General features: G+C 60.9%; 43 protein-coding genes and 1 pseudogene (2 of these 44 cut by a window edge). 39 read left to right on the top strand and 5 right to left on the bottom strand.

Features of this window, described 5'->3' with window-relative positions; genetic code table 11:
• Both AC6CIA_RS01495 and AC6CIA_RS01490 read left to right on the top strand, forming a co-directional pair.
• Positions 1–148, top strand: the final stretch of a protein-coding gene (locus AC6CIA_RS01495) for a PAAR domain-containing protein (RefSeq protein WP_498310309.1). It extends 1,241 nt beyond the left edge of the window; the window shows 148 of its 1,389 coding nt (coding positions 1,242–1,389); its start codon lies off the left edge, out of view; the stop codon is at positions 146–148.
• Complete coding sequence (locus AC6CIA_RS01490) at positions 145–582, top strand: hypothetical protein (RefSeq protein WP_498310308.1); 438 nt, start codon at positions 145–147, stop codon at positions 580–582. Before AC6CIA_RS01495 ends, AC6CIA_RS01490 begins: the two co-directional genes overlap by 4 nt.
• A gap of 33 nt (positions 583–615) precedes the next feature.
• Here AC6CIA_RS01490 and mgrA read toward each other — a convergent pair whose 3' ends face one another.
• Positions 616–1,653, bottom strand: coding sequence for an L-glyceraldehyde 3-phosphate reductase (mgrA, locus tag AC6CIA_RS01485; protein WP_498310419.1), 1,038 nt, complete (start codon positions 1,651–1,653; stop codon positions 616–618).
• A 286-nt stretch (positions 1,654–1,939) separates the two neighbouring features.
• Between mgrA and AC6CIA_RS01480 the strand changes: the two genes are divergently transcribed.
• From AC6CIA_RS01480 to AC6CIA_RS01435, 10 genes are all read left to right on the top strand, one after another.
• Positions 1,940–2,938 carry an NADP-dependent oxidoreductase gene (locus AC6CIA_RS01480; protein WP_498310307.1) on the top strand — a complete coding sequence of 333 codons (999 nt, stop codon included), beginning with the start codon at positions 1,940–1,942 and terminating at the stop codon, positions 2,936–2,938.
• Positions 2,939–2,980: 42 nt separating this feature from the next.
• On the top strand, positions 2,981–3,706 hold the full coding sequence (locus AC6CIA_RS01475; RefSeq protein WP_498310306.1) for a haloacid dehalogenase type II: 726 nt from the start codon (positions 2,981–2,983) through the stop codon (positions 3,704–3,706).
• A gap of 255 nt (positions 3,707–3,961) precedes the next feature.
• Positions 3,962–5,281, top strand: coding sequence for a flavin-containing monooxygenase (locus AC6CIA_RS01470; RefSeq protein WP_498310305.1), 1,320 nt, complete (start codon positions 3,962–3,964; stop codon positions 5,279–5,281).
• Positions 5,281–5,691: a RidA family protein gene (locus AC6CIA_RS01465; protein WP_084376571.1), complete on the top strand. Its 411-nt coding sequence runs from the start codon at positions 5,281–5,283 to the stop codon at positions 5,689–5,691. Before AC6CIA_RS01470 ends, AC6CIA_RS01465 begins: the two co-directional genes overlap by 1 nt.
• 10 nt (positions 5,692–5,701) lie before the next feature.
• Complete coding sequence (locus AC6CIA_RS01460) at positions 5,702–6,376, top strand: DUF1028 domain-containing protein (protein WP_498310304.1); 675 nt, start codon at positions 5,702–5,704, stop codon at positions 6,374–6,376.
• Positions 6,369–7,538: an acetylornithine deacetylase gene (argE, locus tag AC6CIA_RS01455; protein ID WP_498310303.1), complete on the top strand. Its 1,170-nt coding sequence runs from the start codon at positions 6,369–6,371 to the stop codon at positions 7,536–7,538. The genes AC6CIA_RS01460 and argE overlap by 8 nt, the downstream gene beginning before the upstream one ends.
• A 15-nt stretch (positions 7,539–7,553) precedes the next feature.
• The gene (locus tag AC6CIA_RS01450; RefSeq protein ID WP_498310302.1) at positions 7,554–9,047 is read left to right on the top strand and encodes an aldehyde dehydrogenase; all 1,494 of its coding nucleotides are present in this window, start codon (positions 7,554–7,556) and stop codon (positions 9,045–9,047) included.
• A 67-nt stretch (positions 9,048–9,114) separates the two neighbouring features.
• Complete coding sequence (locus tag AC6CIA_RS01445; RefSeq protein ID WP_498310301.1) at positions 9,115–10,563, top strand: APC family permease; 1,449 nt, start codon at positions 9,115–9,117, stop codon at positions 10,561–10,563.
• Entirely contained in the window at positions 10,560–11,942 is a 1,383-nt protein-coding gene (locus AC6CIA_RS01440) for an aspartate aminotransferase family protein (RefSeq protein WP_498310300.1), read from the top strand. The genes AC6CIA_RS01445 and AC6CIA_RS01440 overlap by 4 nt, the downstream gene beginning before the upstream one ends.
• Positions 11,943–11,992: 50 nt before the next feature.
• Positions 11,993–13,033: a gamma-aminobutyric acid-binding protein gene (locus AC6CIA_RS01435; RefSeq protein WP_498310299.1), complete on the top strand. Its 1,041-nt coding sequence runs from the start codon at positions 11,993–11,995 to the stop codon at positions 13,031–13,033.
• Positions 13,034–13,106: 73 nt separating this feature from the next.
• On the opposite strand, the gene AC6CIA_RS01430 is transcribed toward AC6CIA_RS01435, so the two are convergent.
• The gene (locus AC6CIA_RS01430; RefSeq protein ID WP_498310298.1) at positions 13,107–14,018 is read right to left on the bottom strand and encodes a LysR family transcriptional regulator; all 912 of its coding nucleotides are present in this window, start codon (positions 14,016–14,018) and stop codon (positions 13,107–13,109) included.
• 243 nt (positions 14,019–14,261) lie between these two features.
• On the opposite strand from AC6CIA_RS01430, the gene AC6CIA_RS01425 reads away from it, so the two are divergent.
• From AC6CIA_RS01425 to AC6CIA_RS01395, 7 genes and pseudogenes are all read left to right on the top strand, one after another.
• Positions 14,262–14,483 (top strand): PLDc N-terminal domain-containing protein, encoded by a 222-nt coding sequence (locus tag AC6CIA_RS01425; RefSeq protein WP_498310297.1) that lies wholly within the window; start codon positions 14,262–14,264, stop codon positions 14,481–14,483.
• A 14-nt stretch (positions 14,484–14,497) separates the two neighbouring features.
• Positions 14,498–15,013 carry a hypothetical protein gene (locus AC6CIA_RS01420; RefSeq protein ID WP_498310296.1) on the top strand — a complete coding sequence of 172 codons (516 nt, stop codon included), beginning with the start codon at positions 14,498–14,500 and terminating at the stop codon, positions 15,011–15,013.
• Positions 15,014–15,021: 8 nt separating this feature from the next.
• Positions 15,022–15,462, top strand: a pseudogene (locus tag AC6CIA_RS01415) (DUF421 domain-containing protein); the annotation flags it as partial.
• Between the two features lie 448 nt (positions 15,463–15,910).
• On the top strand, positions 15,911–17,281 hold the full coding sequence (locus tag AC6CIA_RS01410; protein WP_498310295.1) for an iron-containing redox enzyme family protein: 1,371 nt from the start codon (positions 15,911–15,913) through the stop codon (positions 17,279–17,281).
• Between the two features lie 19 nt (positions 17,282–17,300).
• A complete protein-coding gene (locus tag AC6CIA_RS01405; protein ID WP_498310294.1) occupies positions 17,301–18,281 on the top strand; it encodes a methyltransferase in 981 nt (326 codons plus the stop codon).
• 6 nt (positions 18,282–18,287) lie between these two features.
• The gene (locus AC6CIA_RS01400; RefSeq protein WP_498310293.1) at positions 18,288–19,403 is read left to right on the top strand and encodes a carboxylate-amine ligase; all 1,116 of its coding nucleotides are present in this window, start codon (positions 18,288–18,290) and stop codon (positions 19,401–19,403) included.
• Positions 19,404–19,492: 89 nt separating this feature from the next.
• Positions 19,493–19,993, top strand: coding sequence for a CinA family protein (locus tag AC6CIA_RS01395; protein WP_498310292.1), 501 nt, complete (start codon positions 19,493–19,495; stop codon positions 19,991–19,993).
• A gap of 108 nt (positions 19,994–20,101) precedes the next feature.
• On the opposite strand, the gene kdgR is transcribed toward AC6CIA_RS01395, so the two are convergent.
• Positions 20,102–20,884 (bottom strand): DNA-binding transcriptional regulator KdgR, encoded by a 783-nt coding sequence (gene kdgR / locus AC6CIA_RS01390; protein WP_498310291.1) that lies wholly within the window; start codon positions 20,882–20,884, stop codon positions 20,102–20,104.
• Positions 20,885–21,036: 152 nt separating this feature from the next.
• Here kdgR and AC6CIA_RS01385 point away from each other — a divergent pair, with 152 nt between their 5' ends.
• The 8 genes from AC6CIA_RS01385 to AC6CIA_RS01350 all read left to right on the top strand — a co-directional run bounded on the left by AC6CIA_RS01385 (position 21,037) and on the right by AC6CIA_RS01350 (position 31,147).
• On the top strand, positions 21,037–22,038 hold the full coding sequence (locus AC6CIA_RS01385) for a sugar kinase (RefSeq protein ID WP_498310290.1): 1,002 nt from the start codon (positions 21,037–21,039) through the stop codon (positions 22,036–22,038).
• 4 nt (positions 22,039–22,042) lie between these two features.
• Positions 22,043–23,254 carry a D-mannonate dehydratase ManD gene (gene manD / locus AC6CIA_RS01380; protein ID WP_498310289.1) on the top strand — a complete coding sequence of 404 codons (1,212 nt, stop codon included), beginning with the start codon at positions 22,043–22,045 and terminating at the stop codon, positions 23,252–23,254.
• Positions 23,255–23,308: 54 nt separating this feature from the next.
• On the top strand, positions 23,309–24,340 hold the full coding sequence (locus AC6CIA_RS01375) for a Zn-dependent oxidoreductase (protein ID WP_498310288.1): 1,032 nt from the start codon (positions 23,309–23,311) through the stop codon (positions 24,338–24,340).
• A gap of 77 nt (positions 24,341–24,417) precedes the next feature.
• Positions 24,418–25,707, top strand: coding sequence for an MFS transporter (locus tag AC6CIA_RS01370; protein ID WP_498310287.1), 1,290 nt, complete (start codon positions 24,418–24,420; stop codon positions 25,705–25,707).
• 12 nt (positions 25,708–25,719) lie between these two features.
• A complete protein-coding gene (locus AC6CIA_RS01365) occupies positions 25,720–27,174 on the top strand; it encodes a mannitol dehydrogenase family protein (RefSeq protein WP_498310286.1) in 1,455 nt (484 codons plus the stop codon).
• Position 27,175: 1 nt separating this feature from the next.
• Positions 27,176–28,411 (top strand): mannonate dehydratase, encoded by a 1,236-nt coding sequence (uxuA, locus tag AC6CIA_RS01360; protein ID WP_498310285.1) that lies wholly within the window; start codon positions 27,176–27,178, stop codon positions 28,409–28,411.
• A 157-nt stretch (positions 28,412–28,568) separates the two neighbouring features.
• Entirely contained in the window at positions 28,569–30,428 is a 1,860-nt protein-coding gene (locus AC6CIA_RS01355) for an ABC transporter ATP-binding protein (RefSeq protein WP_498310284.1), read from the top strand.
• 98 nt (positions 30,429–30,526) lie between these two features.
• Positions 30,527–31,147 (top strand): TetR/AcrR family transcriptional regulator, encoded by a 621-nt coding sequence (locus tag AC6CIA_RS01350; protein WP_339533246.1) that lies wholly within the window; start codon positions 30,527–30,529, stop codon positions 31,145–31,147.
• Positions 31,148–31,185: 38 nt separating this feature from the next.
• Here the strand turns inward: AC6CIA_RS01350 and AC6CIA_RS01345 are convergent, their stop codons facing one another.
• Positions 31,186–32,646 carry an efflux transporter outer membrane subunit gene (locus tag AC6CIA_RS01345; RefSeq protein WP_498310283.1) on the bottom strand — a complete coding sequence of 487 codons (1,461 nt, stop codon included), beginning with the start codon at positions 32,644–32,646 and terminating at the stop codon, positions 31,186–31,188.
• 234 nt (positions 32,647–32,880) lie between these two features.
• Here AC6CIA_RS01345 and AC6CIA_RS01340 point away from each other — a divergent pair, with 234 nt between their 5' ends.
• From AC6CIA_RS01340 to AC6CIA_RS01320, 5 genes are all read left to right on the top strand, one after another.
• Entirely contained in the window at positions 32,881–33,990 is a 1,110-nt protein-coding gene (locus AC6CIA_RS01340; protein WP_498310282.1) for an efflux RND transporter periplasmic adaptor subunit, read from the top strand.
• Entirely contained in the window at positions 33,987–37,067 is a 3,081-nt protein-coding gene (locus tag AC6CIA_RS01335) for an efflux RND transporter permease subunit (RefSeq protein ID WP_498310281.1), read from the top strand. The genes AC6CIA_RS01340 and AC6CIA_RS01335 overlap by 4 nt, the downstream gene beginning before the upstream one ends.
• Positions 37,068–37,124: 57 nt before the next feature.
• The gene (fabF, locus tag AC6CIA_RS01330; RefSeq protein ID WP_498310280.1) at positions 37,125–38,408 is read left to right on the top strand and encodes a beta-ketoacyl-ACP synthase II; all 1,284 of its coding nucleotides are present in this window, start codon (positions 37,125–37,127) and stop codon (positions 38,406–38,408) included.
• A gap of 309 nt (positions 38,409–38,717) precedes the next feature.
• Positions 38,718–39,035: a helix-turn-helix transcriptional regulator gene (locus tag AC6CIA_RS01325; RefSeq protein ID WP_498310279.1), complete on the top strand. Its 318-nt coding sequence runs from the start codon at positions 38,718–38,720 to the stop codon at positions 39,033–39,035.
• On the top strand, positions 39,028–40,320 hold the full coding sequence (locus tag AC6CIA_RS01320; RefSeq protein WP_498310278.1) for a type II toxin-antitoxin system HipA family toxin: 1,293 nt from the start codon (positions 39,028–39,030) through the stop codon (positions 40,318–40,320). The genes AC6CIA_RS01325 and AC6CIA_RS01320 overlap by 8 nt, the downstream gene beginning before the upstream one ends.
• Before the next feature lie 41 nt (positions 40,321–40,361).
• Here AC6CIA_RS01320 and AC6CIA_RS01315 read toward each other — a convergent pair whose 3' ends face one another.
• On the bottom strand, positions 40,362–42,557 hold the full coding sequence (locus AC6CIA_RS01315) for a TonB-dependent siderophore receptor (protein WP_498310277.1): 2,196 nt from the start codon (positions 42,555–42,557) through the stop codon (positions 40,362–40,364).
• Positions 42,558–42,850: 293 nt separating this feature from the next.
• Between AC6CIA_RS01315 and AC6CIA_RS01310 the strand changes: the two genes are divergently transcribed.
• The 7 genes from AC6CIA_RS01310 to AC6CIA_RS01280 form a co-directional block, all read left to right on the top strand.
• Positions 42,851–43,654 (top strand): ABC transporter ATP-binding protein, encoded by an 804-nt coding sequence (locus AC6CIA_RS01310; protein ID WP_498310276.1) that lies wholly within the window; start codon positions 42,851–42,853, stop codon positions 43,652–43,654.
• A complete protein-coding gene (locus tag AC6CIA_RS01305) occupies positions 43,651–44,634 on the top strand; it encodes a FecCD family ABC transporter permease (protein ID WP_498310275.1) in 984 nt (327 codons plus the stop codon). The genes AC6CIA_RS01310 and AC6CIA_RS01305 overlap by 4 nt, the downstream gene beginning before the upstream one ends.
• A complete protein-coding gene (locus AC6CIA_RS01300) occupies positions 44,631–45,680 on the top strand; it encodes a FecCD family ABC transporter permease (RefSeq protein ID WP_498310274.1) in 1,050 nt (349 codons plus the stop codon). The genes AC6CIA_RS01305 and AC6CIA_RS01300 overlap by 4 nt, the downstream gene beginning before the upstream one ends.
• Before the next feature lie 72 nt (positions 45,681–45,752).
• A complete protein-coding gene (locus AC6CIA_RS01295) occupies positions 45,753–46,670 on the top strand; it encodes an ABC transporter substrate-binding protein (protein WP_498310273.1) in 918 nt (305 codons plus the stop codon).
• A gap of 120 nt (positions 46,671–46,790) precedes the next feature.
• Positions 46,791–47,780: a TauD/TfdA family dioxygenase gene (locus AC6CIA_RS01290; protein ID WP_498310272.1), complete on the top strand. Its 990-nt coding sequence runs from the start codon at positions 46,791–46,793 to the stop codon at positions 47,778–47,780.
• Positions 47,781–47,850: 70 nt separating this feature from the next.
• The gene (locus AC6CIA_RS01285; protein WP_498310271.1) at positions 47,851–52,680 is read left to right on the top strand and encodes a condensation domain-containing protein; all 4,830 of its coding nucleotides are present in this window, start codon (positions 47,851–47,853) and stop codon (positions 52,678–52,680) included.
• Between the two features lie 43 nt (positions 52,681–52,723).
• Positions 52,724–57,671, top strand: the 5' portion of a protein-coding gene (locus AC6CIA_RS01280) for an amino acid adenylation domain-containing protein (protein WP_498310270.1). It continues 4,517 nt past the right edge of the window; only the first 4,948 of its 9,465 coding nucleotides appear in the window; its start codon is at positions 52,724–52,726; its stop codon lies off the right edge, out of view.

Below are 57,671 nucleotides of genomic sequence, written 5' to 3'. Positions count from 1 at the left end.
ATGTGTCGCACTTGGTGTTCCGACTGGCGGTTTAGCCCCTTTGGCTTGTGGCGTTGTGGTGGTCGGAGCTGGTTCTTTTGCTTCCGGTGCTATTGGGGGAGCACTGGGTGAAGAAATGGCTGAAGTCGTTTATGAGGCAGTTAAATGACCGTGAATCTTGCCGACAAAATATTCCTGGTTGCAGGGTTACTCGATTTTGGTGGGATATTGGTTTGCCTCGGAGTCGCGCTTCATATGGCCCACACCCAGATGGATTTGATGCTGGAGCATTTAAAGAATTGTTCTGCTGTCATGGTTCAGGCTCCGCTTAGAGAGGGTGGCCTTTGGGGAAAGCTCCTGTTGATCGGATGGATAGCAGGGGTTGTTACATTTCCAGGGTATTACCTAAAATATGGTGGCGCCAGTATCGAAGATTTGAACGGTTTTCCCGCTCCTCTGAAGCGAAAGCTAGTAATGATCAAATGGGCGGCGATAGTGCTTTTAGCGGCGTTGATCTTACTTTTCGTTCTGAGAACGTCAAGTTTACTCGAAGGATGTGCAACCAGCGCCGTTGTAACGCAACTGTCGACGGTCCGGACTTGATCCGGATCGTCGACGGGGCCCGCCGCGAGAGAGCTACTCGGCAGTCGAAGGCTTTTCCCACAGGTTGATGCCACCCTCTTGGGCGAACTGATCAATCTCGGCCAGCTCCTCGACGCTGAAACTGAGGTTATCCAGTGCCGCGACGTTCTCGATAATCTGTTCCGGTCGGCTGGCGCCGATCAGCGCGGAGGTTATCCGTGGATCACGCAGGGTCCAGGCCAGGGCCATTTGCGCCAGGCTCTGGCCGCGCCGTCGGGCGATTTCATTCAGGGCGCGTACATGCGCAAGGTTGTCCTGGGACAGGTGTGCCGCCTGCAACGAGCCACCCCCCGGACGATTGACCCGTGCATCGGCTGGAATGTCCTTGAGGTATTTATCGGTCAGCAGACCCTGGGCGAGGGGGGTGAAGGCGATCACCCCGGCGCCGAGTTCATCGGTGGTGTCCAGCAGGTCTTTTTCCACCCAGCGGTTGAGCAGGTTGTAGGCCGGCTGATGGATCAGCAGCGGGACTTTCCATTCTTGCAGCAGGGCGGCGATTTCCCGGGTCTTTACTCCGGAATAGGACGAGATACCAATGTACAGCGCTTTGCCTTGTTGCACGGCGGTGGCCAGTGCGCTGGCGGTTTCTTCCAGCGGCGTATCAGGGTCGAAACGGTGCGAATAGAAAATGTCGACATAGTCCAGGCCCAGGCGTTGCAGGCTCTGGTCGAGACTGGCCAACACATATTTGCGCGACCCGCCGCCCTGGCCGTAAGGCCCGGGCCACATATCCCAGCCGGCTTTGCTGGAGATGATCAGCTCATCGCGATAGGCCTTGAAATCTTCGCGCAGCAAACGCCCGAAATTCACCTCGGCGCTGCCGTAGGGCGGGCCATAGTTGTTGGCCAGGTCGAAGTGGTTGATGCCTCGGTCGAATGCCGTGCGCAGCAGGGCGCGCTGGGTGTCGATCGGCGTGCTGTCACCGAAGTTGTGCCACAGGCCTAAAGACAGTGCCGGCAGTACCAGCCCACTGCGGCCCACGCGTCGGTAAGGGATCGAGTCGTAACGGTTTTCGGCGGCGGTATAGGTCATGACGTCCTCATTAATGTGGGTATGCATGGAGCGAGTTCGTGGTGGTCAAGGTTAGCATTCGTGTGGGCGGAGCTGGTTGAAGCCGTGGCTGACATCCTCAAAGGTCAACTGCAGGTGCACTATATAGATGTCGATCAACATCAAAATAATTGACGATTAAGATGACGACCATCATCATGATTCTGTAACCCCCGCGATCAGCACGTCGGCAACGATCAGCGACAGTAATGTCGGTAACTGGCACTGCGTCTTGCCTCAGCGAAACCACCCTTGAGTGAGCAGAACCATGAAGGCATTTTTCATCGAACGCTATAAGGATACTGGCCGCATTGGTCAATTACCGCCTCCCGAAGTCGGCGGCGACGAGGTATTGATCCAGGTACACGCCGCGAGTATCAACGTGCTGGACTCCAAGATCAGAAGCGGCGAGTTCAAGCTGATCCTGCCCTATGCTTTCCCCCTGGTATTGGGCAATGACCTGGCAGGCGTGGTCGTGCGGGTGGGCGCCAACGTTCGGCATTTCAAGCCCGGCGACGAAGTTTACGCGCGTGCGCAGGAAGCCCGCATCGGCACTTTCGCCGAGCTGGCGTGCGTGAAGGAAGAAGCGCTTGCGCTGAAACCCGAGAATCTGGACATGGTGCAGGCCGCCTCATTGCCCTTGGTCAGTCTGACCGCGTGGCAGGTATTGGTGCAGACCGCCAAGCTGAAAAAAGGCCAGAAAGTGTTGATTCATGCAGGATCCGGAGGCGTTGGAACGGTCGCTATCCAGCTCGCCAAGCACTTGGGCGCTTTTGTGGCCACCACCACCAGTACCCGGAACGTCGAGTGGGTCAAGGCGTTGGGAGCCGACCTGGTAATCGACTACACGCAGCAGAACTTCGAAAATGTGCTGCAGGATTACGATGTCGTCTTGAACAGCCTTGGCTCAGGCGTACTCGCCAACTCCCTCAAAGTCCTCAAGCCAGGTGGTCAGCTGATTTCCATTTCCGGCCCTCCAACACCACTGTTCGCGCAAGAGCAGCGGCTGTCCTGGGGGTTAAGGCAAGTCATGCGCCTGCTGAGCTACGGCATCCGCAGCAAGGCGCGCAAACGCGCAATCGACTACAGTTTTGTTTTTATGCGGGCCAATGGCAGCCAGTTGCGTGAGATCACCGCCCTCGTCGAGTCCGGCGTGATTAAACCTGTGGTTGATCGCACCTTTACGCTGGAATCCACGGCAGAGGCACTGGCCTATGTCGACAAGGGCAGGGCAAAAGGTAAAGTAGTGATCAGCGTGATCCAGTGACGGGCCACGGGCAATGTCACGAATAACCTGAGGAGTAACCCAATGACACTTCCCAAGGCCTTGGCATTTGACGTCTTCGGCACCGTGGTTGACTGGCATTCGAGCATCGCCCGTGAAAGCCGTGCATTCCTCTCCACCTGCTTGCCATCGGTCGACCCAGCGGCGTTTGCATTGCAATGGCGCGCGTTGTACCCGCAAGCCATGAACGACTGCATCAGCGGCCAGCGTGGTTTCGTGGCGCTCGACACGCTGCACCACGAGACCTTGCAGAAAGTCTTGAAGGCCCACGGCGTGGATGTCGGGCAGATTGATCCTGCCCAATTGTGGCATGTGGCGCATGCCTGGCGCCGGCTGGACCCTTGGCCCGATGTTGCTGAAGGGCTGGCCCGACTGCGCCGCAGCTTTCCCGTGGTGACCTTGTCGAATGCCAATGTGCAGTTGATGATCGCGATGAACCGTTATAACGGCCTGCAGTGGGATGCGCTATTGGGCGCGGAGTTCGCGCAAACCTATAAGCCGGACCCGGTCGCCTATCTCACTACGGTCAAGGCGCTGGGGTTGGCGCCAGAGCAACTGTGCCTGGTCGCCTGCCATCACCGTGATCTTGCGGCAGCCCGGGCGTGTGGCTTGATGACCGCATATGTTGATCGCCCGATGGAGTACGGCGGCGCACCGGCGCCTGACGCTGGAGATGCCCAGCAATGGGACTGGCAGGCCGAGAATTTCATTGAACTCGGACACGCGTTTCAGGCAGCACCGGGTATGTAAACTGATTACACCGCCTTTCCCGCATCACCCTGATCCACCCCCGCGTCTTACCCCGCTGGCAGGCGCCTTTCCAGCGCATGCAGCTTTTTCCTTCCCCGCAACGATAAAAACCCTCGTTTCGCAAATCCCCGCCTGCCAACACAATCGTCTCGACACCATTGTTCGATAGCCGCAACCGCAGAACAACAAAAACACCACACCCCGGGCCGGCGCCTCGCCGGCCTGAATTAAGCCCACTGCCGGAAGTGCACAGACATGCCCGTTGAAACAGTACAGATAGACACGCTTGTTGTAGGTGCCGGCCAGGCCGGCGTGGCCATGAGTGAGCACTTGAGCAGGCACGGGGTGCCGCACCTCGTGCTGGAGCGCAATCGGATCGCCGAAGCCTGGCGCACGGCGCGTTGGGATTCCCTGGTGGCCAACGGTCCGGCCTGGCATGACCGTTTCCCTGGGTTGGAATTCGAGGGGCTGGCGCCCGATGCCTTCGCCGCGAAGGAGCAGGTGGCGGATTATTTCGAAGCTTATGCCAGCAAGTTCAACGCGCCGATCCGCACAGGTGTAGAGGTCAAGAACGTACGGCGTAACAGTGCTCGTCCGGGCTTCACCGTGGAAACCTCCGAGGGCCGGATCGAAGCTTTGCATGTGGTGGTTGCCACCGGGCCATTCCAACGGCCAGTGATTCCGCCGATTGCGCCCCAGATGGCGGGTGTTACGCAAATCCACTCCGCTGAATATCGCAACCCGCAACAGCTTTCCGAGGGCGCGGTACTGGTCGTGGGGGCCGGTTCGTCCGGGGTGCAGATCGCCGATGAATTGCAGCGTGCCGGCAAGCAGGTCTATCTCTCGGTGGGCGCCCATGACCGTCCGCCCCGGGCCTATCGCAAGCGTGATTTCTGCTGGTGGCTGGGGGTGCTTGGCGAGTGGGATGCCGAGGCGGTCCAGCCCGGCAAGGAGCACGTGACCATTGCCGTAAGCGGAGCGCGTGGTGGGCATACGGTGGATTTTCGGCGGCTGGCCCATGAAGGCATCACGCTGGTGGGGCTGACCCAATCCTTCGACGCCGGCGTGGTGAGATTCGAGTCCAACCTGGCCGAAAACATTGCCCGGGGCGACGAGAACTATCTGGCGCTGCTGGACGCCGCCGATGCCTATATCGCGCGCAACGGCCTGGACTTGCCACTCGAACCCGAAGCTCGCGAGTTGCTGCCTGACCCGCACTGCCTGACGCAACCGATCCTTGAACTGGATCTGGTCGCGGCCGGCGTGAGCACTGTCATCTGGGCCACCGGTTATTCAGTGGATTACAGCTGGCTGCAGGTCGACGCACTCGACGCCAACGGCAAGCCCCGGCATCAGCGCGGTGTATCCAGCGAGCCGGGCGTGTATTTCGTTGGCCTGCCATGGCTGTCGCGGCGGGGCTCAGCGTTTATCTGGGGCGTCTGGCATGACGCTCGACACATAGCCGATCACATCGCCAAACAGCGCACCTATCTCGCTTATCGGGATGCCGGCGAGCGCCAACGCGAGCGCGACTCGCAACCTTCGAAAAACAACAGCCTGATGGGAGTCCGTTGATGCCTACTCACACACGCATCCGCATGTTCAACACCAAAGAAACCTACCCGAACCAGGCGCTGGACAACGACCTGTGCCAGGCCGTGCGCGCCGGCAACACTGTTTACGTGCGTGGCCAGGTCGGCACGGATTTCAGCGGTCAGTTGGTGGGACTGGGCGATCCGCGTGCCCAGGCCGAGCAGGCGATGCGCAACGTCAAGCAGTTGCTCGAGGAGGCCGGCAGCGACCTGAGTCATATCGTCAAGACCACCACTTACCTGGTCGACCCGCGCTACCGCGAGCCGGTCTACCAGGAGGTCGGTAAATGGCTCAAGGGGGTGTTCCCGATTTCCACCGGTCTGGTGGTCAGCGCGCTTGGCCAGCCGCAGTGGCTGATGGAAATCGATGTGATCGCGGTAATCCCCGAATAAGGAGTTGAGCATGACGTTTTCCATTGTCGGGCGCTGCACCGAAACCGGTCAGCTAGGCATCGCAATCAGCTCCTCGAGCATCGCCGTCGGCGCCCGTTGCCCTTGGCTGCGCGCCGGTGTGGGGGCGGTAGCCAGCCAGAACATCACGCTGCCGGCCCTGGGCCCACAGATCCTGGATGAACTGGCCGCGGGACTGGTCGCGCCAAAAGCCATGGATCGCGCCCTGGCGCGCAACGGGTATAGCCAGTACCGCCAGGTCGCGGTGGTCGATGCCCACGGCAACACGGCGGTGTTCAGCGGCAGTCATGCTCTGGGCAACCACCAGGCCTTGGCCGGTGAGCAGTGCGTGGCCGCCGGCAACCTGTTGGCCGATGTGGCGGTGATCGCGGCCATGGTCGCGGCATTCGAGCGCAGCGAAGGCTGTCTAGCCGCGCGCCTGATGAAGGCCTTGCAGGCGGGGCAGGCGGCGGGCGGTGAAGCCGGGACGGTGCATTCGGCGGCCCTTTCGGTGGTCGGTGACCTGACATGGCCGATTGTCGATTTGCGGGTCGACTGGGCAGAGAAAAACCCGATTGCTGAACTGGAAAAACTCTGGCTCGCCTACCAGCCGCAGTTGCAGGATTACTTGACCCGTGCCCTGGATCCGACCCTGGCTCCCAGCTATGGAGTGCCGGGCGATGAATGAGCTGCGCAGCCGCGCACTGTTGGCCAGACTGGTGGGCTTTGCCACGGTCAGCCGCGAATCGAACCTGGCATTGATCGAATTCGTACGCGGTTATCTGCAAGACCTTGGGGTGGATTGCGAGTTGATCTACAACCCTGAACGGACCAAGGCCAACCTGCTGGCGAGCATCGGTCCGCCCGTGGCCGGCGGTGTGGTGTTGTCGGGACATACCGACGTGGTGCCGGTGGAGGGACAGGCCTGGACGGTCGAGCCGTTTTGCCTCAGCGAAGCCCATGGCAAGTTGTTTGGTCGTGGCACGGCGGACATGAAGGGCTACCTGGCGTCGGTGCTGGCAGCGGTGCCGTTGTTCCTGTCCAGCCCGTTGCGCCGTCCGGTGCACCTGGCGTTTTCCTATGACGAGGAGGTCGGTTGCCTGGGCGTGCGCAGCCTGCTCGCGCTGCTGCCCCAGCGCATTCCCCAGCCGGCGCTGTGCCTGATCGGTGAACCGACCGGTCTCCAACCGGTGTTGGGTCATAAGGGCAAATTGGCGATGCGCTGTCATGTCAAGGGAGCGGCCTGCCATTCGGCTTATGCACCTTACGGGGTGAACGCCATCGAGCAGGCGGCACGCCTGATCGGTCGCCTGGGCGAGATTGGCGCAGACCTCGCCGCGCCGTCGCTGCATGACGCGCGCTTCGACCCGGCGTATTCCACGGTCCAGGTCGGCGTGATTCAAGGCGGTACGGCGCTGAATATCGTGCCCGCCGATTGCCGTTTCGATTTCGAAGTGCGCGCCTTGCCGGACTTCACGGCACACAGCGTCGTCGCGCAATTGCAGGACTATGCCGAGCAGGCGCTGTTGCCAGGCATGCGCACGGTACACGCCGACACGGCGATTCATTTTGAACAGCTCAGCGCCTACCCGGGCCTGGCCACCGCGCCGGACAGCAATGCCGCGCGGCTGATTGCCCGGCTGTGTGGCAGTGATGCATTCGGCACGGTGGCGTTTGGCACCGAAGGTGGCCTGTTTCATCAGGCGGGCGTGCCGACGGTGGTCTGCGGTCCCGGCAGCATGGACCAGGGGCACAAACCCGACGAGTACGTGAGTGTTGAACAAATGGCGGGCTGCGACCGCTTGATGGATCGCCTGGCGATTCACCTCAGTGAACCCAACCACGTCTGACCCAAGGAATTTGCAGTGAACGATTTCAACCAGTGGAAAATCCGCGCCGCACAGCTGCGCCTGCGCGACAGCGCGCTGATCGATGGTGAGCCTCGGCAGGCGGCTGATGGCGCGCGTCTGGAGGTGGTCAATCCGGCCACCGGCAAGTGCCTGGCGAACGTGGTGGCCTGCGCTGAACCGGAAGTCGACCTCGCCGTGAGCAGCGCGCGCAAGGCTTTCGAACACGGCCCTTGGGCGCGCATGGCGCCCACCGAACGTAAGGCCGTGCTGTTACGCCTGTCGCAATTGATGCTGGCGCACCGCGAGGAATTGGCGCTGCTGGATTCCTTGAGCATGGGCAAGCCGGTGATGGACGCCTGGAACATCGATGTACCCGGCGCCGCCCATGTGTTCGCCTGGTATGGCGAAAGCCTGGACAAACTCTACGATCAGGTCGCGCCTTCGGCGGCAAATGTCCTGGCGACCATTACCCGGGTTCCGCTGGGAGTGATCGCGGCAGTGGTGCCGTGGAACTTCCCGCTGGACATGGCCGCCTGGAAGCTCGCGCCGGCGCTGGCCGCGGGCAACAGCGTGGTGCTCAAGCCTGCCGAACAGTCACCGTTCTCGGCCCTGCGCCTGGCCGAACTGGCGCTGGAAGCGGGCTTGCCAGCGGGCGTACTGAATGTCGTGCCAGGGCTGGGTGAGCAGGCGGGGCGAGCGTTGGGCTTGCATCCGGATGTCGATTCACTGGTGTTCACCGGCTCCACCGAGGTTGGCAAATACTTCATGCAGTATTCCGCGCAATCGAACCTCAAGCAGGTTTGGCTGGAATGCGGCGGCAAAAGTCCGAACCTGGTGTTTGCCGACTGTCAGGACCTGGATCTAGCCGCGGAAAAAGCCGCGTTCGGAGTTTTCTTCAATCAGGGCGAAGTGTGTTCGGCCAATTCGCGACTGCTGGTGCAACGATCTATTCATGATGAGTTCGTCGAACGCCTGATCACTCAGGCGCGCCTGTGGCAGCCCGGTAATCCACTGGACCCGTCGAGCCGTGCCGGGGCGATTGTCGATGCCCGCCAGACTGCGCGGATCATGCATTACATCCAGCAGGCCAGCGCCGAAGGCGCGAGCCTGGTCTGTGGTGGCCGACAGTTGAATGTCGATGGGTCGAGCAACTTCATCGAACCGACGATTTTCACCCACGTGCATCCCGCGATGCAGTTGGCGCGCGAAGAGGTGTTCGGTCCGGTCCTGGCGATCAGTGTGTTCGATGACGAAGAACAGGCGATCGCCATGGCTAACGAGCATATCTACGGCCTGGCGGCATCGCTGTGGACCGATGACCTGAACCGCGCCCACCGTGTTGCGCGGCGACTGAACGCCGGCACGGTGTCGGTGAACACCGTGGATGCGCTGGACGTCACGGTGCCCTTCGGCGGCGGCAAGCAGTCGGGCTTCGGTCGCGACCTGTCACTGCATGCGTTCGACAAGTACACCCAACTCAAAACCACCTGGATCCAGCTGCGTAGCTGACGACGACTTCACAGGTTTCACCGGCAATCGATTTGTTCTCCCTTAAAACAAGAAAACGGAGCAACCGATGGACAGTTCCTCAAGCGTGCCGCTACAAAACGTTACTCCCACCCCAGTGGGCTCGCGCCGACGCCTCGGTTTGAGCGCCCTGTTGGCGGTAGCCGTCGGCCTGGTGGTTTCCCAAGGCGTCATGGTGCTGATGCTGCAGGGTGTCGGGATCGCCGGGGTGGGCTTCGTCATACCCTTGACTCTGGCGTGGCTGTTGGCGCTGAGTTACGCCTGTTCGTTCTCCGAACTGGCATTGATGATTCCTCGTGCCGGTAGCCTGAGCAGTTACACCGAAGTCGCTATCGGTCAGTTCCCGGCGATTCTGGCGACGTTCTCCGGTTACGTGGTCGTGGCAATGTTTGCCCTGTCGGCGGAATTGCTGCTGATGGAGTTCATCATCGACAAGGTCTATCCGCACGCGATGCCGCCGCTGAGCGTGGCGCTGGGCGTGCTGTGCCTGTTCACCGTACTCAACCTGTTCAATATCGACATTTTTTCGCGCCTGCAGACCGTGCTGGCGCTGGTTATGACGGTGATGTTGTTGGTGATGGGCCTCGGAGCGGTGACAAGCGAGGGCGCCGGCAGTATCTCGACACTGGTGGCCACGTCCGGCTGGAATCCCCTGGGACTGGGGGTGATTGCATTGACCGCGATGGCTGTGTGGGGCTTTGTCGGCGCCGAGTTCGTTTGTCCGCTGGTGGAGGAAACCCGTCGCCCGGAGCGCAACATCCCGGCTTCGATGATGATCGGTCTGACAGTGATCTTCGTGATCATTTGCCTGTACTGCCTGGGCGCGCTATTGACCGTTCCGCAAGCGGAGCTGGCCAGCAACGGCCTGCCACATTATCTGTTCGCCACCACGGTATTTGGCGAGGCGGGACAGGTGTTTCTAGTGTCTGCCGCGATCACCGCGACCTGCAGCACGCTTAACAGCTCCCTCGCGGCGATTCCGCGCATGTTGCTGGGCATGGCCCGCAGCGGCCAGGCCTTCGGGGTGTTCAAGCTGCGAGGCAAGCGCAGCGGTGCGCCGTGGGTTGCGGTGCTGTTCGTGGCAGCGGTTACCGGCCTGCCGCTATTACTGATGCACGACAACCCGGACGCCATCAACCTTCTGTTGCTGGCCGCCGCTCTGGCCTGGCTGCTGGCCTACATCATCACCCACATCAATGTGATCGCCCTGCGTCGGCGTTATCCCAACGCGCATCGGCCGTTTCGTACGCCGTTCTACCCGTTGCCGCAGGTGTTCGGCATTGCCGGCATGCTCTTTGCCATCTGGCACGTATCCCCCAGCCCCGAAATGACTGTTCCGATCTTTGCCAGCGCCGGCGTGGTGCTGGGCATTGTCTCGCTGATTGCGGTGGTGTGGGTCAAGTGCGTCATGCGCAAACCGCTGTTCAAGCCCGAGCCGCTGGCGGCCGTACCGGGCACTTCTTCCGAAAAAATCAATAAGCAAGGAGACCTGCAATGAACGCATCACTCAACGCAACCCGCAGCACCCGTGAGTATCAGGCGCTGGACGCGGCGCACCATATCCATGCGTTTCTCGACCAGAAGGCCCTCAACGCGGAAGGGCCTCGGGTAATCGTTCGCGGCGAGGGCTTGGCGTTGTGGGACAACGATGGCAAACGTTACCTGGATGGGATGTCCGGCCTGTGGTGTACCAACCTGGGCTATGGCCGCCAGGACCTGGCCGCCGCGGCCAGCCGCCAGCTGGAACAATTGCCGTACTACAACATGTTCTTCCACACCACTCATCCGGCGGTGGTGGAACTGTCGGAGTTGCTGTTCAGCCTGCTGCCGAATCACTACAGCCACGCCATCTACACCAACTCCGGCTCCGAGGCCAACGAGGTGCTGATTCGCACTGTGCGCCGCTACTGGCAGATCCTCGGTAAACCGCAGAAGAAAATAATGATCGGTCGCTGGAATGGCTACCACGGCTCGACCCTGGGCGCCTCGGCCCTCGGGGGCATGAAGTTCATGCATGAAATGGGCGGTGTGATTCCAGATGTGGCGCATATCGATGAGCCGTACTGGTTCGCCCATGAAGGTGCCCTGACGCCCGCCGAGTTCGGACTACGCGCCGCTCGGCAACTGGAGGAGAAAATTCTTCAGTTGGGCGCCGACAACGTCGCAGCGTTCGTCGCTGAACCGTTCCAGGGCGCTGGTGGCATGATCTTCCCGCCAGACAGCTACTGGCCTGAAATCCAGCGTATCTGCCGTCAGTATGACGTGCTGTTGTGCGCCGACGAAGTGATTGGCGGCTTCGGTCGTACCGGGGAGTGGTTCGCCCACGAATACTTCGGCTTTGAGCCCGACACCTTATCCATCGCCAAGGGCCTGACCAGCGGCTACATCCCCATGGGTGGGCTGATTCTGTCCAAACGCATGGCTGAGGTCTTGGTGGAGCAGGGCGGAGTCTTCGCCCATGGCCTGACTTATTCCGGACACCCGGTGGCGGCGGCGGTGGCGATTGCCAACCTCAAGGCATTGCGCGACGAAGGCATTGTGGCGCAGGTCAAGGCCGACACCGGCCCGTACCTGCAGCGTTGCCTGCGCGAAGCCTTCGCCGACCATCCGCTGATCGGCGAAATCCAGGGCGCCGGGATGGTAGCGGCGTTGCAACTGGCCGAAGACAAAGACAGCCGCAAGCGCTTTGCCAATGAAAACGAGATGGCCTGGCAATGCCGCACCTTTGGTTTTGAGGAAGGCCTGATCATCCGCTCCACTTTGGGGCGGATGATCATGGCACCGGCGTTGGTGGCCAGCCATGCCGACATCAATGAACTGGTCGATAAGACCCGTATTGCTGTAGATCGCACCGCCCGCGCTTACGGTCGCCTCTGAGTCCCGTCGCCGGCTCGTGCGGGCGAGTCGGCATTTCGAGGAACCGCTTCATGTCCAGATCCTTGCGTTGCACTGTTGCGTGTGCCCTGGCGCTATTGAGTACCAGCGTCCTGGCCGCGCCCCAAAACCTGACCGTGATTTCCTTCGGCGGCGCCACCAAGCAGGCCCAGGACAAGGCCTACTTTCAACCCTTTAACGCCAGCGGTGCGGGAAACATCGTGGCCGGCGAATACAACGGAGAACTCTCGAAGATCAAGGCCATGGTTTCGGCCGGGCACACCAGTTGGGACGTGGTCGAAGTCGAAAGCCCCGAGCTGTTGCGCGGTTGTGAGGAAGGGCTGTTCGAGAGACTCAACCTGAACGTGCTGGGTAATGCGGCGAACTTTGTGCCGGGAACCCTCACCGAGTGCGGCGTGGCGACTTATGTCTGGTCGATGGTGCTGGCTTTTGACCAGGGCAAACTGGCCCAGGTGCCGAGGTCCTGGGCTGATTTCTGGAACGTTGCCAAGTACCCGGGCAAGCGCGGTCTGCGCAAGGGCGCCAAGTACACCCTGGAGATCGCCTTACTGGCCGACGGGGTCAAGTCTGATGAGTTATACAACGTGTTGAGCACACCGCAAGGCGTATCGCGGGCATTCGCCAAGCTGGACCAGATCAAGCGGGACATCCAGTGGTGGGAGGCGGGCGCGCAGCCGGCGCAGTGGCTGGTAGCGGGTGACGTGGTGATGAGTGCCGCCTACAACGGGCGTATCGCTTCAGCGCAGAAGGAAGGTGTGCCGCTGAGTATCGTCTGGTCGCAAAGCCTGTACGACCCGGAGTATTGGGCCGTGGTCAAAGGCACACCTAACAAGGCCTTGGCTGAGCAGTTCATTGCCTTTGCCAGCCAGCCACAAGCGCAGAAAGTGTTCTCGGAAAACATCCCTTACGGGCCTGTGCATCGTGAAACCCTGGCCTTGTTACCCGCGACCATACGTGACCAATTGCCCACCGCCGAGGCCAACCTGGCTGGAGCACGGGCGGTGGACGCCGAGTTCTGGGTTGACCATGGCGAGGAACTGGAGCAACGCTTTAACGCCTGGGCTGCGCGCTGACCAAACAGAACCTGTCGCAGCTACCGGCGTGGTTCAAGACGGTATCTACGCGACAGGCTTCCAAGCGTTGTATTCAGACCAGCCATTGCGTGAATTGCTCTTTGCAGTAATCCACGAACAACTGCGCCGGTTTGGTCAGGTGCGTACGCTTGAGCCAGCCCGCCACCAGCGCCGAACCGGTCACGTCCTCGGCGATGTTGACGCATACGACTTGCTGCCCATCGTAGGTGCAGGTTGAATGCGGCTTCGTCACCAGCAGCGCAAAGCCGAACGCTTGCCCCACCATGCCACGCACCATCTCGATGGAGGGCGAGCTGAACACGATATTCGGGGTCAGGCCCAGCTCCTCGAAGATACTCACGAAATACGTGCGACTGGGTTGCACGTCCAGCAGAATCATCGGCTCCAGCGCCAGATCGCGCAGCGACACTTCGGCCTGCCCGGCAAAACGATGCCCAGCCGGCAGCAATGCGTAAGGCCGCTGTGGCGCCATCAGCGCTTCGGTCTCGATGGTGCTGTCCAGATCGTGTTCATAGAAAATCGCCAGATCAAAACGTCCACCCGTCAGTCCTTGCACCAGTTCCTGTTGCTCGCCGTCCTGCAGGCGGATTTCTACTCCGGGGAAACGCTGGCGGAAACCTGCGATCAGTCGCGGCAGATAGAGCGGGGCGACCGTCTCGAAGCAACCGATATCGATCTGCCCGCTGACCACATCGTTATCGGCCAGGGCGTTCTGCTCGAACTCCCGGGCCATGCGCAGCAGTTCCTGGGCCTTGCGATAGAAGCGTGCGCCACCCGGAGTCAGCGAAACGCCCTGGGCATGATGGCGGATCAGTAACTGCACGCCGAAACTGTCTTCCAGCCCCTTGACGGCCGTGGCGATGGATGGCTGAGCGATGTACAGCTTGCGGGAGGCCTCAGCGACGCTGCCACATTCGACGGTGGTGACGAAGTACTTCAACTGACGCAAGGAATAGGACGCCACTGCACACCTCGATCCGGATGGTTTTTTACCTACTTTACCTTGTGGTGTTGATAGCCGGGACGGGCGTCGCTACGGATTTTCCTGGGCAGTGGCGATATTAAAACTGGGTTTGAGCCGCCGAGATGGACTGCAAGCCTGCAATCCGTCTGCCGGTGCAGTTCAACGCGTTCGTCTTGAAGCTAACAAATAATGAACCCCGCCCGTGTATCCACAACCTAAAGGTACATAACTTGGAGGTGCACCATGCAAACCACTTATTTTTGGATCGGCTTGGCAGTTCTCCTGGTAGTGCTCGACCTGTGGGTCATCAATAGCTTATGGCGAAGCGACAACACACGGGGAAGCAAAGCGCGGTGGACCGCAGTCGTCGTGTTAGTGCCATATTTAGGCGCGGCAATATGGGCCGTTGCCGGCCCGCGCGGTGTCACCAAGGGCCCGTCCTCGCCTGAACACAGTAAGGGCTGAGCCGGGAATCCGATATGAAGAGGCCAGACCCTAGCGACCTGCATAGCCGTGACTATCCAGTGCAAGAAGACATGGCGTTGCAACGCAAGGTCTGGCGCTTCGAGCGATTGGGCTGGTATGTGCTGGTTGTGCTGATCGGGCTGACGTTGGCCGGATTGTTCTCAAAGGGACCTCTGAGCACCACGCAGGCGCGCAGCGCTGATGGACAACTGCGGGTGGAATACCAACGGTTCGCGCGCAATGGTTCTTCCAGTGCGCTGGTGATTTATATGCAAGGTAAAGCGCGAGCGCCCCTTGAGGTCGAGATCAGCGGCGAGCTGCTACGCGGTTTCGATATCGAAATGCTGCAGCCTCAACCACTCAAGGCGAGTACTGCCGGTGAGGGCATGAGGCTGTGGGTGCTGAGCGACAACGACGGACGCGCGGTATTGCACGTGTCTTTGCGCAGCGATGGCGTGGGCAGTTTTGATACTCGGGTCTCGCTGGAAAAAGGGGCTGGCGTGCGCCTCTCTCAATTCATTTATCCCTAGGGGCAACTATGGATTCAGTCTTGCGTGCGGCCGCCATTTACCTGGTGTTGATGATCCTGTTCAAAATTGGCGGCAGGCGTTCCTTGGCGGAACTCACCACCTTCGACCTGGTGTTGTTGATGGTTATCGGTGAAGCGACCCAGCAGGCGTTGTTGGGTGATGATTTCTCCTTGACCAACGCGATTTTGGTCATCGTCACGCTGATCGCTATCGATATTGGCTGTTCGCTGGTCAAGCAGCGTTCGAAGTGGTTTTCGCGTCTGCTCGACGGTGGGCCGACCGTATTGGTCGAACATGGGCAGGTGCTCTACAAACGCTTGAAACAGGCGCGAGTGGATGAAGACGACATTCTTGAAGCGGCCCGGTCCGCCCAGGGCATTATTGAGATCAAACAGATCAAGTTCGGGATCCTTGAGCGCAACGGAAAAATTTCAATCATTCCTTATGAATCTGCCGATGAATCCACTCGGGACACTCGCGCAAAGTTGCCGGAAAAGAGCGTCGGAGAGGGGCTCACCGACGATCAGCGGGTTTCCAGGGAAGGTGAGGGCGAGCAGGCACCGAACGATAAAGGGGCGCGGGTGAGGCCGGGCCCGGAAGATGAACATCGCTTGAAACCCTGACCCTACCTGGCGCCAAGGCGTGGGTTGCAAACCCTTGGTCAGGGTACGGCGCACGCCGATGGAATTATTCCGTAGCGGGTTGCTCTCTCCTATTAGAGGCACGAAAGACGTCCAGCAATAAGCACGCGGGCGTCGATTGCCCGAATATGAACATGCCGCTGGAGCCTGCCATGCCTGCATTGCCTGATTGCATTTACTGCCTGTTTTCTTCACATGTACCCAGCGTGTGCTCACCTGTCGATAGGTGTCTGGTGCGCCATCAAAGGAGCGTCTCATGACCGTCTTCCAAGCCCTGCACGGGGCACCCGGCCAGTTGCAGGATGAGGGACCATTGCTCAGCGTGTATCAGCGTTTACTCACCGGGTCGGATCCTGAATCCGTGCAACTGGCGATGGACTTCCTGCAGGCGCAACTGGACCTGGTCGGTGGCGCTGACGCCGTGCAATTGCCCGAATCCCCAGACCAGTTAATGAACTGGGTCGAACACAACAGCGCCGCCGTTGCGCAGGAATATGCGCAGTACCTGCAAGGTCGGCAGCACGGCAATGGCCGCCGTTATTTTCAAGGCAAAGCCCACGCACTGTACTTCCTGCAGTGCGTGGCACCGACCAAACAAGTGGATGGTGCCTGGCTCTACGGGGTCCTCGCGCACTGGCGCGATTACCGCTACGACGGGCTCTTGACCACCTATCTGGAAGAACTCGGCGATGGCGAGCCGGCGCAGAACCATGTTGCGATCTATCAACGGCTGCTGGCCGAGCATGGTTGCGAAGGCGATTTCGACTGGCAAGATCAACACTTCCACCAAGGCGCCCTCCAATTGGCGCTCGGTCAGGGCGCCCATGCCTATATGCCGGAAATCCTCGGCTACAACCTGGGTTATGAACAACTGCCGCTGCACCTGCTTATTTGCGCCTACGAACTCAAGGAACTGGGTATCGATCCCTACTATTTCAGCCTGCATGTGACCATCGATAACGCCAGCAGCGGGCACGCCCGTCGAGCCGTGCAGGCCGTTCTCGAGTTGATGCCTCGCGGCATGGACGCAGCGGACTATTGGCAGCGGGTAGGGCGCGGATATCGCTTGAACGACCTCGGAGTAAGCTCGACCGCGGTGATTCAGGCGTTTGACCTGGAACGCGAACTGGTGGCGATGCTTGAACGCAAGCGCCCCTTCGCTCAGCACATGCATTCCGATTATTGCCGCTTCGAGGGCAAGAGCGTCAATCAGTGGCTGGCGCAGCCCGGCCAGATGCGCGGGTTTTTGCAAGCGCTGCAGGACAAGGGCTGGATCAAACGGCACCAGAATCCGCAAGACAGCCGTTTCTGGCAACTGATCGAAGGTGCGGGCGCCGCCATGTTTGGTGTGTTCAGCGGTTATGAAAAACAGTTGCTGCGCGATTGGATCGCGGGGGATTGGCGCGAGGTCGAAAGCGCTACTCGCCGCCGTCCGGTGCACCAGGTTGCGTCGGACGACCTGCCGGACGACCCGGAAACCCGCGCCCTGCGCAAGGCCCTGGCGCGGCAGCCGGTCGAACAACAGTTGGCCCTGCTGTTACCGTGGCTGGGTCCTCACCGCCATCATCGTCCCGCCGGCCTGTTCGCCACCCGGCACTTTATTGAACTGCGCGCAGGCATGCGCTGACCGACAAGGAAACCCGTCCATGGTCGACTCAACCCTGTGTTCCCCGCCCCCTGTGTCATCGGCGCAGTCGCGTGCCGATCAGGCGCTACTGCACCTTGGCCGGCGGCTGCAGGCGGATGGATACCGCTTCATTACACCCACGCCCTTGACGCACCAGCGGGTCAATACACGTGCGCACAACACTTCAGCCCGGGACATGCGCGGGATTTTCGGCTGGTCGCGTCCCTTTGACCCTGATGTGTTCGAGGCGGCCGAGTGGCTGGAGCTGCAACAGAGCGGAATCATTGTCAAGGCGCACGGACGTTGGCACAGCACTGTGCGCTGGTCGACCCTGGGCCCACTGCTGCTGGCGCATTCGGCGTATCCCACGGATGACGCCGATTCAGTATTTTTCGGCCCCGACACCTACCGCTTCGCCAGCGTGATTGAGGAATGCCTGTGCCAGCGCTTCGCGCCCATCCGCCGCGCGGTGGACATCGGCTGCGGTTCGGGCGCCGGAGCCGTGCTGGTGGCGCGTGGCCGACCTGAAGCCGAGGTGCTGGCGGTGGACATCAACCCGCGGGCGCTGCGCCTGAGCGCGGTTAACGCGGAATTGGCCGAAGTGCGCAACGTCAGTGTCTATCACAGTGATGTGCTCGACAGCGTCGACGGCCGCTTTGACCTGATCCTGGCCAACCCGCCCTACATGAAGGACGGCCAGCAGCGAGCCTACCGTCACGGCGGCGGGGCGCTGGGTGAAGCGCTGTCGTTGCGCATACTGCAAGAGGCGCTGCCACGCCTGGAGCGCGATGGCACCTTATTGCTCTACACCGGCGTGGCGATGGTCGATGGCCGCGATCCGTTCCTGGAAGCCGCCCGCAGCGTGTTGACCGACGACGCCTTTGGCTGGACCTATCGCGAACTGGACCCCGACGTGTTCGGCGAGGAGCTGGAAAAACCCGGCTACGAGCGCGTCGAACGCATCGCCGCTGTAGCCCTGACCGTCACACGCCTGAACTGATCGTTCATGGACGATTTGCAGCGCTTCGGCATTGAAGAAGAGTATTTCATCACTGATCTGCTTAGCCGGAGCATGGTTGCCGAACCGTCCGCGCCAGTGCTGCAAGCCTGTCGCGAGGCGTTTGGCGAAGGCTTTGCCTATGAAATGTTCCAGGGCCAGATTGAGGTGGCGTCGCCGGTGTTTGACCAAGCCGCACAAGCTGCCGCCTATCTTGGCCGAGTGCGCCGCGACCTGAGCCAGGCGCTTGCCGAATTCGGCCTGGGGTTTATCTGCAGCGGTACACATCCACTGGCCGACTGGCAGGCACAACGCGCTACGGACCAACCCCATGTCCAGCAGTTGTTCGAGGATTTTGCCCTCGTCGCGCAGCGCAGCGTGCTCAGCGGCCTGCACGTGCATGCGGAAATTGCGCCGGGTATCGACCGGATCGCGGTGATGAACGAGTTGTTGCCCTGGCTGCCGATGCTGCTGGCCCTGAGCGTTTCTTCGCCGTTGTGGCGGGGCCAGCCGAGCGGTTATTGCAGTTATCGGCAGACGGCCTGTGACGAATGGCCACGCATGGGCGTGCCCGAGTATCTGCCGGATGAGCGCAGCTTTCAGCATTACCTGGATGTGCTGAAACGCAGCGGCGCGGTGGCCAAGGATGCGAACATTTGGTGGGGCTGCCGTCCTTCATCAAAGTACCCGACGCTGGAGCTGCGCATGACTGACGCCTGCCCCCGGCTGACGGACGCCCTGGCCCTGGCCGGGCTGTTTCGGGTGATGATCCGGCATGCGTGCCGGTTGCCGAGTCCCGGTAATCAATACAGCCTCGAGCGCCATTGGTTATTCAAGGAAAATCGTCTTCAAGCCCGGCGTTGGGGTTCCCATGGACGCTTCGTGCTGGCGTCCGATACGGCGGCGATTTCGCTCCAGCAATGGCTGGCGTTGGCGGAACAAAGGTTCGGTGAAACTGCGCGTGCATTGGGCGAGGAGGGCGTATTTGCCCAGGCCCGGCAGTTGCTGGACGACGGAACCAGCGCCGAGCGTCAATTACGCTGTTTCGCGGCAGGCACCGCGCCTGCCCACGAGCGTTCGCAGGCGGTGGTTGACCTGTTGCTGGCAGAGAGCGGCGCCGGCTGAGGACAATTGGGGTTTGAATTTCTCTACAGACCAAGCTTTCTTTACAGGAAGCGAGTAGAAACAGGCTGCTTCGTGCAGGGAGGATGATCATGTCGGTTGCCGCTTCCACCATCGATTACCTTAAACACCATCGTCTGGTACTCACGACTGCCGAGTCGTGTACCGCCGGGAGTATTATCACGTTGCTTTCGGCGGTGGAGGGCGCAGGCTCCTGCATCGAAAGCGGGTACATTGTCTATTCGCCGGAAGCCAAGCAACGCTTGTTAAAGGTGCGCGCCTACACCCTAGAAACCTTCAACCTCACCAGCTGCGAAGTCGTACGAGAGATGGCGCAGGGAGCATTGGCCGACAGTCCGGCAGATGTCGCCGTGGCCACTACGGGCATACTGGGTCCCCGGAGCGTCGACGGAATACCGCCGGGAACCGTTTGTTTTGCCTGGGCCTTTCGTACCGGGCAATGCCTCAGTGTATTCAGTCGAAAAGAGCGCTTCATGGGGGCTCGTGAGCACGTTCAACTCTCCGCGGCTATGCATGCCTTGCAGTGGTTGCCGCATTTTCACCAGCGTGCGATGGCGGGTGAGCAGGGTTAGCAAGGAACAGGGCAATTTGGCAGGCGCTGCGAAAGTGCGAGGCTTTTACCCGGCGTTCAATTGCCCGCCTTGCCACGTTCCGGTAGCTCCTCCGGTAACGGTGGTGCTTCAACGCGGATGCCAACCCAACTGACTGGAGATCTGTTGCGTAGCCGCCATCAACTGCTTGATGTAGTCCTGCTTCAATTCTTCCCTGAAGCGAAAACACGGAAAGGAAACACTCATCCCCCCGATCACATGGCCAAAACGGTCCCGAATCGGTGCGGCCAGGCAGCGCATGTTGTCTTCGAACTCTTCATGGTCCTCGGCATAGCCTTGCTGGCGAACGGTCTGCAACTCCTGCAGATACGCCTTGGCACTGGTCAAAGTATTAGCCGTGCGGCGCTCGAAGGTTTCTTGTGCCAGGTGCGCCAGCAATTCTTCTTCCTCGAGCCAGGCCAGAAGCACTTTGCCGATACCGGTGCAGTACAACGGTGCCCGTCGGCCGATGCGCGAATACATGCGCAGGTTGTACTTGGAGTCGATCTTGTGCACGTAGACGATGCTGCCTTCGTCGAGAATCCCCAGGTGGACGGTCTCGCCCGTCAGCTCGTTGATCCTGCGCATCCCAGGTTCCGCTTCGCGGACGATGTCCAGGTGGGGCAGGGCCTGGGCGCCCAACTCGAACAGCCGGACGCTAAGGCGATAGCGATCCTCGGCATCCTGCTGCACATACCCACGTGCCTTGAGCGACTGCAAGAAGCGGTAAACGGTGGCCTTGGACATGTCCAGTTTGTGGGCGATTTCCGAGACGCCGCTTTCTTCCGGATGCTCGGCCAGAGCCTCGAGCACGGCCATGGTCCGGCCGACCGCAGACACCAGATCGTTGTTTGGGATGACGCTGTTGTCCATGAAGGCTCCAACGTGAAAGTAAAACCCAAGGATATACGCAAGTAGAACAAAACGCTGTTTCATTTTTGCTTGACGAGGCGAGAAATCTGACTAGACTCGGGCTCTGCAAGAAAAATGAAACGCCGTTTTAAAAACAACAAAGGCGCGTGATTATGGATATAACGCTTAGCCATGGCCCGGATACTCCTTTCGCCCGTCCGCTGAAGGTGGCGTTGGTGGGCGAATGCATGATCGAGATGCGTGGTGAGCCAGGTGCCGCGATCACGCAAACTTTCGGTGGCGATACGCTCAATGCTGCGGTCTACCTGGCGCGATTGAGTCCGCGGGCCACGGTGGCTGTGGATTACATGACGGCCATTGGCAGTGATGCGTTCAGCGTGGCCATGCGTCAGTCCTGGCAAGAGGAAGGCGTCGGTGCTGCTCATGTTCGGGTGCACGAAGACGCGTTGCCGGGGCTGTATTTCATTCAGACCGATCCATATGGCGAGCGGCGTTTTCTCTACTGGCGCGGGGAAGCGGCGGCACGGCGGATGTTCGAGGGGCCAGGGGCCGATGCGTTGCTCGATGCGTTGGCCGATTACGATTACATCTACCTGAGTGGCATCAGCCTGGCGATCTTGACGTCAGAAGGGCGCGGGCGCCTGTTCCAAGCCTTGCAGATGGCCCGGCGAGCGGGCACGCGGATCGTCTTCGACAACAACTACCGTCCCCACCTTTGGCCCGATCCTGAAACGGCTCGGCAGGCCCATCGCGACCTGTTGCGCCTGACCGACCTGGCCCTGATCACCTGGGAAGATGACCGCCTCCTGTTCGGTTATCGCGACGCTGAAGCCTTGTTCATTGACTATGCCCAGGCGGGCATCGGCGAAGTAGTCCTCAAGCGCGGCGCCGCTAGCTGCTTGATCCAGTGTTCGTCAGGGCGTTTCGAAGTACCTGCGCAAACCGTCGCCCACGTCATCGACACCACCGCTGCCGGTGATTCGTTCAGCGCTGCCTACCTGGCCTGCCGCCTGCGTGGCGGCGATCCGGAGCAGGCCGCTCGCTGGGGTCATCGCCTGGCTGCCCAGGTTGTCCAGTACCGAGGCGCGCTGATTCCCCAGGCGGCCATGCCGAAGATGGGCGCGTCCTCACTTCCTTCTATTGCACAGGCCTGACTTTATGAAAATCGTTGAAGCGCGCGTTATCGTTACCTGCCCGGGCCGCAACCTGGTCACCTTGAAAATCGTCACTGACGAAGGTATCCATGGCATCGGCGATGCGACGTTGAATGGTCGCGAACTGGCGGTCGTCGCTTATCTGGAAGAACACGTCCTTCCCGCGCTGATCGGCCGCGACGCCCATCGCATCGAGGACATCTGGCAGTACCTGTATCGAGGCGCCTACTGGCGCCGGGGGCCGGTGACCATGACGGCCATCGCCGCCGTCGACGTGGCGCTCTGGGACATCAAGGCCAAGGCCGCGAACATGCCGCTGTACCAGTTGCTGGGCGGCAAGAGCCGTGAACGTGTGATGGTCTACGGGCATGCCACCGGCAAAGACATCGAAGGGTGCCTGGACGAAGTCGCCCGTCACGTCGAACTGGGCTATAAAGCCGTGCGGGTGCAATGCGGTGTGCCCGGCATTGCCACTACCTATGGGGTCGCTAAGCGCAGCGGCGAGCGCTATGAGCCGGCCGACAGCGACCTGCCCGCCGAACATGTCTGGGACACCGCCAAATACCTCAACTACGTACCCAAGCTGTTTGCCGCCGTGCGCGAGCGCTTTGGTGATGACCTGCATATTCTCCATGACGTCCACCATCGCCTGACGCCCATCGAAGCCGGACGCCTGGGCAAGGCCGTGGAGCCGTACAACCTGTTCTGGCTCGAAGACTGTACGCCCGCCGAAAACCAGCAGAGCTTTCGCCTGATCCGCCAGCACACCACCACGCCGCTGGCGGTTGGCGAGGTTTTCAACTCTATCCATGACTGCCGTGAGTTGATCCAGGAGCAGTTGATCGACTACATCCGCACGACGCTGGTGCATGCCGGCGGTATCACCCATGTGCGGCGCATCGCCGATTTCGCCGCGCTGTTCCAGGTGCGCACCGGTTTTCACGGTGCTACCGACCTGTCGCCGGTGTGTATGGGGGCGGCGCTGCACTTCGATACGTGGGTGCCCAACTTCGGCATCCAGGAACACATGCCCCACGAAGACCGCATCGATGCAGTCTTCCCCCATGCCTATCGCTTTGAGGATGGCCACTTCACGCCGGGCGAAGCGCCTGGGCATGGCGTCGATATTGATGAAAACCTCGCCCGCCAATACCCCTACAAACGCGCCAGCCTGCCGGTCAACCGTCTTGAAGACGGCACACTCTGGCATTGGTGAAACGCTTGCGACCCTTTGAGTAAACGGGGCGAGCGTCCCGTCAGGAGTGATCCGATGAAAGCTTTCCAAGTAAGAGCACCTTTCGAGTTCGGGCTGGCTCAGGTCGAGCGACCTCAGGTCGCCCGCGGCGAGGTCCAGGTCGACGTGGCTTATGCCGGCATTTGTGGGTCGGACATGCACATCATTCATGGGCAGAACGCATTCGTGCGTTTTCCGCGAGTCACCGGCCATGAGTTTTCCGGTGTGATCCGGCACCTCGGTGAAGGTGTAGAGCACTTCAAGGTAGGCGACCGGGTGTGCATCGATCCGGTGATCAGTTGCGGCACCTGTTATCCCTGTCGCATTGGCCGGCCCAATGTCTGCACGCGGCTGCAAGTGATCGGTGTGCACCGTGACGGCGGCTTCAGCGAGCAGGTTTGCGTACCGGTCGAGAATGTCCACCGCTTGCCCGACTCGATGCCCCTCAGCCATGGCGCCCTGGTAGAGCCTTATTCCATTGCCCTGAACGTGCTCGACCGCATGCAGCCCCAACCTGGCGACAGCGTGTTGATCTACGGTGCCGGGGTGATCGGCCTGACCCTGGTGCAGATGGCCCGGGCGTTGGGACTGACTGACATCACCGTGACCGACGTCATTGACAGTCGCCTGGAGACGGCCCGGGCGCTGGGCGCCAGCCGGACTCTCAACGGCCAGCAGGTCGATGTCGAAGTCGTGATGCGTGAATTGACCCAAGGTGAAGGGGTGCCGTTGATCGTCGATGCCGCCTGCATTCCGGCATTGATGCCACAAATGGTGCGCCTGGCCTCGCCGGCCGGTCGTATCGGATTGTTGGGCTTCAATGCCACGCCCAGTGATCTGGTGCAGTTGGAAGTGATCAAGAAAGAGCTGACCTTGGTCGGTTCGCGGCTCAACAACCGCAAGTTTCCCCAGGTGATCGAACTCATCGCCGGCGGCCAATTGCAGGTCCAGGATCTGATCAGTCATCGCGTCACCTTCGACGAAATGCCCGGCGCCATCGACCTGATCGAGAAACACCCCGAGCAAACCCGAAAAGTGCTGGTGGAGCTGACGAACGCCCATCAATGAACCGTCTGTAGCACCGTTTCAGCGTGCCTGTCATGGGCACCCTCACCGAATAAACACAACAAGCGGGAGGCTCCACCATGTTTGGTCAAGGACGTAGCTTAATTATCATCATGCTGTTCCTGGCAGGGGTCATCAACTACCTGGACCGGTCGGCATTGTCTGTGGCGGCGCCTTTCATCCAGCAGGACTACGGTCTGAGCACGGGTGAAATGGGCATGATCTTCAGCAGTTTTTTCGTCGGCTATGCGGTCTTCAACTTCATCGGTGGCTGGGCTGCCGACCGCTACGGCGCCAAGACCACCTTGCTGTTAGCCATGGTCTTGTGGTCGCTGTTCAGTGGCCTCACGGTGTTGACGGTGGGCTTTGCCTCGCTGGTGCTTATCCGGATCCTGTTCGGCATGGGCGAAGGACCGCTGAGCGTGACCACCAGCAAGATGGTGAACAACTGGTACACCCCCAAGCGGCGAGCCCGTGCCCTCGGCGCTTCAATGTCCGGCACGCCGTTGGGCGGGGCGATTTCCGGCCCGGTAGTGGGCTTTATCGCCATCACCTACGGCTGGAAGGTGTCGTTCATCATCATTATGTTGATTGGCCTGATCTGGGCGGCGATCTGGTACAAGTTCGTCAAGGAAAAGCCCGAAGGCGAGGGCGCCGAGGACATCCTGCGGGCCGAGGGACAGAGCGAGTTGGCGGCGCAACCGGTGCTCGCCCTGCGTTTTTACCTCAAGCAACCAACGGTGCTGTTCACCTCCTTGGCGTTCTTCTCCTATAACTACACGCTGTTCTTCTTCCTGACCTGGTTCCCCAGCTACCTGACCATGGCCCATGGCCTGAACGTCAAGGACATGAGCATCGCCACGGTTATCCCCTGGCTGCTGGGGTTCCTGGGACTGGCACTGGGTGGGTTCATCTCCGACTTCGTGTTCAAGAAGACCGGGCAGATCATGTTTTCGCGCAAGGTCGTGCTGGTGACCTGCCTGCTGGCCTGCGCCGGTTGCATCGGCATCGCCGGGGTGGTGAAGACCTTGTATCCCGCCGTCATTCTGGTAGCCCTGGCAGTATTTTTCCTCTACCTCACCGGGGCGATCTACTGGGCGATCATCCAGGACACCGTGCCCGCGGCGCGGGTAGGCGGGGTAAGCGGCTTCATGCATTTCCTGGCCAATACGTCGGGCATCATCGGGCCGACCCTGACCGGGTTCATCGTCCAGTTCACCGGCTCGTTCACCAGCGCCTTCCTGCTGGCGGGCTTGCTGACGGTCATCGGTGCGCTGTGTGTGGCGCGTTACGTCAAACCGCTGGCCGTGGCGGGTGTCGCTCCGCAGGCTGCCGGCGCCCAGGCGCGTCCAGCCCTGAATCATCCCTGAAGGAGGAGACTCATGTCGCTTATCCAACGGCTCCCCGCCACGGGCCAGGCCCATGCGATCGGGATCGTGCATCTGGGCCTGGGAGCCTTTCATCGGGCTCATCAGGCGGTCTATTTGCAACGTCATCTCAATCGTCACGGCACGAGCGAATGGGGACTGTGCAGTGCCAACATTCGCTCCAACCGGGCTCTGGTCGAACAATTGCGCGACCAGCAGGGTCGCTACCATGTGGCCGAATACCCTGATAGTGAGCACGTGGTACTGCGGGAAATCAACGTACTGTGCGAAGCCTTGTACGCGGGTGTTGATGCCAATGAACTTGAACAGCTGTTGCAGCGCATGGCTGCGCCACACACTCGCATCGTGACCCTGAGCGTTACTGAAAAAGGCTACTACCTGAACCCCGCCACCGGGCAGCTGCGCGAGGACGATCCGGCCATTGCCCACGACCTGGCGCACCCCCAAGCGCCCGGCACCGCGCCAGGCATCGTCCTGGAAGCATTGCGTCGCCGCCGCGCCGCCGGTGTCGCGCCGTTTACCGTGCTGTGTTGTGACAACATGCCGGACAACGGGCAACGTACACGTCAGGCGGTCAGGGCCTTGGCGGCGGCGCAGGATGCGCAACTGGCCTCGTGGATCGATCAGCAAGTGGCTTTTCCCAATGCAATGGTCGACCGGATCGTGCCGGCCATGGATGACGCCGCGTTTGCGCGACTGGGCCAGGAACTTGACTGCCATGACCCGGCGGCAGTGGTCTGCGAGAGCTTTAGCCAGTGGGTCATCGAAGATCACTTCCCGCTCGGGCGTCCCGATTGGGAAGAAGAGGGCGTGCAAATGGTCCGCGACGTGCGTCCGTTCGAAACGATGAAATTGCGCATGCTCAATGGCAGCCACTCCCTGTTGGCCTACGTTGGACTGCTGGCCGGACACGAGACCGTGAGCCAAGCGATGGACGACGAGGACCTGGCGGCGCTTATCCAGCGTTACATGACGCGTGAGGCCGCACCTACCCTGGACATGCCCGAGAACATAGATCTCGACTGCTATGCCAATGACCTCCGGGCCCGGTTTGCCAACGACAGCCTGCAACATCGCCTGCGCCAGATTGCTATGGATGGTTCGCAAAAGTTGCCGCAGCGCTGGCTCACGGGCGCACAACGCTTGTTGGATGAAGGTCGTAGCCTTGCCTGCACAGCTCTGGGCGTGGCGGCCTGGATTCATTACTGCGTGACAAGCCCGACCGTTGACGACCCGATGAGCGCCACGTTCGCCGCACTGGCGACCCGCTCCCCAGGTACGCGACAGGTAGAGGCCTTCCTTGATCTGAATGAAGTTTTCCCCGTTGCCTTAGCCGACCGCGGCGCGTTTCGTGATGCGGTACAACGGGCCTACGAAGAGCTTTGTCGCGATGGAGTCCGCAGTATGTTGAACCGCCTTCGGATACAAGACATTGCACAAGGAAAATGACATGGAACATACCTGGCGCTGGTTCGGCCCGAAAGACCCGATTTCCCTGGCCGATATTCGACAAACCGGTGCGACCGGGATCGTCACGGCCCTGCACGAGATTCCCAACGGCCAGGTCTGGCCGGTGGAAGCTATCGCGGCCCGCAAGCACATGATCGAAGCCGCGGGCCTGAGCTGGTCGGTGGTGGAGAGTATCCCGGTCCACGAGGACATCAAGCGCGGCTGCGGCCGGCGCGACGAATACATTGCCCGTTACCAGCAAAGTCTGCGCAACCTCGCGACCTGCGGTATCGATATCGTCTGCTACAACTTCATGCCGGTGCTGGACTGGACCCGCACCGACCTGGCCTGGAGGCTCGAGGATGGTGGCTGGGCGCTGCGTTTCGATCAGACTGCCTTCGCCGCGTTCGACCTGTTTATTCTGCAGCGCCCAGGAGCGCAAGACGAATACAGCGACGACGATATCCAGCAGGCTCAAGCCTATTTCCAAACCCTGACACCCACCGCCCGCGAGAGGCTGGTCAATACCTTGATCGCCGGCTTGCCGGGTGCCGAAGAGCATTACAGCCTGGATGATTTTCGCGCGTTGCTGCGCACCTATGCAGGCATCGATGAGGCTCGGCTGCGTGAGCACCTGGGATATTTCCTGCGTGCGGTGATCCCCGTCGCCGAGGCGGCAGGCGTGCGCATGGCGATCCACCCGGACGACCCGCCCCGGGCACTGCTGGGGTTGCCGCGCATTCTCTCGACGGCCGAGGATGCGCAATGGCTGCTGGACGCAGCGCCAAGCCCGGCCAATGGCTTGACATTCTGCACTGGCTCCTATGGTGTGCGAGAAGACAACGACCTGGTGGCGATGATCCGGCGTTTTGCGCCGTTCATCTATTTCACTCACCTGCGCTCAACCCGGCGGGAAGCCGATCCTCGCAGCTTCCACGAAGCCCATCACCTGGGCGGCGATGTCGACATGGTCGGGGTGATCGACGCGCTGGTGAAAGAAGAGTTGCGACGCGAACACGTAGGCGGGCCGCGGCTGCCACTGCGGCCCGATCATGGGCACCAGTTATTGGACGACCAGCACCGCCAAAGCAACCCTGGATATTCCCTGCTCGGTCGTCTCAAGGGGCTGGCGGAAATAAGGGGAGTGGAGCTGGCGGTTCGACGGCAGCTGACTGACCTTTCTGAAAATACCACGAGCCGCTGGGGTTCTCTGAGTGATAGTAGAAAGTCAAATTAGCCCTGCCGAACGGGTCTGCCAACGTAGGTTACCCCCACACACGGCAAGCCAACGCTCAGGGTAATTTGCCAACGGCGTAGGACCTCGACATTTCAAAACGCTCAAAGCAGGCGTTCAATGGCAGAATCTCCTTAACTTGATCGTTTTGGAGACCACCATGCTGCGTGCATTTGAACGAAGGCTCGACCCTTTTCCTCCTGACCAGGCGCCACCGCCGCCTGCCGGCCTGGCGCAATTCCTGTGGGCCTGCACGCGGGGCGCCCGCGGTTACATCCTTGCGCTTGCGCTACTCAGTGCCGCTGTATCGATTTACGAAGCCTGGCTGTTTGCCTTTCTCGGGCAGGTCGTTGACCTGCTTTCGACCTGGCAGGCAGGCGGGGATGCGGCTGCGCAGGAAAGTCGCGTGTTGTGGGGCATGGGCATCGTAATGGTGGCCAGTGTCGGGCTGGTGGCGTTGCGCACAATGGTGCAGCACCAAATATTGGCGATCAACTTGCCGTTGCGGCTGCGCTGGGACTTCCATCGCCTGATGTTGCGGCAGAGTCTTTCGTTCTTTTCCGATGAGTTTTCCGGCCGAGTCACTACCAAGGTGATGCAGACGGCGCTAGCCGTGCGCGACGTGCTATTCACCTTTATCGAAATCGCCCCCGGGATCGGGGTGTATTTCGTCGCGATCATCGCACTGGCCGGCGGCTTCGCTCTGAAACTGATGCTGCCTTTCATTGCCTGGGTCGTGTTGTTCGGGCTGGCCATGCTGTACTTCGTGCCTCGTCTGGGGAAGGTCGGGCAGGAACAAGCCAATGCGCGGTCGATGATGACCGGGCGTATCTCGGACGCCTACACCAACATCACTACGGTGAAGCTGTTTTCCCACTCCAATCGTGAGGCGCACTTCGCACGTGCGGCGATGGAGGATTTCAAGCAAACCGGCTTTCGCCAGATGCGCCTGGTAAGCCAGTTCGAGATCGTCAACCAGGCGTTGGTGGTGGCGTTGATCATGGCGGCGGGGGGTTATGCTCTGTGGCTATGGCATCAGGGTGAGGTCGGCGCGGGTGCCGTGGCGGCAATCACGGCCATGGCGTTGCGTATCAACGGCATGTCGCACTGGATCATGTGGCAAATGTCCTCGCTGTTCGAGAACATCGGCACCGTACAGGATGGCATGGCGACCCTGACCCAGGGCTCCAAAGTGCAGGACGCGCCGGACGCGGGCCTGTTGGTGACCTCCGGCGGCGCGGTAACCTTCGATAATGTGAGTTTCAACTACAATGGCGAACGTCAGGTGCTCGATAACCTGAGCCTGAACATCCGCCCGGGCGAAAAAATCGGCCTGGTGGGCCGTTCTGGCGCCGGCAAATCCACACTTATCAACCTGCTGCTGCGCTTCTATGACGTAGACAGCGGGGAGATTCGCATCGACGGCCAAAACATCGCTCAAGTGACGCAAGAGAGTCTGCGTAGCTCCATCGGCATGGTCACGCAGGATACCTCCCTGCTGCATCGTTCAATTCGCGATAACATCGCCTACGGCCGTCCCGATGCGACCGATGCGCAAATCCGCAGCGCCGCGGCCAGTGCCCAGGCCGATGAGTTCATCAGCCAACTGAGCGACCGGCAAGGTCACACTGGCTACGACACCCTTGTGGGTGAGCGCGGCATCAAGCTGTCGGGCGGCCAGCGCCAACGCGTCGCAATAGCCCGGGTGATGCTCAAGAACGCACCGATCCTGCTTCTTGATGAAGCGACCAGTGCGCTGGATTCGGAAGTCGAAGTCGCCATTCAGGAAAGCCTCGATGAAATGATGCAGGGCAAGACCGTGATCGCCATCGCCCACCGGCTGTCTACGATTGCGGCCATGGACCGGCTCATCGTCATGGACGAAGGACGCATTATTGAACAGGGTACCCACGCCGAATTACTGGGGAAAAACGGCGTCTATGCACAGTTGTGGCAGCATCAAAGCGGTGGATTCCTGGGCGAGGACAAGGGAGTGGCCGAGGTTATGGATCAGCTGTGAAACCCACTGTGGGGCAGGCCCGAAGCGTTGTTTTTTGTGTCTGTTTGGAAAGTTGGTCGCAAATTGTCAAGCACCTTTGAGATGAGTAAGCTGAATCCATGAACCAGCCATCAATACCATCGTCCGGCCTGCGCGGTCCTGCGGATCATGACATTCGAGACCAGATTGTCGCGGCGGCCAACGAGCATTTCGGTCAATACGGTTACGCTAAAACCACGGTTTCTGATTTGGCAAAGGCCATCGGGTTCTCCAAGGCGTATATCTACAAATTCTTTGATTCCAAGCAGGCGATCGGTGAAGCCATCTGTACCCATTGCCTCGCCGAGATCATTTCGGCCGTGGAACAGGCTATCAATGTAGAGGGTATCTCGCCGACGGAGCGCTTTCGACGCTTGGTCAAAACCTTGGTCAGCACAGGCGTGAACCTGTTTTTCAATGAGCGGAAACTCTACGATATAGCGGCCTTTTCCGCCTCGGAACGCTGGCCGAGTTCGCAAGTCTATGACGCGAAAATCAAGAGCTTTGTGCTGCAAATCGTGCGGGAGGGGCGTGAGGCAGGTGAGTTCGAACGCAAGACACCGCTGGACGAAACCGTAGAGTCAATACATTTTGCCTTGCGGCCATTCGTCAATCCTTTGCTATTACAGTACAGCCTTGACTTCGTCGAAGAGGCCCCGGCGCTTACCGCCAACCTCATCTTGCGTAGCCTCATGCCTTGAGCGCCTGCTGACGACGGCCAGTCCTGCTCAACTGCGCGTCATCGAATGACCACGGGGCGGGTTTCTGGGGGTTGCCAGCCACCACCGAGCGCTCTGAACGCCGCGACCGCTGCCCGCGCCGAGTCCGTTCGCGCTTGCGCTCGGGCATCCGATGCCTGCAGCAGCGTCTCGTCGGCATTCAGGACATCGATCAAGCTGGCGGTGCCTTTCTGATAAGCAATAAACGACGATTGGCGAGCCTGGGTCAGAGACGCTTCTCCCCTGGAGAGGGTAGTGGCCTGGTTTTCGCGATTCGCCATGGCGGAGAAAGCGTTCTCGACATCCTCGGTGGCGCGTAGGACGGACTGACGGTAAGCGGCGAGGGCTTCGGCTTCCTGGCCCTTGGCTTGCTCGATTTGCGCGTTGATGCGGGCAAAATCGAAGAGTCGCCAGCGCAGACCCAGTACGCCTGCCGTCTGGCTGGCGCCGCTGCTGAAAAGGTTGCCGCTGGATACGGCCGTGGCGCTCCCTAGCAATGCACTGAGGGAGAATTGCGGATAATACTCGGCGATTGCCTCCCCGATGCGTGCGTTCGAGGCCTCCAGGCGGCGCTCGGCCGCAATGATATCTGGCCGGCGGCGCAGCAGATCGGCCGGCGAGCCCATCGTCGTTATCTGTGGCGCAATTGGAATGCCTTGCGCATTGGCCAGTTGCGCACGGTGGGTGCCTGGCGGCGCACCGAGCATCACATCCAGTGCGTTCATGGCGGCATCCAGTCCGGTCCGCAGGGCCGGCACTGTTGCCTGGACCTGCGCCAGCGAACCCTCTGTCTGGCGAACCTGATAGTCGGCTGCAAGGCCCTTGCTATAGAGCAATTGGACTTTCTCCAACAGGTCCTGTTGGGTTTTGACTTGGCGTTTCGCAATGTCCAGCCGGGTCTGCAATCCGCGCACAGTGACGTAGATATCGGCGGTTTGGGCTGCAACCGCCAACCGCGTGGCGGCGGCCCCTGCCTCGCTGGCCTGGTACTCGGCCCGTGCGGCCTCGCGTCCGCGTCGCAGTCCGCCAAAGAGGTCCACCTCCCAGCTGGCATCGAGGTTGAGCGCGTAGGCGTTTCCGTGCCGAGCATAGCCGGGTGTTGCATTCAGCACTTGGCCAAGTGGCGTTTCAATTGACTGGTAGGCGCGTGCGGCTTGTCCGCTGATGTTTCCTGAGGGCCGCAAGGCGGCATTTGCCGCACCCAGGCCTGCCCGTGCCTGCGCGACCCGCGCCGAGGCCTGAGCCAGGTCCAGGTTCTGCTCAAGGGCCCGGGTGATGAAGTGGGTCAGGGTTGGGTCACCGAAACCTTCCCACCAGACTGCCAGGTCGGCTGGCGTCGCTGCGGACCGTTGTTCCACAGAAGGCTGACCCAAATAACGATCCGAAAGCGGAGCGTCCGGGCGATGGTAGTCCGGACCGACCGCGCAACCAGCCATCAAGCTGGCGCTCACCCAAAGAGCCACGGCGCGCAGGGAAGACATTAGAGTTCCTTGAAGCGAGTCTGAGATGTGACCATATTACTTATTGGTCACTTTATGTCAATTGACGTTCATAAGTTAAAGACGCCGAGAGGCGTATAGGGATCCCAACAACAACTGGGCGAAGCAGCGCATGCTCGATTTACGCGGCTGGGCGTATCACTTATGTGACTATTGACATGATTGGTCACCGGAATGAGAATATGATTTCCATCATATTTATTGAGTAGGGAACCTATGCGCCTGCTTCGACCTGTCATCATCGCCGGTTGCTTGTTGCCTCTCGTCCTGACGGCGTGTGGTGACTCTTCTATTGTGAAAGACCCGCGCACGCTTGCCCCTTTGGTGCGGGTCGCGGCAGTTCAGGATTCGTCCGACACCTCGCGTGCTTTCATCGGCGTGGTGGCGGCACGGGTCCAGAGTGACCTGGGTTTCCGGGTCTCGGGCAAGGTCCTCGAGCGCCTGGTGGATGCCGGCCAGACGGTTAAACGCGGTCAAGCGCTGATGCGCCTCGACCCCGTTGATCTGGGGTTGCAGGCGCGAGCACAGCAAGAGGCGGTCGCCGCCGCCAAGGCCCGAGCCAAACAGACCGCAGATGACGAGGCGCGCTACCGTGACCTGGTGGCCGCCGGCGCTATTTCCGCCTCCGGCTACGACCAGATCAAAGCCGCAGCCGATACCGCGCAGGCGCAACTCAACGCCGCGCAAGCCCAGGCAGATGTGGCCCGTAACGCGACGGGCTATGCCGTGCTGCTGGCCGACGCTGATGGCGTAGTAATGGAGACGCTGGTGGAGCCCGGGCAAGTGGTTAGCCCTGGGCAGGCCGTGGTTCGACTGGCGCGGGCCGGGCAGCGCGAGGCCATCGTGCAACTGCCCGAGACGCTAAGACCCGCGGTAGGGACAACCGCGCAGGCGACGCTGTATGGCGACACCTCGGGTGCGGTCACCGCAACGCTGAGGCTGCTTTCCGACTCGGCGGACCGCGTGACACGGACCTTTGAGGCGCGCTATGTGCTTGAGGGCGCGTTGGCGAATGCGCCGCTGGGAGCGACCGTCACCCTGCGGATCGCCGAAGGCGAGACCCGGCGGCAGGTGCTGCAAGTGCCAATCGCAGCGGTGTATGACCCGGGCAAGGGCAGCGGCGTGTGGGTTATCACCGGCGAGCCTGCGAAAGTCACCTGGCGACCCATCCAGGTCCTGGGCTTGAGCGACGACGCCGCGCGCGTCGCTGGCGATCTCAAGGTGGGTGAGCGGATTGTCGGGCTAGGCGCGCATTTGCTACGCGAAGGCGAGGAAGTGAGGCTGGCTCAAAGCGGCGATGTGAAGGTTGCCGGGGGCGATCAATGAGCCTCAATTTATCCGCTCTCGCTGTTCGCGAACGCTCTATCACCGTGTTTCTGATCTTCCTGATCGCGGTCGCCGGCACCCTGGCGTTCTTCCAGCTTGGGCGCGCCGAGGATCCTCCGTTTACGGTCAAGCAATTGACTGTCATCACCGCATGGCCGGGCGCGACGGCCCAGGAGATGCAGGATCAGGTGGCCGAACCGCTGGAAAAACGCCTGCAAGAACTCAAATGGTATGACCGTACGGAGACCTACACCCGTCCCGGTCTCGCGTTCACCATGGTCTCGCTGGTCGATCGCACGCCGCCCTCACAAGTGCAGGAGGAGTTCTATCAGGCGCGCAAGAAGCTCGACGATGAGGCCGCGAGGCTGCCAGCGGGCGTTATCGGGCCGATGGTCAACGACGAGTTTTCCGACGTGACCTTTGCATTGTTCGCGCTGAAAGCCAAGGGCGAGCCGCAGCGACTGCTGGTGCGAGATGCCGAAGCGCTGCGCCAGCGTCTATTACACGTGGCAGGTGTGAAGAAGGTCAACATCATCGGTGAGCAGGCCGAGCGCATCTTTGTGTCGTTCTCCCATGATCGGCTGGCCACTTTGGGTGTCTCGCCGCAGGACCTCTTTGCCGCGCTGAACGGCCAGAACCTGCTGACACCCGCCGGCTCTATCGAAACCAACGGTCCGCAGGTCGTGCTGCGGGTGGACGGTGCCTTGGATAAGTTGGCGAAAATCCGCGATACGCCCCTGACGATACAGGGGCGGACGCTGAAGCTGTCGGACGTGGCGACGGTCGAGCGCGGCTACGAAGATCCGGCCACTTTCCTTGTACGCAATGACGGCGAAGAGGCTCTGTTGCTGGGGATCGTGATGCGTGAGGGCTGGAACGGACTGGACCTGGGCAAGGCGCTGGACGCCGAGACCAGTAAAATCAATCAAGGCATGCCGCTGGGCATGACGCTGACCAAGGTCACCGATCAATCGGTGAATATCGACTCGGCCGTCGGCGAGTTCATGATCAAGTTCTTCGTCGCGCTGCTGGTGGTGATGCTTGTCTGTTTTCTCAGCATGGGCTGGCGGGTCGGTGTGGTGGTCGCGGCGGCGGTGCCGTTGACGCTGGCCGTGGTGTTCGTGGTGATGGCGGCCACCGGCAAGAACTTTGACCGTATCACCCTTGGTTCGCTGATCCTGGCGCTCGGGTTGCTGGTGGACGACGCGATCATCGCCATCGAAATGATGGTGGTGAAGATGGAGGAGGGCTACGACCGGATCAAAGCCTCCGCGTATGCGTGGAGCCATACCGCCGCACCGATGCTGTCCGGAACGCTGGTCACGGCGATCGGTTTCATGCCCAACGGCTTTGCGCAGTCGACCGCCGGCGAATACACCAGCAATATGTTCTGGATCGTCGGCATTGCCCTGATTGCCTCTTGGGTGGTCGCGGTGGCTTTTACCCCTTACCTGGGAGTGAAGCTGTTGCCGGAGATCAAGCAGGTCGAGGGTGGTCACGCGGCGATCTACAACACCTCGCATTACAATCGTTTTCGCCAGCTCCTGACGCGTGTCATTGCCCATAAATGGTGGGTGGCCGGTACGGTGATCGCGACGTTTGTGGTGGCGATTCTCGGCATGGGGCTGGTCAAGAAGCAGTTCTTCCCGACCTCGGACCGTCCGGAGGTGCTGGTCGAAGTGCAAATGCCCTATGGCACGTCCATCGAACAGACCAGCGCCACCACCGCCAGGGTCGAGGCCTGGTTGCACAAGCAGGAAGAGGCAAAAATCGTCACCGCCTACGTTGGCCAAGGCGCGCCGCGCTTCTACCTGGCGATGGCGCCGGAGCTTCCTGATCCATCGTTCGCCAAGATTGTGGTGCTGACGGACAGCCAGGAGGCTCGTGAAACTCTCAAGTTCCGCCTGCGCGAAGCGGTCGCCGAAGGGCTCGCTCCGGAGGCGCGGGTGCGGGTGACTCAGTTGGTGTTCGGTCCTTACTCGCCATTCCCGGTTGCCTATCGGGTGATGGGGCCGGATCCGTCAACGTTGCGCGAAATTGCCGATCAGGTACGAGATGTCATGCAGGCTAGCCCGATGATGCGCACCGTCAATACCGACTGGGGCCCGCTGACGCCGGCGCTGCATTTCAGTTTGGATCAGGATCGCTTGCAGGCGGTGGGACTGACCTCGAGTGCTGTCGCCCAGCAATTGCAGTTCCTGCTCGCGGGGGTGGCGATCACCGCGGTTCGCGAGGACATCCGCTCGGTGCAAGTGATCGGCCGTGCTGCCGGAGACATCCGTCTGGACCCGGCCAGGATAGAAGGCTTTACGCTGGTGGGCGCGGCGGGGCAGCGCATCCCGCTGTCGCAGATCGGCGAGGTCGATGTGCGCATGGAGGACCCGATCCTGCGGCGGCGTGATCGCACGCCGACCATAACCGTACGTGGTGACATCGCTGAAAACTTGCAGCCACCGGATGTATCGAGCGTGATCATCAAGCAACTGCAGCCGGTCATTGACAGTCTCCCTGACGGCTACCGGATCGAACAGGCCGGAGCCATCGAGGAGTCGGGCAAGGCCGGCAAGGCGATCGTGCCGCTGGTCCCGATCATGGTGGCGCTGACGCTGTTGATCATCATCGTCCAGGTGCGTTCGATCTCGGCCATGATCATGGTGTTCTTCACCGCGCCGCTGGGATTGATTGGCGTAGTACCGACCTTGCTGATATTCCAGCAGCCCTTCGGCATCAACGCCCTGGTTGGCCTGATCGCACTCTCGGGCATTCTGATGCGCAACACGCTGATTTTGATCGGGCAGATTCACCACAACACGCAAGAAGGGCTGGACCCGTTCCATGCGGTGATCGAGGCCACGGTGCAGCGGGCGCGCCCGGTGCTGCTGACGGCGCTGGCGGCCATCCTCGCGTTCATCCCGCTGACGCACTCGGTGTTCTGGGGGACGTTGGCCTACACGCTGATCGGCGGCACGTTTGTCGGCACCATCATGACGCTGGTGTTCCTGCCGGCGATGTATTCCATCTGGTTCAAGATCCGTCCCGACCAACAGGCTCGACCTGAAACAGCGAGGCTGGCGTAAGCCAGGCAAGCGCACGCCGCTGTCAGTGGAGATCGATTGAGAAATGAAGAGGTTCTTATGATTATTCCCCAAGCTCCAAAGCGAATTGTCGTCACTGGTGTAGGTATCGTCAGCCCGCTGGGCTGCGCGGTTGAAGAGGTTTGGCAGCGGTTGCTGGATGGACGCTCTGGTATTCGTCACCTGCCCGAGGAGATGACTCAGGGCACGGGTGTTGCGGTGGGTGGCCAGGTGCCGTCGCTGGAAGAGGACGCCACGGCGGGGTATGAGCCGGAGCGCTTCATATCGACCAAGGATCGCAAGAAGATGGATCGCTTCATCGAGTTTGCACTGGTGGCCGCCGATGAAGCTCTGGCACAAGCGGATTGGCATCCGACTGATGCCGCCGAGCAGGAACGCACCGCGACGATCATTTCCTCCGGTGTGGGCGGCTTCGGGGCGATTGCCGAGGCTGTACGCACCACCGATGCCCGTGGTCCGCGTCGCCTGTCGCCGTTCAGCGCGCCGGCCTTTCTCGCCAACATGGCGGCCGGGCACGTTTCCATCCGGCATGGTTTCAAAGGGCCGCTCGGTGCCCCCGTAACGGCTTGTGCCGCCGGGGTGCAGGCCATCGGCGATGCCGCCAGGCTCATCCGCAGTGGTGAGGCGGATATTGCCCTGTGCGGTGGTACCGAAGCGGCGATAGATCGTGTGACCCTGGGTTGTTTCGCGGCCGCCCGGGCACTCTCCACCGGATTTGCCGAGCATCCGCAGCAGGCGTCGCGCCCCTTTGATCGCGATCGTGACGGTTTTGTCATGTCCGAAGGTGCCGGTTTGTTAGTGATCGAGTCGCTGGAGCATGCGCTGGCGCGGGGCGCCAAGCCCCTGGCAGAACTGGTCGGCTATGGCACCAGTGCCGATGCCTATCACCTGACGGCAGGTCCGGAAGACGGCAACGGCGCGCGACGAGCCATGGAGCAGGCGCTGCGCCAGGCCAATGTCAGCCCCACCGATGTGCAGCATATCAATGCCCACGCCACCTCCACCCAGGTCGGCGACAGTGGGGAGCTGGCAGCAATTGGCTCGGTGTTCGGGCGTGACTCCGGCGTGGCGATCACCTCGACCAAATCCGCCACTGGGCATCTTCTGGGGGCGGCCGGAGGTATTGAAGCCATCTTTACGGTATTGGCGCTTCGCGACCAGGTGGTGCCCCCCACTTTGAATCTGCTCAATCCCGACGAGGCGGCTGACGGGCTTGATTTGGTCGGACTGAAGTCGCGGAAGATGCCAATTACCCACGCGCTCTCAAATGGCTTCGGGTTTGGCGGGGTTAACGCCAGCGTCCTGTTCCGCCGCTGGGTCTGACGTTCCCGCAGTTCTGGACGCGCGATAGAGAGGGAACGTAGCTTTCTGCTTGGCTATCTGATTTTGCCAGGCCTGCCCGGCCGGAAGGCAAGTCTGCACCCTTAATACGATGCTGAACGGCCCGAATAGTTTACACCGTCCGGGACGGTCTGCCTTTGCCGTGAGGATGGGTAAATCCATTAAATTGTGGTTACCGTCACTAATTAAGTGATAAGCCACAATATTAGGGAATTAAGTCGCTTGATAGGGCTGAGGGGTAATTCTATAATTTTGGGGGCTAACTGGCATATAACGGGCTAGGCACACACTATGTTGGATTTAAGCTTCAGCAAGCCGAGTGAGGTCGTCAAGCGTCTCTGCAATCGCTTGCGTACAGAGCGCTTGGCGCTGGACATGACACAAGCCGAGTTGGCCGGGCGTGCCGGCATCGGCACTAACACCGTGTCCAACCTTGAAGCCGGACGCAATGTTGGGTTCGAGAACGTGGTCCGGGTGGCGATGGCCCTGGGTCGAACCAAGGAACTCGACGGCCTGTTCCTGCCAAAGCTGGAAAGCATCGAGGATATTCGGCGCTACGAAAGCAGCGCCAATCGTCTCCGTACAAAGAGGAAGTCCGGCAATGCTTGAGCAGGTCAACATCTTCTACGAGGGCTGGGGTGAGCGCTGGCAATGGGGCACGCTGGTCTCCACGACTGCCCTGACCGGTCGCCCGCTGATCGTGTTCGAGTACAGCAACGAAGCCAGGCAGAGGGGCTTGGAACTGTCCTCCTACACGCTGCCGTTGGAGGGGGCCCAGTTGCGCCAAGATTTTCCAGACCACCAACTGTGCTTGCCGGGGCCTGTTTACGACTCGTTGCCGGATGGGTGGGGCATGTTGCTGATGGACCGTATGTTCAGGCGCCGCGGGCTCACCACGGCGCGCATTGGTTCACTGGCACGGCTGGCCTACATCGGGAGCAATGCGATGGGGGCCATGACGTTTGAGCCCGTGGCACCCGAAGGTCAGGCGTCTGAAATCCACGTCCCGCTGGAGCAGCTGGCCGTCGAAGTGCAGGAAGTGCTCCATGGAGACGGTGGCGAGTTCCTGCAGACGTTGCTGCAGGTGGGCGGCTCGCCTCAAGGTGCAAGGCCTAAGGTCCTCGTCTATCGCGACCCCGAAACTGGCGGGTTTACCACTGCCGTCACGCCGGGCTTTGAAGCATGGTTGATTAAGTTCCCGGCCAAAGAAGAACATGCCGAGGTGTGCGCTATAGAAATGGTCTATGCCGAGTGCCTGCGCATGTGCGGTATCGAGACCCCTGACACGCAGTATTTCAGTCTGCCCAACGGCTTGGCAGCGTTTGCCAGTAAGCGATTTGACCGCCGGGATGGTCTACGCGTACCCATGCAAAGCCTCGCAGCCTTCACTGGGGCAGACTACCGGTCTCCGGGGGTGTTGGACTACGTCAACTTCTTGCGGGCAACACAGATGTGTACCAACGACGTGCGAGGGATGGCAGTGGCCTTCGAACGTGCCGCCTTCAATGTTGCGTTCAACAACAGAGACGATCATCCCAAGAACTTTGCCTACATCATGTCGCAAGACGGTCAGTGGAGACTGTCGCCGGCTTACGACGTGACCTTCTGCGAGGGGCCAGGTGGATATCACCAGATGGATGTGATGGGGGAGGCCCTGTCGATTTCCCGCACGCAAATGCTTCGGCTTGCCGAGGAAGCCGAGGTGCCCCTGGACGTTGCCGGGAGAATGATTGACGGCGTTTGTGATGTGGCCAGCCGGTTTGCAACCATCGCCGAGAAGCTGCATCCAGGGCGAATTACTCAAGACACCTTGCGCACGGTCCAAGACCGCATCGACCAGAACGTGACTCGGCTACGCGGGCCGCGGTCGCCGCTGAAAATCGGGAGGAAATAGCGCGATCCGCTAATCCTCCCGTCGATCACCTGGAGCGCCAATTACCACCTGAAGTTGACGGAGGTCACCAACTCGCGCTCATCGCCGTAACGGCAGATGGCAAACTCACAGTAAGTGTACTTTTTGTTCGTGACGTTGTTGGCGTTGAGACTGACGTCCCAGTTCTTGTCGATCTGGTAACTGGCCATGGCATCGAACAGAGTGTAGGCCGGCATCTGTGAATCGATACCCGAGGCCTGGGTGGTTCCCTTATAGCGAGCGCCGCCGCCCACTTTCAACTGCGGCAAACCCAGCAAGGCGAAGTTGTAGTCGACCCACAGGGCCGCCTGGTGATACGGGGTATCTTCACTGCGCTGGCCCACTTGGCTCTGGACCAGGCTTTTGGTGATACGCGCATCGGTGTAGGCATAGGACGCAATGACGCTGAGTTGAGAGGTGACATCCGCCTTGGCTTCCAGCTCCAGCCCACGGGAGCGTTGTTCGCCGATTTGTGTAGGGTTGGCCCCTGCGAGGTCAACCCTCACCACGTTTTTCTGGGTCAGCTCGTAGACCGCCGCGCTCAATAAAATGTTGCTGCCGGTGGGCTGGTAACGAATACCGACTTCGTACTGTTTGCCTTCGGTGGGGGCAAACGTCTGGCCAGGTGCTTGGGATACCGCGACCGGGAAGAACGACTCGCTGTAACTGATGTACGGCGCCAGACCGTTATCCGCCTGGTACACAAGGCCGGCACGCCAAGTGGTGGCTTCGTTGCTCTGGTCAAGCTTCTGGCCGGTGGCAAAACCTCTTTGATCCTGATCGGCCCAGTCGTGCCGGCCACCGAGCAACAGCAACCAGTGGTCGTCGAACTTGATCTGGTCTTGCAGGTAGATGCCTGTCTGCAGGGTATCAATCTGTGAGCCGCGATCAGGATTTTGTCTCTTATCCACCACTACCGGTTGCCCGTAGTTGTAGTCTCCGAGATTGATAGAAGGTGCGGTGCCCCGGAAGCTATGTGAGTCGTACGAGGCATCATAAGTATCCGCGCCGATCAGGAAGGTGTTTTCCACGCCGCCGATGTTCCAGCGTGTCTCGACGTTGGTGTCGCTGGCCAGGGCCCTGGATCGCTCATGGCGATCGCTGTACTGACGATTTAATCTCCCGGTGGCCGCTATTGTCTGAGCTTGCAGGTATTTCCATTTCACATCCGCTTCGTAGTAGCGCAGCTTGTTGCTGATGCGGGTGTGCTCGTCGAAGCGGTGTTCGAACTCGTAGCCGATGGCGGACATTTCGCCATTCATATCGTCGTAGCCGGGCTCACCGATGAAATCGTGGCGGCCTATGGTGAAGGGGCCGTTGCCTACGCCCTTGACGAGTTGGTAGGGCAGGGGCGCGGAGAAGCGCGTGTCACTTTTTTGATAGAAGGACAGCAAGGTCAGCGACGTGTCATCGTTGGGGCGCCAGGTCAGGGCCGGGGCGATGTAGGTCTTGTCGTCGTTGATGTGATCTTGTTGGGTGTCACTGTCTCGCTTGAGCAGGGTCAGGCGATAGCTGAGGGTCTCGCTGTCGCCGAGGGGGCCGCTGAAGTCCCCTGTCAGTTGCTTGCGATTATTGTTGCCGTATTGCAGGCCCAATTCATGCAATGGCGTGTCGGTCGGGCGTTTGCTGACGCCGTTGACAAAGCCCCCCGGTGACAACTGCCCGTACAGCACCGAGGCCGCGCCGCGGATAACTTCCACGCGTTCCAGGCCGTAGGGTTCCTGCACACCGTCATAGGAGTTGTTTTGCAGGCGCAGGCCGTCGCGCAGCGAGCCGCCGGTGGCAGACTCTACATCGAAGCCGCGAATGCGGAACCGGTCGGAGGTGCGGTTGAAGCTGCCAGGCTGACTGGTGAACCCTGGGGTATAGCTGAGCGTGTCGGCCAGGGTGTCCGATTTGCGGTCACGCATTTCATCGGCGGTCACCACGGACAACGACTGCGGCGTTTCAGTAATGGCCGCGTTGGTTTTAGTGGCGCTGGTGTTGCGCAAGGCGACTTTGCCGTTGATCGGCCCCGTGGGGTTCTCGGGCGCCGTGGCATTGATGTTGATTTCGCCGAGTTGCACGACGGAGCCCTTGTCGGCGTTCTCATCCTGCGCGGCGATCGCCTGCGCTGAAAAAATGCTCCCCAAAGCCAATGCAAGGGTGCTCAGGTGAAACGCTGGATGACGCGGGGCGTAACGTTTTTCGGTGCCAACTGTTGTTTTTGTTCCGAGCATCGAGGGAGTCCTTGAGTTTACATTTTAGCTTTGGGTGGGCCTTATGCCTTGATTCCTGCTTTATCGGGCAGGCCGCCAGAGTTGGTGTCTACTGGCCATATATTAGCTGTAAATGATAAGGGTTTGCATTAGTATTGTTAGGCCTGTAGGCAATTATTTAAAATTCGTCATATCCTGTCGCGCACTTAAATAGTCCCCCGCTGACTGCCAGGTATTACAGAGCCTGGAAACGCCGCGGGGGCATTACTCGATGAACGAATTCGATCAGGCCTTTGGGGCGTGGAGGGAAGGTCATGCTGAAAGCCACCGACGTGAGGCTGAGCTATGGCGAACAGCAGATTCTCAACGGTGTCAGCCTGGAGATTCCTGAAGGTTGTTTCACGGCATTGATCGGGGCCAATGGCTGCGGCAAGACCACCTTGTTGAATGTGCTTGCGCATATGCTGCGGCCGAGCGCTGGCACCGTGCAGTTGTCGGGACAGCCGTTGGGGCAGTATTCGCGCAGGGCGCTGGCGCAACACATGGCGTTATTGCCCCAGCGCACCACATCACCCGCCGGCATGAGCGTGCGCGAGCTTGTGATGCAGGGGCGCTTTCCCTGGCAGAGTTGGTGGCGCCAATGGTCCGAGCAGGATCAACAGGCGATTGACCGCGCCATTGACCTGGCCGGCATCCGCCTCTTGCTTGATCGTACGTTGGCAACCCTGTCGGGTGGGCAGTTGCAGCGCTGCTGGATCGCCATGACGCTGGCCCAGGATACCCCGGTGATTCTGCTGGATGAGCCAACGACCTTTCTCGACATTGCGCATCAGATCACGCTGCTGGAATTGCTGGCTGACCTGCGTGACCAGGGCAAAACCATCGTGGCGGTGCTGCATGACCTTAACCAGGCCGCGCGTTATGCCGACCACTTGGTGATGATGCGCGAAGGGTGTTTGCTCGCCCATGGCTCGCCTGCCGAGGTATTCACCCGGGAAAATCTCAAGGCGGTGTTCGATCTGGATGCGCACATTATCACCGACCCTTACTCCGGGGATCCGTTGTGCGTACCGCAGACGAGTCGAAACCGCTCGCCGGCCATGCGGGAGGCCATGTGAGTCACGGTTTACGGTTGCCGGTCTGGTTGGGGTTGTTGCTGGCGATTGCCTTGGCCGCGCTGTTGCACCTGGTCGTCGGCGCCAAGGACATACCCTGGCATGAAGCCTGGCAGGCCCTGGTCTCCTACGCGCCGGACAACCCCGACCAGAACGTCATCCGAGGCAGCCGCTTGCCGCGCCTGCTGGTCGCGATACTGGTGGGGGCCAGCCTTGGGCTCGCTGGCGCAATCATGCAGGCGGTGGGCGATAACCCGTTGGCCGATCCCGGCATTCTTGGCATCAACAGCGGCGCCGCGTTGTTCGTGGTATTCGGCTTGCTGGTGCTGCCGGGCAACGATATGTCGATGATTCCGTTGTTTGCGTTTGCAGGCGCATTGGTGGCCGCCTTTGGCGTGCTGATGTTGGCGGGGCGCGGGCACAACCCGATTCGACTGACATTGTCCGGCGCGATGATCGCGGCGCTGTTCAGCGCGATCACCTCGATTTTGCTGCTGCTCGATCAACAGGGGCTCGACAGTCTGCGTCGCTGGCTGACCGGCTCCATCGGGGTGACCGGGGGCTCGATGCAGGCTTGGGTCTGGCCGTATATGTTGGCCGGCATGGCGCTGTGTCTGATGAACATCCGTGCATTGAATGCGCATCGCCTTGGCCCGCAAGCCGCCGCTGGCATGGGGGTCAGCCTGTTGAGAATGCGTGTGTTCGGCCTGGCCTCGGTGGTGCTGTTGTCAGGCTGTGCGGTGTCACTGGCCGGCCCGATTGGTTTTGTAGGCCTGGTGGTGCCGCATGCTGCGCGGCTGTTGTTCGGTGACGATTATCGTCGACTCTTGCTCGCGGCGCCGTTGCTGGGGGCATTGTTGCTGATTCTGGCGGATATCGCGGCAAGGACTGTGGTGCGCCCGTTCGAACTCAATACCGGTATCGTGACGGCGCTTATCGGCGGCCCTATTTTTGTCGTGCTGGTATTGAGGAAGGTCCGATGATGCGAGCTGGATTGACCTTGCCCCGCACCTATCGGTTGCTTCCCTGGATGGCTCGCCCGATCGATTTGATTTGCGTGCTGTTGCTGATTGCTGCCGTGGTTGCAATGGCGCTTTACGCCTTGACCGTCGGCAGTTATGGGATAGATGTTGTCCAGGTATGGAAAGCCTTGCTCACGCCTGAGCAGGTCGATTCGACACTGCGCAATCTGCTCTGGGAGTTGCGACTGCCCCGCGTCCTGCTGGCAATCCTGGCCGGCAGCGCAATGTCCCTGGCCGGCCTGTTGATGCAGTCGTTGACGCGCAACCCTCTGGCAGCACCGGGCCTGGTGGGTGTCGAGTCGGGCGCCAGTGTCACTATGTTGCTGATTATCGTGCTCTGGCCGGCGCTTCTGCCCTTGGAGTTCTACCCCTTGGCGGCGCTGGCCGGCGGGTTGACAGTGGCGTTGTTCGTCGCATTGTTGTCCTGGCGCCAGGGCATCTCGGCGTTGCGCTTGATCCTCGTCGGCGTGGGGCTGACCGCCATGCTCAGCGCGGTAGCCGATTTGCTCATCACGTACGGCAATATCGATCAGGTGGAGTCGGCCCTGATGTGGCTCGGTGGCAGTTTGCACCGTGCCGGTTGGCCGCAGGTTCAGAGTCTTGGCATCTGGCTGTTGGTGGCGGGGGTGCCGTTGGTGTTTTGCCATCGGCAGCTGAATCTGTTGCAGCTGGGCGAAAAAGTCGCCCTCAGCCGAGGTCTGAATGTGACATGGGTCATGCTGTCCTTGTTGCTGTGCAGCGTGATGTTAACGGCAGCGGCCGTGGCGAATGTGGGCACCATGACGTTTGTCGGGCTGGTGGCGCCGCATCTGGCGCGACAAATGGCCGGTGACCGTCATGGCGCGTTGATCCCGTTGTCGGCATTGGTCGGCGCACTGCTGGTGCTGGCCGGTGACACACTGGGCAGGGGGCTTTTCCCTCCGTTGCAGTTGCCAGCAGGGCTGGTGGTCGCAATCATCGGTGCGCCTTATCTGATGGTTTTGCTGGCGCGTCAGCGCAGTCGCTGAAATACAGCAACGCCTATTGAATTGTCTGGAGGTAGATGCGTGCGGGAACGGGTGAAGGTTTTTTTTCGAGGTATGGTCGGCATGCTGTGTGTGCCGTTGGCATTGTTCGCGGCACAGGCCGGAGCTGCTGAAACCAAGGTGTTCGAGAACCGGTTTGGCCGGGTCGAGGTTCCCGTGGCACCGCACTGCATTGTGTCGTTGCACGATTTCAGCTTGACGACCCAGTTACTTGAACTCGGGGTCAAGCCGTGTGGTTCTACAGGGCGAAAAAAACTGTTCTCGGATGTACTGTTTCGCGGGGCGCAGGAGCGATTCGATGTGACCGGTATCCAGTACGTCGGCTCGCAGCAGGCGCCCGACCTGGAAGCCATCGCAGCCTTGAAGCCGGATTTGATCGTAGGTTTGTCGTATCACGCCGACATCAAGGACAAGCTCAGCAAGATCGCCCCGGTTGTGCTGCTGCCTGCCCGGGAAAGCAATATCAAAACCTACGCCAAGGAACTCGCCGACCTGGTGGGCAAGCCGCAGCGCTATGCAGAAATGCTCAAGGAATATGAAGGGGTCGTCAGCGAGTTCAAGAAGCGCGTGAAAGATCCTTCACGTATCACTGTCACCACGCTGGAAGTCTACAGTGACGGTTTCCAGTTGATCGGGCGCGGTGGCATGGACGACGTCATCGCCGACTTCGGCCTGGGGCGCGTCCCCGCGTACCGCGAGGCCCGGCAAAACGTGCCTTACAGCCTGGAGCGCATCGGCGACTTCGACAGTGATTTCATCATCGATACCTATGAAGAGCTGCTCAATTCAGAAGCCAGCACCGCAGCGTTTCGCCAGTCCCCGCAGTGGCAGAATCTGTTTGCGGTAAAGAACCGCCAGTTCCTGTACCTCAATCGTAGCCGTTATGCCGATACGATGCTGGGCTTGGTGGGGTCGGCCTATCTGTTGATGTCACATGTCGCCGAACGGGAGAGTGTGCTGCAGGCCAAGTGAAACATGTTATCTGTGAGATGATACACATTAATGACAATGATTCTCTATTGCAGCTGTTACGCGTTTGTATTAGTTTGTGTTCTCGAAAAAATACGCTGATTGCAATGGCGGGGGACTCAAATGGAAAGCGGTTTGGTGCGTGCGCAGGTTCAATGCACGGATGTTGTACCGGGTAGTGAGCAGGCCCTGCCGTTCATCTTCCAGGCCCCCCTTGCCGGGGACGCCTGGCAAAACAGCCGAGCGCAGATCTTGCAGGCCGTCGAAACGGAGTTGCCGCGTGTGGGTGGCATTTTGTTTCGCGGTTTTGCGTTCAACGGCGAAGCGGACTTTGAAGCGTTTGCTCGCAGCTTTGGCCATGAGCTGCTCACCTACGATTACGCTTCTACCCCACGGACCCAGCTGAACAACCGGGTATACACCTCCACCGAGTACCCGGCCCATCAGGTTATCCCGCTGCACAATGAACAATCCTATTCGCTGAATTGGCCGATGAAGATCTGGTTTCATTGCATGAAGGCCTCGCAGGCCGGCGGTGAAACGCCGATTGCCGACAGTCGGCTGGTTTACCGGCAACTCGACCCCGTCATCCGTCAGCGCTTTGCCGAGAAGCGCCTGATGTACGTGCGCAATTACGGCAACGGCCTGGACCTGCCCTGGCAACAGGCTTTCAGCACCGAGGACCGATCGCAGGTCGAGCGTTTCTGTCGTGCCAGCCACATCGACTTCCGGTGGACGGACGATGGCGAGCTGTCCACGCGCCAGGTCTGCCAGGCCGTTGCCCGGCATCCGGTCAGTGGCGAGTGGGTATGGTTCAACCAGGCCCATCTGTTCCACATCTCCAATCTTGCAGCGCCAGTGCGCGAGACGTTGATCTCTATTGTCGGGGAACAGGGCGTGCCGCGTAACGTGTTTTATGGCGACGGCTCGCCGATAGAACTGGAGGCGCTGGAGCATATCCGCGAGGTCCTCCAGCGCTGTCAGGTGAGTTTTTCCTGGCAGGCAGGCGATGTATTGATGCTCGACAACATGCTGGTGGCGCACGGTCGTTCGACCTTCCAGGGGGCGCGCAAGGTCGTGGTCGCCATGGCGGAGCCGGCCTCGGCAAGCTGATCGCTGCAGACTTTCAGAAAAGCGTCGCAATGGGCGGCCTGTTTCGAACACGCACAATAAAGGATATCAAATGCTCGATCGCCTGATGCATCGCTGCTGGCTGCGTGGAATTCGCCTATCGGCAGCCGAAGGTCAATTGATCGTTACGCCCGGATCGCCAGGTGCGCTGGATGATGAACTCAACGCCGAACTCCAGGCTCACGAAACCGAAGTTGCGCAATGGCTGCAGCAGCACCCGGATTATTTCCAGGCTCGGCCGCTGACGGATAACGAACAGGCGCTCTGGTTTCTGCAGCGCCTGGAGCCAGACAACTGCGCCTATAACATTGCTTATGCCGGACGGATCAAGCCGCAGTGCGTGACCCCGGACTTGCCCCAGCGCCTGCAAGACGCCTGGGCAACGGTGCAGCAACGCTATCCGATGTTGTGCACGCCCTATGCCGAGCGCAACGGTGAATTGCTGCAGTGGAGCCACCGTGAGCGGGTCCAGCCGTTGCAGTGCGTGGCATTGCAGGACGCGGACGCCGAGACGTTGCAGCAACGTATCACGGCGTCGGCCGATCTACCCTTCAGGCTGGAAGACGGCGACGTCAGCCGCGTGGTCCTTTTGAGTAACGCGTGCGCTGGCCATGTCGAGCACACCGTGCTGCTGGTGATTCATCACATCGCGGCGGACCTGGCGACGTTCTACATTGTGCTCAATGAGTTGTTCGCGTTGCTCAACGACCAGCCGCTGCCGGCCGTGAATCCCGACGCCTATCGCAACTATTGCAGTGATCTGCATATCCGCAGCGAAGCGGCCGAGCCCGTGGAGCTGGCATGGTGGCAGGCACAGCTGGCGCAAGCTCCGGCCCTGGAGCTGCCGACGGATTTCCCCTATGGCAGCAACCAGGCATTCAAGGGCGGGGAGTTGTCGGTGCGCTTCGATGCGGCCACCACGGCACGGTTTCGCGCCGTGGCCCGCGAGTGGGGCGTCACACCGTATGTGTTGTGGTTCTCGCTATTCCAGCAATTTCTCGGCGTACTGTCGGGCCAGGACGACTTCGTCCTCGGAACCCCGAGTGGATGGCGTTTGCGGCGCGAACACGTCAACCTGCCGGGGTACCTGGTCAACCCGTTGCCGATCCGCTGCCGTCTGCGTCGGGACCTGTCCAGCGGCGATTGGGCAAAGCAGGTAGACGCCAGCGTCAAACAGGCCCTGCAACATCGCCACTATCCATTCTCGCGGCTGGTCAAACAGTTGGACCTTCCGCGTCAGGCGGGCAGGGCGCCGCTGTTCCAGCATATGTTCACGCTGAACAAGGAACGCGTTGCGCCTTTCGAGCAATACGTCGACCGCTTGCTCTCGGAGCAACGAGGCGCGGCCCACGAACTGAACATGGTGATCATCGACGAAGAAGCGGGATTCCTCTGCCGGTGGCGTTATAGCAAGGCGTTGTACCGCCATGAAACCATCGAGCGCTACCGGGATCAGTTCGTCGCCCTGGCCCTGGCGGTGCTCGAACAGCCACAGGTGCCGTTTGCCCAGCTCGACTGGCTGGCGCCCGAGCAACAGTCGCTCCTGACAGGTGAGTACGTGCCGGTTGGCGTCAGTAACGCCTGGCAGGCGTTCACCGAGCAGTGTGAGGTCAAGCCCCAGTCGATTGCCCTTGAGGATGAGCAGGGTACGCTCAGTTATGCCGAACTGGGGCGTGCCGTGGTCGCCCGTGGCGAACGTTTGCAAGCGGATTTGGAACTGGCCGGTGAGCGCGTTGCCTTGTGCCTGCCGCGCAGTCGTGAGCTGGTGATGCATATGCTCGCGACGTGGCAGTGCGGCGCGACCTACGTGGCCCTGGATCCGCTGTGGCCGCCGTCGCGTTTGCAGGCTATCTGCCAGGACGCCATGCCCAAGGTGTGGATCAGTCAGGGCGCACGCCCCGAGTGGTTGCCCGAGCGGGTTCGCTGGTTGGCGTTGCCAGCGACGCCATCGTTCGATGAGTCGCTCAGTGAGTCACCCCTGCGCGCGGCCCTGGCGCCCGAACTTGCGGCTTACGTGGTGTACACCTCGGGCTCCAGCGGCCAGCCGAAGGGCGTGATGGTCAGCCAGGGCAACCTGATTCATTACGTGAGCGGATGCCTTGAACGCCTGGACCTGCCGGCCGATGCAAGCCTGGCCAGTCTGGCCAGCTGCGCCACCGACCTGGGTCACACCGCCTTGTTCGGCGCGCTGCTGAGCGGCCGTCGTCTGCGTTTGCTGGCCGAAGAGCTGGCCTTCGACGCGGAAGGACTGGCTGGCGAACTTGCGCGCCAGCCCGTCGATCTGTTGAAAATCGTGCCATCACACCTCAACGCCTTGTTGATCGCCACTGAGCCGCAGCGCTTGTTGCCACGCCGATGCCTGGTGGTGGGCGGCGAAGCCCTGGGCCAGGACCTGGTGGCACGTTTGCGTGCATTGAATGCGGATGTGCGCATCGTCAACCACTATGGCCCCAGCGAAACCACGGTCGGGGTGTTGACCCATGAGGTCGATGCCACGGGCGCAGCCCCGTTGGGTCGCCCACTGGCGAATGTCCAGGTCAGTGTGCGCTCACCTGACGGTAGCCTGTTGCCGACCGGCGTCAGCGGCGAGTTGTACGTTCAGGGGGCGACGGTGGCGCTGGGTTATCTCAGTGCCAGCGCTGCCGACCGGGCCCGCTTTGGTGAGCATGGTTATCGCACGGGCGACCGAGTACGGCTCAATCACCAGGGGCAGATGGAGTTTCTCGGTCGCCTCGATGAGCAGGTCAAAATCAGAGGCTATCGTGTAGAGCCGGCAGAGGTCGCGGCGCAGTTGCGCGCCCTGCCGCAGGTCAGCGACGCCAGGGTGCTGAACAGTCCCACGCCGTTGTCGGGCAATCGACTGGTAGCCTTCCTGGTCGCGCCGCCTGCCGCCCTGGGCGAGATTCAAGCCGCCCTGCATCGGCAATTGCCGGACTACATGCAACCGGCGGGGTGGCATTGTCTCGACGGGTTTACCTTGCTGGCCAACGGCAAGGTCGATCGTCAAGCGTTGTTGCGCCTGGCCGAGCAGGCCACGGCTGCAGTCCATGATACGGAGCTGTCGAACGATCTGCCCTTGAGTGCGGTGGAAGTCGCTTTGCTGGACATCTGGCGGGCAATGCTCGGCAACCCCGAGGTGGGGCCTGATGACAACTTCTTCGCCCTGGGCGGCGATTCCATTCTCGGTCTGCAGATTATCGCCCTGGCGCGTCAGCAACAGATTCTGATGACACCCAAGCAGCTGTTCGCCGAACAAAGCGTGCGTGCCCTGGCCCGGGTGGTGCAGACCCCACAGCGCAGCCTTGAACTACGCCTGCTCGAGATTGCCCGGGAGATTCTCAACCACCCTGAGCTGCGCGTCGACGACAATTTCTTCTCGGTCGGCGGCGACTCGATTCTGAGTCTGCAAATCATCGCGCGCGCCAAGCAACAAGGGCTGCAACTCAAGCCCAAGCAAATCTTCGAACACCCTACCGTGCGCGGCTGGGCCGAGCAGGTGGTGGACCTTGGCACGCTGGATGCGCGGCCCACCGGCGACGCGACCGAGCCCACCACGGCGTTCGCGTTGACGCCCATCCAGGATTGGTTTTTCGCCCAGCAGCAAGACCTGTCGGAACCCTGGAATCAGTCGCTGTTGCTGTCCTTGAACGAAGCCCTGGATCTGGCGCGGTTTACCCAGGCCTTGGGCCAGTTGCTTGAGCGCCATGCCAGCCTGCGCCTGACCTTCGAAGCAAGCCCTGAGGGCTGGCAACAACGCTATCAAGGTTTTTCCCCGGAGCAGGTCAACGCGCTGCTGCGGGTGGAGGACGCCCCCTTGACCGAAGCCCTGCTGCAACGCGCGCAGCAGGGCTGGAACCTGGCGCAGGCGCCCTTGATCCGCTGGGTGTACTTCGCCCAAAGCCAGGAGTTGCTCTGCACGGCCCATCACCTGTTGGTCGACGCTGTGTCGTGGCAGGTCCTGCTGCATGAGCTGGAAAGCCTGTACCTGCAGCCGGACGCAGTTCTGCCCGCCGTCACCGCAGGTTTTCATGTCTGGAGCGAGGCGTTGCAACGTCGGCGTGATGAGTCCGATGTGCTGGCCCAAGTGGATTTCTGGCAGGCGCAACTGGCCGCTGAAGGCAGTGTGCCTGCACCGGTCGGTCTGTACGGTGAGAGCCAGACGCTGGACACGCAAGTGCCGCTCGAGCAGACCCAGTGGTTGCTGGGCGACTGTCATGCCGCTTACGGCACGCAGGTCCAGGATCTGCTGGTGGCCGCGCTGGCGGGCACCATCGGGCAGTGGCAGGGACGTGAGCGCATCACCCTGGAACTGGAAAGTCACGGTCGCAGCGGCTGGGAGCATGGCCCCGATCTGTCGCGCTCGGTCGGTTGGCACACCAGTCGCTATCCGCTGGCCGTCGACACCTCGTGGGATGCTGAACGCTCGATCATCGCGGCCAAGGAAGCCCTGCGTCGTATACCTGAACAAGGCATGGGCTACGGTCTGCTGCGCCTCGATCCTGCCCACGGCCTGGGTGCGGCCTCGCTGTTGACCTTCAACTACCTGGGGCGCGTCGACCAATGGTTCGAGGCATCGAGTCTTTGGCGCCTGGCCCGGCCGATCTGTCCGGGCATGCGTGCCGACAGCACCCGCCGCACGCATTGGCTGGATGTCACCGCGCTGGTGAACGAAGGTCGGCTGCACATCGAATGGCGTTATGACCCGCAGGTCCACGCGCCCGCATTGGTCCACGAGTTGGCGCAGCAGTTCCAGCAGCGCATTGCGGCCTTGCTGGAGCACTGCCTGGCACCTGCGGCGGGGCGTGCCACGGCCTCGGACTTCGCTGACTCGGGCTTGTCCGACGATGAATTCCTGGGGCTGCTCGAACAACTCGAGCAGTGATCATCCCCGCGTCCCCTACATTACAGGTTCGGATACCGTCAGCATGAACGACAAGGTCAAAGCACTTTCGCGCACTATCGAAGCGATTTACCCGCTGGCTCCCATGCAGCAGGGGCTGTTGTTCCACAGCCTGATGCACCCTGGCAAGGGCATGTATCTGTTGCAATACCGTCATGTCATGGTCATGCCGAACCTCGATCTGGCGGCTTTCCGTCAGGCCTGGGCGCAGGTGGTGGAACGCCATGAGCTGCTGCGCACCTCCTTCGTCTGGAAGCAGCAAAAGCGGCCGATGCAAGTCGTGCACAAACAGGTCGAATTGCCGATCACCTATGAGGACTGGTCGCATTTAAGCGAAGGCGAGCAGCAGGATCGCCTGGAGCAGTTACTCAGTGAGGAACGCGCCCAGGGACTGGACTTTACCAAGGCTCCGCTGATGCGGGTCAGGCTGTACAAGCTGGCGCCCGACACCTACCAGTTCGTGCGCAGCTACCACCACATCCTGATGGACGCCTGGTGCTTCTCGATCATCATGATGGACTTTCTCAACGGTTACCGGGCTGCGCAGGAAGGCCGTCGCCTGAATCTGCCGACGTCGCGTCCGTATCGCGATTTCATTCGCTGGCTGGAAGCCCAGAACCCGCAGGACCATCAGGTGTTCTGGCAACAACGCCTGGCCGGTTTCGACACGCCCAACGAGTTTGGCTTTGGCCATGCCGGCCGCGTTCAGGGGGCCGTCGAGCCCGTTGAAGATTGTGTCGAACATCTGGCGCTTGAGCAGACCCAAGCACTGCAAGACGCGGCGGCCCAGCACGGCATTACCCTGAACACCCTGGTGCAGGGCGCATGGGCTTTGCTGTTGGCGCGCTACAGCGGGGATCGCGACCTGGTGTTCGGGATTACGGTCGCGGGTCGCCCGGTTCATCTGCAAGGCATGGAAAGCATCGTCGGTCTGTTCATCAACAGCCTGCCGCTGCGCTGGAGTTGGCGTCCGGATGACGCGCTTGGCCCATGGCTGAAGGCCTTGCAGACCGAGAACCTGAACCTGCGTGAACACGAAAGCGTATCCCTGGCCGACATCCAGCGCTGGAGCGAAGTGCAGCGCCAGGACCTGTTCCAGAGTCTGTTCGTATTCGAGAACGCGCCTATTGCCGCCGATCTGCGTCAGGGGCAACTCGACTACTTGATCAGCGACATGGCCAACCGCACCCACACCAACTATCCCATTACGGTGGTGATCGTTCCGGGTGAGCGTCTGCATGTGCAACTGACCTATCAGACCGACTGGTTCCTGCGCGAAGAAGTCCAGCAGATGCTGCGCCACTTGCGTACGTTGCTGCTGAACATCGGTGATGCCCTGCGCACGAATGCAGAGACACCCTTGCACCACCTGGCGATGCTCGATGAGCGTGAAATCGCCCAGCAGCATCAGGTCTGGGCTGGCGGTGGGCTGGCGGCAGACGAACACCTGCTGCAGCCCTTGTACATCGAGCGATTGCAGCAACAGGTTCGCCGCACGCCCGAGCGCATTGCGATGGTGCACGGCGAGCAAAGCCTGACCTTCGATCAGTTGAACCGCGCCGCCAACCGCCTGGCCCGACACCTGCGCGCGCAGGGCGTCAAGGCCGACGACTTGGTAGCGGTGTTTGATGAACGTGGCCTTGACCTGGTGGTGATGATTGTCGCCACGCTGAAGGCCGGTGCCGGTTGGCTGCCACTTGACCCGCGCAACCCACCGCAGCGGTTGGCCCAGGTGTTGCGCCAGAGCCGCACACCCTTGCTGATTCACGGCGTTGCGCAGCGCGAGCTGGCGATGCAAGCCGTGGGTTTGCTCGAGCAGCGTCCAAAAACCGTGCTTTACGCGCCTGCGGGATTGAGCAGCTACGGCGATGACGACCTGAACCTCCCGGTTCACGAGGATTCGTTGGCCTATTGCATTTTCACTTCCGGCTCCACCGGCACGCCCAAAGGCGCCATGGTGGCGCACGCCGGCATGCTCAACAACATCCTCGGCAAGTTGCCGGGGCTGGGGCTCGATGCGAACGATGTGATTGCCCAGACCGCGCCGCAATGCTTCGACATTTCCGTCTGGCAAACCCTCGCCGGCCTGGTGCTGGGTGCGCGCACCGTGATCCTCGGCGACTGCATCGTGCAGGATCCTGACGCACTGGCTCTGGCCATCGAGCGGCACGCTATCAGCATTCTTGAGGCCGTACCGTCACTGATGCAGAGCCTGCTTGACGCGGGGCTCGAGCGTTCACGCCTGCGCTGGGTGCTGGCCACCGGCGAGGCGCTGCCGCCCGCATTGGCGCGTCGCTGGTTCGAATGCTATCCGGCTATCCCACTGATGAACGCTTATGGACCGGCCGAATGTTCCGATGATGTCGCCTTCCATCCGTTGCTCGAACGTTTGCCTGAACAACGCATCAACGTGCCGATCGGTCGGGCCACGCTGAACAACCGCTTGTACCTGCTCAATGCCGACCTGCAGCCAGTACCGGCCGGTGCGGTCGGGGAAATTTTCGTCGCCGGGGTCGGCGTCGGGCGCGGCTACATGGCAGACCCCGCGCGCACGGCGGCGGTGTTCCTGCCGGACCCGATCGCCAACGATGGTTCACGTCTCTATCGCACCGGTGACCTGGCGCGCTTCCTGCCCAACGGTGATCTTGAATACGTCGGCCGCACCGACCATCAAGTCAAGATCCGCGGACACCGCATTGAACTGGACGAGATCGAAGCCTGCCTGACCCGTTACCCAGGCGTGCGCGAAGCGGTGGTCGTGGCCCGTGATGACCAGCAACGCTCCAAGGTGCTGGTGGCCTATGTGGTGGGCGATGCACGGGCAAGCATCGAAACCTTGCGCGAGCATGTACTGGGTAACCTTCCGCCGTACATGACGCCGGGTGCATTTGTGTTGCTGGAGCGTTTTCCGCTCAATGGCAACGGCAAGATCGACCGTAAATCCTTGCCCTCGCCGGATTTCGCCGCGCAGAGTCAGGCCCGCTACGTCGCGCCAAACAGCGAGCTGCAAGGCCAGATGGTCGAGGCTTGGCAGCGTGTGCTGGGGCTCGGCCAGGTCGGGGTCGAGGACAACTTCTTCGAGCTTGGCGGTCACTCGTTGTTGGCCACTCAACTGATTGGCCAGATCGGCAAACTCACTGGCAAGGATCTCCCGCTGCGCGTGGTGTTCGAGCGTCCGACTATCGCCGCCATGGCCGATTGGCTGGAGAGCCAGGCCGGCACGGTGAAACCATCGCCAAGGTTGTTGCCGCGCCCTGAAAAACTGCCACTGTCGTTTGCCCAGCAGCGTCTTTGGTTCCTGCAGCAACTTGATCCCGAAAGCCCTGCCTACAACTTGGCCGGCGCCGTGCGCTTGACCGGTGAGTTGCACATCGCCGACCTGCGCGCAGCGCTGCAGGCCGTGGTCGATCAGCACGAAGTGTTGCGCACCGGGTTTATCAATGAAGCCCAAGGGCCGAGCCAGGTGATCCTGGCCCGCGTCGAGCTTGAGCTGCCATTGATCGAGGTGCCGGACGAAGCAGCACTGCACGGTCTGCTGCGTCAGGATGCAATGACAGCGTTCTCGCTGGAAGCCGCACCGTTGTTGCGGGCAAGACTCTATCGCCTGGCGCCGGATGCCTTTGTCCTGTCGTTGAACTGCCATCACATCGTTGCCGATGGCTGGTCCCTGCAATTGATCATCGATAGCGTGTGCAAGCAGTACCGCAACTTGCGGCAGGGCAAGACGAGCGAGCAATCAGCCTCGTCGATGCAATACGCCGACTACGCAGTCTGGCAACGTCAATGGATGGACGGCAAGGCGTGCGAGCAGGAACTGGCCTACTGGCGCGAGCAATTGGCCGGCGAGTTGCCGGTGCTGGAGCTGGCGGCCGATTTTCCCCGTCCTGCCCAGGCCAGCCAGGCTGGCGGGCGGGTTGAGCGACGCTTGCCCGAGGCCTTGACGGCACGCTTGCGCGCATTCAGTGCCCGCCACGGCTGGAGCAATTTCATCCCGATGCTCACCGCGTTCCAACTGCTGTTGCGCAGCCGCAGCGGCACGGACGACATTCTGGTCGGGGTGCCCGTGGCTAACCGGCACTATGCGGTGCTGCAGCCCTTGGTCGGTTGCTTCGTCAACACGCTGGTGTATCGCAAAAAACTCTCGGGCGAACGCAGCCTGCAGCAACTGATGAGTGAACTGCAGGCGTTGTCCGTCTCGGTTCAGTCCCATCAGGACTTGCCGTTCGATTACCTGATCGAGCAGCTCGGCGTCGTTCGGCAGGTGAGCTACAACCCGCTGTTCCAGGCCATGTTCAATTACTTTCCAGGCAATGCCCTGGAGCGTTTCGACTTGACCGATGTGATCGCCGAGCCGTTGGACAATCGGCCGGACAGCGCCTTGTGCGATCTGCACCTCGACGTGCGCGACAGCGAACATGGCATCACCCTGAGCCTTCAATACAGCAGCGACCTGTTCCGCGAACAGACCGCACAGGCGATGACCGAACAGTACCTGGCATTGCTCGATACGTTGCTTGCGCAGCCGGGGCAAGCCTTGGGTGAGCTGGCAGGGCAATCAGCCGAAACCCTGCGTGCGCGGATCGACGGGCCCAGCGTGAGCGGTCACCAGGACATTCTCCAGGCCTTTGCGCGTCAAGTGGCTCGCCAGCCTGAAGCGACGGCTGTACTGGCCGGCAACGCGCGTCTGACTTACGCCGAACTGGATCAGGCCGCCGAGCGGCTGGCGGCAGCGTTGCAGGCCCGTGGCGTTGGCCGCGAAGATCGAGTGGCCCTGAGTCTGCCCCGTGATGCCCGCTTGCCCATGGCCATGCTGGCGATTCTCAAGGCCGGGGCCGCCTACGTGCCATTGGCCGAGGACACTCCTCCGGAACGTGGCCGTTACATCCTTGAGGCGGCGCAACCCAAGCTGTGCCTGGGGACCCGCGCGAGCCTCGCGGTGCTGGCACACTGGAACAGCGGTGTGCCGGTGCTGG

Source organism: Pseudomonas sp. GQ91 (assembly GCF_059758795.1).
This window is presented reverse-complemented; position numbering and strand designations above follow the sequence as displayed.

Coding starts and splice junctions, on each gene's coding strand:
- AC6CIA_RS01460 (WP_498310304.1), top strand. CDS start 5,702: ATGACGTTTTCCATTGTCGGGCGCTGCACCGAAACCGGTCAGCTAGGC.
- AC6CIA_RS01340 (WP_498310282.1), top strand. CDS start 32,881: ATGCGCCTGCTTCGACCTGTCATCATCGCCGGTTGCTTGTTGCCTCTC.
- AC6CIA_RS01410 (WP_498310295.1), top strand. CDS start 15,911: ATGACCGTCTTCCAAGCCCTGCACGGGGCACCCGGCCAGTTGCAGGAT.
- AC6CIA_RS01480 (WP_498310307.1), top strand. CDS start 1,940: ATGAAGGCATTTTTCATCGAACGCTATAAGGATACTGGCCGCATTGGT.
- AC6CIA_RS01375 (WP_498310288.1), top strand. CDS start 23,309: ATGAAAGCTTTCCAAGTAAGAGCACCTTTCGAGTTCGGGCTGGCTCAG.
- AC6CIA_RS01335 (WP_498310281.1), top strand. CDS start 33,987: ATGAGCCTCAATTTATCCGCTCTCGCTGTTCGCGAACGCTCTATCACC.
- kdgR (WP_498310291.1), bottom strand. CDS start 20,884: ATGGACAACAGCGTCATCCCAAACAACGATCTGGTGTCTGCGGTCGGC.
- AC6CIA_RS01315 (WP_498310277.1), bottom strand. CDS start 42,557: ATGCTCGGAACAAAAACAACAGTTGGCACCGAAAAACGTTACGCCCCG.
- AC6CIA_RS01285 (WP_498310271.1), top strand. CDS start 47,851: ATGCTCGATCGCCTGATGCATCGCTGCTGGCTGCGTGGAATTCGCCTA.
- AC6CIA_RS01370 (WP_498310287.1), top strand. CDS start 24,418: ATGTTTGGTCAAGGACGTAGCTTAATTATCATCATGCTGTTCCTGGCA.
- AC6CIA_RS01395 (WP_498310292.1), top strand. CDS start 19,493: ATGTCGGTTGCCGCTTCCACCATCGATTACCTTAAACACCATCGTCTG.
- uxuA (WP_498310285.1), top strand. CDS start 27,176: ATGGAACATACCTGGCGCTGGTTCGGCCCGAAAGACCCGATTTCCCTG.
- AC6CIA_RS01365 (WP_498310286.1), top strand. CDS start 25,720: ATGTCGCTTATCCAACGGCTCCCCGCCACGGGCCAGGCCCATGCGATC.
- mgrA (WP_498310419.1), bottom strand. CDS start 1,653: ATGACCTATACCGCCGCCGAAAACCGTTACGACTCGATCCCTTACCGA.
- AC6CIA_RS01470 (WP_498310305.1), top strand. CDS start 3,962: ATGCCCGTTGAAACAGTACAGATAGACACGCTTGTTGTAGGTGCCGGC.
- fabF (WP_498310280.1), top strand. CDS start 37,125: ATGATTATTCCCCAAGCTCCAAAGCGAATTGTCGTCACTGGTGTAGGT.
- AC6CIA_RS01425 (WP_498310297.1), top strand. CDS start 14,262: ATGCAAACCACTTATTTTTGGATCGGCTTGGCAGTTCTCCTGGTAGTG.
- manD (WP_498310289.1), top strand. CDS start 22,043: ATGAAAATCGTTGAAGCGCGCGTTATCGTTACCTGCCCGGGCCGCAAC.
- argE (WP_498310303.1), top strand. CDS start 6,369: ATGAATGAGCTGCGCAGCCGCGCACTGTTGGCCAGACTGGTGGGCTTT.
- AC6CIA_RS01345 (WP_498310283.1), bottom strand. CDS start 32,646: ATGTCTTCCCTGCGCGCCGTGGCTCTTTGGGTGAGCGCCAGCTTGATG.
- AC6CIA_RS01400 (WP_498310293.1), top strand. CDS start 18,288: ATGGACGATTTGCAGCGCTTCGGCATTGAAGAAGAGTATTTCATCACT.
- AC6CIA_RS01300 (WP_498310274.1), top strand. CDS start 44,631: ATGATGCGAGCTGGATTGACCTTGCCCCGCACCTATCGGTTGCTTCCC.
- AC6CIA_RS01490 (WP_498310308.1), top strand. CDS start 145: ATGACCGTGAATCTTGCCGACAAAATATTCCTGGTTGCAGGGTTACTC.
- AC6CIA_RS01420 (WP_498310296.1), top strand. CDS start 14,498: ATGAAGAGGCCAGACCCTAGCGACCTGCATAGCCGTGACTATCCAGTG.
- AC6CIA_RS01310 (WP_498310276.1), top strand. CDS start 42,851: ATGCTGAAAGCCACCGACGTGAGGCTGAGCTATGGCGAACAGCAGATT.
- AC6CIA_RS01385 (WP_498310290.1), top strand. CDS start 21,037: ATGGATATAACGCTTAGCCATGGCCCGGATACTCCTTTCGCCCGTCCG.
- AC6CIA_RS01405 (WP_498310294.1), top strand. CDS start 17,301: ATGGTCGACTCAACCCTGTGTTCCCCGCCCCCTGTGTCATCGGCGCAG.
- AC6CIA_RS01435 (WP_498310299.1), top strand. CDS start 11,993: ATGTCCAGATCCTTGCGTTGCACTGTTGCGTGTGCCCTGGCGCTATTG.
- AC6CIA_RS01325 (WP_498310279.1), top strand. CDS start 38,718: ATGTTGGATTTAAGCTTCAGCAAGCCGAGTGAGGTCGTCAAGCGTCTC.
- AC6CIA_RS01465 (WP_084376571.1), top strand. CDS start 5,281: ATGCCTACTCACACACGCATCCGCATGTTCAACACCAAAGAAACCTAC.
- AC6CIA_RS01350 (WP_339533246.1), top strand. CDS start 30,527: ATGAACCAGCCATCAATACCATCGTCCGGCCTGCGCGGTCCTGCGGAT.
- AC6CIA_RS01445 (WP_498310301.1), top strand. CDS start 9,115: ATGGACAGTTCCTCAAGCGTGCCGCTACAAAACGTTACTCCCACCCCA.
- AC6CIA_RS01355 (WP_498310284.1), top strand. CDS start 28,569: ATGCTGCGTGCATTTGAACGAAGGCTCGACCCTTTTCCTCCTGACCAG.
- AC6CIA_RS01290 (WP_498310272.1), top strand. CDS start 46,791: ATGGAAAGCGGTTTGGTGCGTGCGCAGGTTCAATGCACGGATGTTGTA.
- AC6CIA_RS01320 (WP_498310278.1), top strand. CDS start 39,028: ATGCTTGAGCAGGTCAACATCTTCTACGAGGGCTGGGGTGAGCGCTGG.
- AC6CIA_RS01440 (WP_498310300.1), top strand. CDS start 10,560: ATGAACGCATCACTCAACGCAACCCGCAGCACCCGTGAGTATCAGGCG.
- AC6CIA_RS01295 (WP_498310273.1), top strand. CDS start 45,753: ATGGTCGGCATGCTGTGTGTGCCGTTGGCATTGTTCGCGGCACAGGCC.
- AC6CIA_RS01475 (WP_498310306.1), top strand. CDS start 2,981: ATGACACTTCCCAAGGCCTTGGCATTTGACGTCTTCGGCACCGTGGTT.